This is a genomic window from Hyphomicrobium sulfonivorans (assembly GCF_013306565.1).
Taxonomy (GTDB): domain Bacteria; phylum Pseudomonadota; class Alphaproteobacteria; order Rhizobiales; family Hyphomicrobiaceae; genus Hyphomicrobium_A; species Hyphomicrobium_A sulfonivorans.
In genome coordinates, this window is sequence record NZ_PZPO01000004.1 from 284966 (window position 1) to 342475 (window position 57510).

The 57510-nt window shown below is 62.0% G+C and carries 50 protein-coding genes and 2 tRNA genes (1 of these 52 running past the window's edge); 26 read left to right on the plus strand and 26 right to left on the minus strand.

All coding sequences use genetic code 11. The features are described 5' to 3' along the window. Nucleotides 1–842 precede the first annotated feature (842 nt). A tRNA-Lys gene (locus C6Y62_RS09640) sits at nt 843–918 on the minus strand. Nucleotides 919–1247: 329 nt separating this feature from the next. Here C6Y62_RS09640 and C6Y62_RS09645 point away from each other — a divergent pair. Next, on the plus strand, nt 1248–1553 hold the full coding sequence (locus tag C6Y62_RS09645) for a PilZ domain-containing protein (RefSeq protein WP_173953745.1): 306 nt from the start codon (nt 1248–1250) through the stop codon (nt 1551–1553). A gap of 419 nt (nt 1554–1972) precedes the next feature. Here C6Y62_RS09645 and hspQ read toward each other — a convergent pair whose 3' ends face one another. From hspQ to C6Y62_RS09660, 3 genes are all read right to left on the minus strand, one after another. Then, nucleotides 1973–2311 (minus strand): heat shock protein HspQ, encoded by a 339-nt coding sequence (hspQ, locus tag C6Y62_RS09650; RefSeq protein ID WP_173953746.1) that lies wholly within the window; start codon nt 2309–2311, stop codon nt 1973–1975. A gap of 207 nt (nt 2312–2518) precedes the next feature. Next, nucleotides 2519–3571: an HpcH/HpaI aldolase/citrate lyase family protein gene (locus C6Y62_RS09655; RefSeq protein WP_068462383.1), complete on the minus strand. Its 1053-nt coding sequence runs from the start codon at nt 3569–3571 to the stop codon at nt 2519–2521. Between the two features lie 219 nt (nt 3572–3790). Next, a complete protein-coding gene (locus C6Y62_RS09660) occupies nt 3791–4216 on the minus strand; it encodes a MarR family winged helix-turn-helix transcriptional regulator (RefSeq protein WP_420844152.1) in 426 nt (141 codons plus the stop codon). Between the two features lie 160 nt (nt 4217–4376). Between C6Y62_RS09660 and C6Y62_RS09665 the strand changes: the two genes are divergently transcribed. Continuing rightward, nucleotides 4377–5312, plus strand: a complete 936-nt coding sequence (locus C6Y62_RS09665) for an AraC-like ligand-binding domain-containing protein (protein ID WP_173953747.1) — start codon at nt 4377–4379, stop codon at nt 5310–5312. A gap of 36 nt (nt 5313–5348) precedes the next feature. On the opposite strand, the gene C6Y62_RS09670 is transcribed toward C6Y62_RS09665, so the two are convergent. Beyond that, nucleotides 5349–6263, minus strand: a complete 915-nt coding sequence (locus C6Y62_RS09670) for a lysophospholipid acyltransferase family protein (protein WP_068462378.1) — start codon at nt 6261–6263, stop codon at nt 5349–5351. A gap of 76 nt (nt 6264–6339) precedes the next feature. Beyond that, the gene (locus C6Y62_RS09675) at nt 6340–7680 is read right to left on the minus strand and encodes an FAD-dependent monooxygenase (RefSeq protein WP_198491385.1); all 1341 of its coding nucleotides are present in this window, start codon (nt 7678–7680) and stop codon (nt 6340–6342) included. Between the two features lie 353 nt (nt 7681–8033). Here C6Y62_RS09675 and C6Y62_RS09680 point away from each other — a divergent pair, with 353 nt between their 5' ends. The 3 genes from C6Y62_RS09680 to wrbA all read left to right on the plus strand — a co-directional run bounded on the left by C6Y62_RS09680 (nt 8034) and on the right by wrbA (nt 10003). Continuing rightward, nucleotides 8034–8393: a hypothetical protein gene (locus C6Y62_RS09680; protein WP_173953749.1), complete on the plus strand. Its 360-nt coding sequence runs from the start codon at nt 8034–8036 to the stop codon at nt 8391–8393. A gap of 52 nt (nt 8394–8445) precedes the next feature. Then, nucleotides 8446–9159, plus strand: coding sequence for a CDP-alcohol phosphatidyltransferase family protein (locus C6Y62_RS09685; RefSeq protein ID WP_173953750.1), 714 nt, complete (start codon nt 8446–8448; stop codon nt 9157–9159). A gap of 244 nt (nt 9160–9403) precedes the next feature. Further along, nucleotides 9404–10003 (plus strand): NAD(P)H:quinone oxidoreductase, encoded by a 600-nt coding sequence (gene wrbA, locus C6Y62_RS09690; protein ID WP_068462371.1) that lies wholly within the window; start codon nt 9404–9406, stop codon nt 10001–10003. 332 nt (nt 10004–10335) lie between these two features. On the opposite strand, the gene C6Y62_RS09695 is transcribed toward wrbA, so the two are convergent. The 4 genes from C6Y62_RS09695 to C6Y62_RS09710 all read right to left on the minus strand — a co-directional run bounded on the left by C6Y62_RS09695 (nt 10336) and on the right by C6Y62_RS09710 (nt 15696). After that, complete coding sequence (locus C6Y62_RS09695; protein WP_173953751.1) at nt 10336–13146, minus strand: TonB-dependent receptor; 2811 nt, start codon at nt 13144–13146, stop codon at nt 10336–10338. A gap of 119 nt (nt 13147–13265) precedes the next feature. Next, nucleotides 13266–14216, minus strand: a complete 951-nt coding sequence (locus C6Y62_RS09700) for a FecR family protein (protein ID WP_173953752.1) — start codon at nt 14214–14216, stop codon at nt 13266–13268. A 162-nt stretch (nt 14217–14378) separates the two neighbouring features. Then, a complete protein-coding gene (locus C6Y62_RS09705; protein WP_173953753.1) occupies nt 14379–14894 on the minus strand; it encodes a sigma-70 family RNA polymerase sigma factor in 516 nt (171 codons plus the stop codon). 340 nt (nt 14895–15234) lie between these two features. Continuing rightward, entirely contained in the window at nt 15235–15696 is a 462-nt protein-coding gene (locus tag C6Y62_RS09710) for a DUF1330 domain-containing protein (RefSeq protein ID WP_173953754.1), read from the minus strand. Here C6Y62_RS09710 and C6Y62_RS09715 point away from each other — a divergent pair. After that, a complete protein-coding gene (locus C6Y62_RS09715; protein ID WP_173953755.1) occupies nt 15677–17236 on the plus strand; it encodes a nucleotidyltransferase domain-containing protein in 1560 nt (519 codons plus the stop codon). The two genes, C6Y62_RS09710 and C6Y62_RS09715, sit on opposite strands and share 20 nt — an antisense overlap. A 134-nt stretch (nt 17237–17370) precedes the next feature. On the opposite strand, the gene C6Y62_RS09720 is transcribed toward C6Y62_RS09715, so the two are convergent. Then, a tRNA-Ser gene (locus tag C6Y62_RS09720) sits at nt 17371–17460 on the minus strand. 487 nt (nt 17461–17947) lie between these two features. Between C6Y62_RS09720 and C6Y62_RS09725 the strand changes: the two genes are divergently transcribed. From C6Y62_RS09725 to C6Y62_RS09755, 7 genes are all read left to right on the plus strand, one after another. After that, on the plus strand, nt 17948–19048 hold the full coding sequence (locus C6Y62_RS09725; RefSeq protein ID WP_173953756.1) for a septal ring lytic transglycosylase RlpA family protein: 1101 nt from the start codon (nt 17948–17950) through the stop codon (nt 19046–19048). 79 nt (nt 19049–19127) lie between these two features. Further along, nucleotides 19128–20339 carry a D-alanyl-D-alanine carboxypeptidase family protein gene (locus tag C6Y62_RS09730; protein ID WP_173953757.1) on the plus strand — a complete coding sequence of 404 codons (1212 nt, stop codon included), beginning with the start codon at nt 19128–19130 and terminating at the stop codon, nt 20337–20339. A 179-nt stretch (nt 20340–20518) separates the two neighbouring features. Next, complete coding sequence (gene tmk / locus C6Y62_RS09735; RefSeq protein ID WP_338074359.1) at nt 20519–21175, plus strand: dTMP kinase; 657 nt, start codon at nt 20519–20521, stop codon at nt 21173–21175. Beyond that, complete coding sequence (locus C6Y62_RS09740) at nt 21175–22308, plus strand: DNA polymerase III subunit delta' (RefSeq protein ID WP_173953759.1); 1134 nt, start codon at nt 21175–21177, stop codon at nt 22306–22308. Before tmk ends, C6Y62_RS09740 begins: the two co-directional genes overlap by 1 nt. A gap of 158 nt (nt 22309–22466) precedes the next feature. After that, a complete protein-coding gene (gene metG / locus C6Y62_RS09745) occupies nt 22467–24125 on the plus strand; it encodes a methionine--tRNA ligase (RefSeq protein WP_173953760.1) in 1659 nt (552 codons plus the stop codon). 2 nt (nt 24126–24127) lie between these two features. After that, nucleotides 24128–24940, plus strand: coding sequence for a TatD family hydrolase (locus C6Y62_RS09750; protein WP_173954008.1), 813 nt, complete (start codon nt 24128–24130; stop codon nt 24938–24940). Further along, nucleotides 24937–25734 (plus strand): MBL fold metallo-hydrolase, encoded by a 798-nt coding sequence (locus C6Y62_RS09755; RefSeq protein WP_173953761.1) that lies wholly within the window; start codon nt 24937–24939, stop codon nt 25732–25734. The genes C6Y62_RS09750 and C6Y62_RS09755 overlap by 4 nt, the downstream gene beginning before the upstream one ends. A 55-nt stretch (nt 25735–25789) precedes the next feature. Here C6Y62_RS09755 and C6Y62_RS09760 read toward each other — a convergent pair whose 3' ends face one another. From C6Y62_RS09760 to rpsF, 10 genes are all read right to left on the minus strand, one after another. Beyond that, nucleotides 25790–26536, minus strand: a complete 747-nt coding sequence (locus C6Y62_RS09760; RefSeq protein ID WP_173953762.1) for an SDR family NAD(P)-dependent oxidoreductase — start codon at nt 26534–26536, stop codon at nt 25790–25792. Nucleotides 26537–26746: 210 nt separating this feature from the next. Then, nucleotides 26747–28270 carry an amidophosphoribosyltransferase gene (gene purF, locus C6Y62_RS09765; protein WP_173953763.1) on the minus strand — a complete coding sequence of 508 codons (1524 nt, stop codon included), beginning with the start codon at nt 28268–28270 and terminating at the stop codon, nt 26747–26749. A gap of 71 nt (nt 28271–28341) precedes the next feature. Beyond that, nucleotides 28342–29004: a CvpA family protein gene (locus C6Y62_RS09770; protein WP_173953764.1), complete on the minus strand. Its 663-nt coding sequence runs from the start codon at nt 29002–29004 to the stop codon at nt 28342–28344. Between the two features lie 61 nt (nt 29005–29065). Continuing rightward, nucleotides 29066–30448, minus strand: coding sequence for a DNA repair protein RadA (gene radA, locus C6Y62_RS09775; RefSeq protein ID WP_068462339.1), 1383 nt, complete (start codon nt 30446–30448; stop codon nt 29066–29068). A gap of 3 nt (nt 30449–30451) precedes the next feature. Next, nucleotides 30452–31660, minus strand: a complete 1209-nt coding sequence (alr, locus tag C6Y62_RS09780; protein ID WP_246274554.1) for an alanine racemase — start codon at nt 31658–31660, stop codon at nt 30452–30454. 389 nt (nt 31661–32049) lie between these two features. Beyond that, a complete protein-coding gene (locus tag C6Y62_RS09785; RefSeq protein WP_173953766.1) occupies nt 32050–33567 on the minus strand; it encodes a replicative DNA helicase in 1518 nt (505 codons plus the stop codon). A 114-nt stretch (nt 33568–33681) separates the two neighbouring features. After that, nucleotides 33682–34266: a 50S ribosomal protein L9 gene (rplI, locus tag C6Y62_RS09790; protein WP_068462335.1), complete on the minus strand. Its 585-nt coding sequence runs from the start codon at nt 34264–34266 to the stop codon at nt 33682–33684. Nucleotides 34267–34340: 74 nt separating this feature from the next. Beyond that, a complete protein-coding gene (locus C6Y62_RS09795) occupies nt 34341–35306 on the minus strand; it encodes a DUF2232 domain-containing protein (RefSeq protein ID WP_173953767.1) in 966 nt (321 codons plus the stop codon). Nucleotides 35307–35462: 156 nt separating this feature from the next. Beyond that, entirely contained in the window at nt 35463–35714 is a 252-nt protein-coding gene (gene rpsR, locus C6Y62_RS09800; protein ID WP_068462330.1) for a 30S ribosomal protein S18, read from the minus strand. A 2-nt stretch (nt 35715–35716) separates the two neighbouring features. After that, a complete protein-coding gene (gene rpsF, locus C6Y62_RS09805) occupies nt 35717–36268 on the minus strand; it encodes a 30S ribosomal protein S6 (protein WP_173953768.1) in 552 nt (183 codons plus the stop codon). A gap of 814 nt (nt 36269–37082) precedes the next feature. On the opposite strand from rpsF, the gene C6Y62_RS09810 reads away from it, so the two are divergent. Further along, on the plus strand, nt 37083–37589 hold the full coding sequence (locus C6Y62_RS09810; protein WP_173953769.1) for a hypothetical protein: 507 nt from the start codon (nt 37083–37085) through the stop codon (nt 37587–37589). Between the two features lie 18 nt (nt 37590–37607). Here C6Y62_RS09810 and C6Y62_RS09815 read toward each other — a convergent pair whose 3' ends face one another. Further along, nucleotides 37608–38123: a metal-dependent hydrolase gene (locus tag C6Y62_RS09815; protein WP_173953770.1), complete on the minus strand. Its 516-nt coding sequence runs from the start codon at nt 38121–38123 to the stop codon at nt 37608–37610. A gap of 196 nt (nt 38124–38319) precedes the next feature. Here C6Y62_RS09815 and fabD point away from each other — a divergent pair, with 196 nt between their 5' ends. The 11 genes from fabD (at nt 38320) to rsmA (ending at nt 50506) form a co-directional block, all read left to right on the plus strand. Then, nucleotides 38320–39267 carry an ACP S-malonyltransferase gene (fabD, locus tag C6Y62_RS09820; RefSeq protein WP_173954009.1) on the plus strand — a complete coding sequence of 316 codons (948 nt, stop codon included), beginning with the start codon at nt 38320–38322 and terminating at the stop codon, nt 39265–39267. Between the two features lie 11 nt (nt 39268–39278). Then, nucleotides 39279–40022: a 3-oxoacyl-[acyl-carrier-protein] reductase gene (gene fabG / locus C6Y62_RS09825; protein ID WP_068462323.1), complete on the plus strand. Its 744-nt coding sequence runs from the start codon at nt 39279–39281 to the stop codon at nt 40020–40022. Between the two features lie 344 nt (nt 40023–40366). Then, on the plus strand, nt 40367–40609 hold the full coding sequence (locus tag C6Y62_RS09830) for an acyl carrier protein (RefSeq protein ID WP_068462321.1): 243 nt from the start codon (nt 40367–40369) through the stop codon (nt 40607–40609). A 156-nt stretch (nt 40610–40765) separates the two neighbouring features. Continuing rightward, on the plus strand, nt 40766–42028 hold the full coding sequence (gene fabF / locus C6Y62_RS09835; RefSeq protein WP_173953771.1) for a beta-ketoacyl-ACP synthase II: 1263 nt from the start codon (nt 40766–40768) through the stop codon (nt 42026–42028). A 399-nt stretch (nt 42029–42427) separates the two neighbouring features. Then, a complete protein-coding gene (gene mltG / locus C6Y62_RS09840) occupies nt 42428–43633 on the plus strand; it encodes an endolytic transglycosylase MltG (protein ID WP_246274555.1) in 1206 nt (401 codons plus the stop codon). Between the two features lie 357 nt (nt 43634–43990). Next, on the plus strand, nt 43991–44878 hold the full coding sequence (locus C6Y62_RS09845) for a YicC/YloC family endoribonuclease (RefSeq protein WP_068462589.1): 888 nt from the start codon (nt 43991–43993) through the stop codon (nt 44876–44878). A 51-nt stretch (nt 44879–44929) separates the two neighbouring features. Further along, nucleotides 44930–45571, plus strand: a complete 642-nt coding sequence (gmk, locus tag C6Y62_RS09850; protein WP_068462316.1) for a guanylate kinase — start codon at nt 44930–44932, stop codon at nt 45569–45571. A gap of 221 nt (nt 45572–45792) precedes the next feature. Further along, the gene (locus C6Y62_RS09855) at nt 45793–47007 is read left to right on the plus strand and encodes an alpha/beta fold hydrolase (protein ID WP_173953773.1); all 1215 of its coding nucleotides are present in this window, start codon (nt 45793–45795) and stop codon (nt 47005–47007) included. Between the two features lie 316 nt (nt 47008–47323). Next, a complete protein-coding gene (locus C6Y62_RS09860) occupies nt 47324–48460 on the plus strand; it encodes a SurA N-terminal domain-containing protein (RefSeq protein ID WP_173953774.1) in 1137 nt (378 codons plus the stop codon). Continuing rightward, nucleotides 48460–49536, plus strand: a complete 1077-nt coding sequence (gene pdxA / locus C6Y62_RS09865; protein ID WP_173953775.1) for a 4-hydroxythreonine-4-phosphate dehydrogenase PdxA — start codon at nt 48460–48462, stop codon at nt 49534–49536. The genes C6Y62_RS09860 and pdxA overlap by 1 nt, the downstream gene beginning before the upstream one ends. Nucleotides 49537–49594: 58 nt before the next feature. Beyond that, nucleotides 49595–50506, plus strand: coding sequence for a 16S rRNA (adenine(1518)-N(6)/adenine(1519)-N(6))-dimethyltransferase RsmA (gene rsmA / locus C6Y62_RS09870; protein WP_068462308.1), 912 nt, complete (start codon nt 49595–49597; stop codon nt 50504–50506). Nucleotides 50507–50525: 19 nt separating this feature from the next. On the opposite strand, the gene C6Y62_RS09875 is transcribed toward rsmA, so the two are convergent. The 4 genes from C6Y62_RS09875 to lptF form a co-directional block, all read right to left on the minus strand. Beyond that, a complete protein-coding gene (locus tag C6Y62_RS09875; protein WP_173953776.1) occupies nt 50526–51050 on the minus strand; it encodes a YqhA family protein in 525 nt (174 codons plus the stop codon). Nucleotides 51051–51853: 803 nt separating this feature from the next. Beyond that, the gene (locus C6Y62_RS09880; RefSeq protein WP_173953777.1) at nt 51854–54289 is read right to left on the minus strand and encodes an LPS-assembly protein LptD; all 2436 of its coding nucleotides are present in this window, start codon (nt 54287–54289) and stop codon (nt 51854–51856) included. Between the two features lie 3 nt (nt 54290–54292). Next, nucleotides 54293–55396 (minus strand): LPS export ABC transporter permease LptG, encoded by a 1104-nt coding sequence (lptG, locus tag C6Y62_RS09885; protein ID WP_068459278.1) that lies wholly within the window; start codon nt 55394–55396, stop codon nt 54293–54295. After that, a complete protein-coding gene (lptF, locus tag C6Y62_RS09890; protein ID WP_173953778.1) occupies nt 55393–56604 on the minus strand; it encodes an LPS export ABC transporter permease LptF in 1212 nt (403 codons plus the stop codon). Before lptF ends, lptG begins: the two co-directional genes overlap by 4 nt. A 414-nt stretch (nt 56605–57018) precedes the next feature. Here lptF and C6Y62_RS09895 point away from each other — a divergent pair, with 414 nt between their 5' ends. Then, on the plus strand, nt 57019–57510 hold the 5' portion of the coding sequence (locus tag C6Y62_RS09895; RefSeq protein ID WP_173953779.1) for a leucyl aminopeptidase. It continues 1062 nt past the right edge of the window; only the first 492 of its 1554 coding nucleotides appear in the window; it begins with the start codon at nt 57019–57021; the stop codon falls past the right edge of the window.

Sequence of the window (57510 nt, forward strand, 5' to 3'; positions counted from 1 at the left end):
GATCAGGCACTCACCTAAAGATCGCAAAACGATATTAGTGTTTTGACCAGCTCAACAGGCAAGTTTTTCGATGCCCCGCGCATGCGGGGAACACCGGCAAAACTCCGGGCCGGTGCCGCTCGAAAACGGTTCAGCCCCGCGCGTGCGGGGAACACTCTCGTTGACGCCGAGAATTTCGGCCGTGGTGGGGTTCAGCCCCGCGCGTGCGGGGAACACGTAATCACCCGGCTTCCAGTCCGGCCCACCGTCGGTTCAGCCCCCGCGCGCGCGGGGAACACTGATCGTCTAGGTCGACGCTCCAGGCCTTGATGGGTTCAGCCCCGCGCGTGCGGGGAACACCGTTTCTTGCCGTCCTTGATCGCCTTGGCGACGGGTTCAGCCCCGCGCGTGCGGGGAACACGCTATCAAGAGCGCGTCTAATCCGGGCGAGACAGGTTCAGCCCCGCGCGTGCGGGGAACACTCTTCCAGACAAGCGTCTGAAATTGCAGGTTATATTCGCATGTCAAAGAACCTACCGGCGTTCACGGTTTGTCCGATGTCCATCAGCAATGAACCGAGCCGCCTCTTCAAGGGCAATTTCGGTGACATCCACAGGGCTATCCGGAGGTTCAAACCTGCCCAAAAACAGGTGCTACGCTAAGCGCTCGCTCTGACACACCGCAGCTGTCCTCCAGGATGGAATCCGGCATTCACGGCATTGATGCTCCGGGAGCGGGAAGCCCAACGTGCGACGAGCAATACGAATTCAGGCCCGCGCGTCATCCCGACACGCCGGCCTATTCAATTTTGCCGGGGCGTTGCCCCGTGCCGATCTGTTTTGTGAGGAAAACCAAGTAAATGATGGTGGGTGATGAAGGGCTCGAACCTTCGACCCGCTGATTAAGAGTCAGCTGCTCTACCAACTGAGCTAATCACCCAACGCCCTTCCAAACCGTGAAACCGAGGCCGGCACCGCTTTAGAAGGCAAAGGGGCCCGCCGTGGCGAACCCCTGTGAGGAGGCGTGTAGCACCCTCGATGCCCCATGTCCAGCGTTTGAATGCAGCTTTTTAAAACGTCTCACCAAAGCCCGTTTAATACGGCAATCATTGAACTTTTGGATTGTCGTGCGGAACGCCAACTGGAGGCTGATCGCAGGTGGCGGAAGGATTAGAATGGAGCCGAGTCGAAGCAGCCGGCAGGCGCGTGAAATTTTGCCGGCCGTTACAACTCTCGTGACGGGCAGCCACATTCTGGCGGGGCGGTGCCATGGAAGAACGCCGCAAGGTTTCGCGCAATCGGGTCCTCAAGGAGGGCAAGATCGTCTATGCCGATGCGATGCGCGTTCTCGATTGCACGATCCGCGACATCTCCGAGGCCGGCGCGCGCATCCTGATTGCCAGCACCCTCGGGCTGCCTGACACGTTTCATCTCTATGAGAAGTCGTCCGGGCGGCTTTATCCGGCCAAGCTGATCTGGCGACGCGCCAATATGGCCGGGGTTGCGTTCGATGGCCCGCCGACCGACATCCGCGATCCGAACAACCGTCGCTTTGCCCGTTTGCGGTTTGTCTGACGGCTTCTGGCGGCGGTTTTGATGTTGCGGCTGGTCGGGCATGGCTGCGCCCGCCTGTTGCGCTCCGCGTAGCCGGCAATCAGTCGTCGTCAGTCGCCGCAGTCGGTTGCGGAGGGAAGACGCTGGCCTAAAGCCGAAGCGGCGTCGTTCCACGATGGCAGCGGATCGCTCTGCGCGAGCGCTGACGACAGGGAGCATGCAATGGCCGCAACCATGATCGCAAGCAGCTGGAAACAACGTGCGGGCGATGAAGATGTCAGTCGCAGCATGGCCTCTGCCGCATCCCACCAATAGTAAGGCTGGCGACATACGTAGACGGCGGATGTTGAAATAGAGCCCGCTGCAAACAATCAACGCGCGCCAAGATTGCTGAAAATTGCGCGCAGATCATGTGGCGCGATCGCGCAATGTGCGATCAATTAATGCGGCTGGAGAAATATCGCGCGGTAGCGGCCCCGGTCATCCTGAACGAACATTTCCTTGAGCTGAGGATGGCGCAGCGGTTGGCCGGATGTGTCGGGCAGCAGGTTCTGCTCGGAAACGTAGGCGATGTATTCGGTCTCGGCGTTTTCAGCCAGCAGGTGATAAAACGGCTGGTCCTTGCGCGGCCGGATATCTTCTGGAATCGACAGCCACCATTCCTCGGTATTGTTGAACACCGGATCGATGTCGAAGATGATGCCGCGAAATGGAAAGATGCGGTGCCGCACGATCTGACCGACCGAGAATTTAGCGCTCGTCTGTGTTGGCGCGGCCATTGATATCTGTCCAAACAAGGAATGCACGCGATCAAACGGAACGCGTCACTAGGCAATTCGCATACGGGCGATCTCGCAGCCCTAACAGCCAAAAGTGTAGTGAGAAGAGGCGTGCACCGACCGCAGTTCCGGCCGATGCACGCAGTGTCGTGAATTGTAAAACAGCGTTGCCCGCGAACCGCAATTGGTGCGCGAACCAATGCGCTATCAAAGGCCGTAAGCAGCCGCCTTCTCAGGATCCTTCGTCGCCACCAGACGGGCGAGATCAACAATGACCTTGGCCTGTTTCCAGGTTGCGTCATCCTGCATCTTGCCGTCGATCATGACTGCGCCGGTGCCGTCGGGCATCGCATCAAGAATGCGCTTTGCGAACGCTACTTCCTTCTCGTCCGGCGAGAAGACGCGCTTGGCGATGTCGATCTGCGTCGGATGCAGCGACCAGGCGCCGAGGCAGCCTTGCAGGAACGCGTTGCGGAACTGCGCTTCGCATGCGGCACCGTCGGAGAAGTCGCCGAACGGACCATAAAACGGCTTGAGGCCATAAGCGAGGCAGGCATCGACCATCTTGCCGACGGTGTAGTGCCACAGATCCTGCTGGTAGAACGCGCGCTGACTGCCTGCGCTGCCGGCGTCGGCCAGCACGCCATAGTCGGGGTGACCACCGCCGACGCGTGTGGTCTTCATGCCGCGCGATGCGGCCAGATCAGCTGGGCCGAGGCTCATGCCGTGCATACGCGGCGAAGCGGCTGCGATGGCCTCGACGTTGTTGACGCCCTCAGCGGTTTCCAGGATGGCGTGGATCATGATCGGCTTGGTGACGCCGTTGCGTGCTTCAAGCTGGGCCAGCAACTGGTCGAGATAGTGGATGTCCCACGGGCCTTCCACCTTCGGCAGCATGATGACGTCAAGCTTGTTGCCGGCCGCCGCGACGATCTCCGTCACGTCGTCCAGCATCCACGGGCTGTTGAGGCAGTTGATGCGCGTCCACAGTCCGGTTGTGCCGAAGTCGTTTTCCTGCGCCATGGCGATGAAACCGGCGCGCGCGGCCTGCTTCTGATCGGCGGGAATTGCGTCCTCAAGGTTGCCGAGCACGACGTCCACCTGACCCGCAATGTCCTTGATCTTGGAGCGGATCTTTTCGTTGTGCGGCGGCACGAAGTGAATCATGCGCTCAAGGCGCACCGGCTGGGCGCGGTAGGGCTCCGGAGCACCAATCGCGAGTGGTGAGTAAAACTTGGCAGGTGTGCGGCTGGCGGCCATTGATGCAGAGCTCCCATATTGGCAATGGGGCGCACCATATTGCCTCACCGATAGGTGTCAACGATGACCGCCGGGGGAAGGGCGCGGCTATTGGGCGAAGCTATCGCGCTATCGAGTAGCCCCCGCGCCGGGTGTGGCGCAGGGGCTTGAATGGAGACAGTTTGTCTCTGTGCTGAAATTGATACAGGATGCACACGAGCGCAACCTACGTATCGCGTTTCAGGTTTCCACAGGCTCGAATGCGGCAACGATCGCACGGAGATTGGAAACGAACGTCTTTGCACGTGTCGCTGGCAGAGCAGCCACCAGTTCCTGCTCGATGCGGCCCATGATCGGCTCAGACTTCTTAAGCACGTCACGACCAGCTTCGGTGAGGGAGATTGCATAGGCGCGTGCGTCATGACGTGTACGCTTGCGCTTCAACAGGCCCTTACGCGTCAGCAGCTGAACCACCTGCGAGACGGTCGAACGGTCAATGCCCGTTGCATTGATGATGTCCTGCTGGCTGAGGCCATCTTTTTGCGAGGCTGCACGCAGCACGGTGTACTGCGTGGTCGTGATGTCGATGCCGTCCATGTGCTGCTGGAATAATTCGCCGGCACATTGGTGAACGCGGTGGAGGAGATGCAGCGTAGAAGAATTCAAGGTTATGCTACCTTCGCGAGAGAGGGTTATTGGCCTGCCCGGAGTGATTGTGTCAACACCGAAGCTCGGCGAACGGATTAAACGCGAGATTCAGTTTGCGTGCTTGACCTAGGTGGCACAATTGATTGACCCTTGTGGCACTCTCGGGGTGGGGATTTGAATGCTTACAGCCTTTTCGACCGACGACGTCAACGAGCGCGACAGAATCTCTTACTGGTTTGATGTCGCATCGAAAGCGTTTTTCGATCATACGTTCGTGCCGCAGACGCAGAAATTTCGCGGTTCGATCGGTGGCGGCACGCTCGGCCCGATCAGTCTCATGCGGTGTGAGTTTGCGCCGTGTGAAGTGCGCCGCACGCGGCTCAATGCGCAGCAGGACGGCATTGACAACGCGATCATCTGCATCCGCCTTGAGGGCAGGTCTCGCTTTGTTCAGGGTGATCGCGAACTCATCGTTGAACCCGGCATGATTGTGCTTGAAGACCCCACGCAACCGCAGCACACCGATTTTCTTGAAGCCAACCGCTCGCTTTACGTCAGCGTTCCCCGATTGATGCTGGAGGAACGCATCGGCCGCGTCGATACGTTGCGTACAATATCGACAGAGCAGACGATCCCGGCGCTGGCGAGTGGTTTTGTACATCTGGTTGAAGGACGTCTCGGCAGCATAGAGCCAGACGCGCAAGATACGCTTGCTGATCAAGTCGTCGATCTGTTCGCGCTTGCCTTCGGCAATGACAATCGGGTGCCGTCGACGACGGTGCGCGGCCATGCGCTGCAGCGCCTGAAGATGGCAATAAACGTCCGCCTTACCGATCCGGATCTGAAGCCAGCGATGGCGGCGGCAGCGGCCGGCATTAGCGTGCGCTATGCCAACGCGTTGCTGGCTGAGGAAAACTCATCGGTCGAGAAGTATGTCATGCAACGTCGCCTGCAGTGTTGCCGGCAGGCGCTAGAGGACGCGCGCCAAAACCATCGAACGGTAAGCGAGATTGCGTTCAGCTGGGGCTTTTCGGATTTGTCGCACTTCTCGCGGCGGTTCCGTGCTGAATTTGGCATTACGGCGTCGCAATGCCGTCGGGAGGCGTTAGCCTGAACACTTGGTGCGCCGCTCAAGTGGCCTTGGCGCACCTCAACTCCAGCGGCGATTGCTCCACATCCACTGTTCCGGAGCCTCGCGGATCCAGATCTCGAACTGCTTCTGCATGTGTTCCATCGTCCAGCGGATATCGTCGCCCTGGCTGGCCGTGCGCGGCACGCGCAATTCTTTCAGTTCAATCTCAAAGCGGCTTTCCTTGCCGATCCGCTTGCAGCGTGAAAGCCAGATGCGTGCACCGACGCGCCGCGCGATCATTGCGCCGATGGCTTGCGTCTTGGCATCACGACCGAAGAACGGAATTGGCATACCGGTGCGATCATAAAGGTCGCACACAAGGCCAAGGCGGCCGCCACGGCGCACGAAGTCCATGATGGCACGGGCTGTGCGCTGATCGTCACCGTGATCGCCGACGTTGCCGCGCCCAAACAGGCCGTCGGGATAAAGATCCTTGCGCTGCTCGCGCAGATAACGGTCGACGTAGGGGTTGGTGACCGAGCGATAGACAGCAGCAGGATTGGCGCCGGCCCATGTGAAGGGAAGAATGGCCAGTTCCCAGTTGCCCATATGCAGGCTGACGCCGACGGCCGGACCCAGCTTGTCTTTGTATCGTGAAAAGATATTTTGGCTGACAATTTCGATGCGTTCGGGCTCAGCCAGAAAGCGATCGATGCGCATGGTCTCGACCATCACGCGGCCGAGATTTTCCCAATGCGCGAGCGCGATTTCGTTGCGTTCATCGTCGGTTTTTTCAGGGAACGCGATGGCAAGATTATCGAGCGCGCGACGGTGCCGCTTGGGATTGATACGCGGTGCCAGTCTGCGCCAGCAGTATGCGGAAAATCCGGTAGCGACATTGAGCGGCAGCGTGCGGAATATGCCCGCGACAGCGCGCAGAAGCACATATTCCAGCCGGTACTGGATATCGCGGAGGCGGTCTTTCGCTGTCATCGGCGGCGAATTCCAGATCCTTAGGGTGCGCGCGGTTGGGAGCGGCATTCGGCTATGCCCAGCGCAACGCGTGGCGTCAAGGGTGGGGCGAACCAGCGGAGGCCGTATGAGGCTGCATCAGGCGCGGCATAACAAACGATGGATGCAGGCCTTCGCGGATGGCGAAACGGCGCAACGGGCCAACGGATTTCAGGATATGCAACCCCAGGCCGCGTAACGCCTGCACCGGTGGCGACTGCACCAACAGGCTGCGATTGAGAAGATCGATGCTCCAGATACGGGCACTGATGTCGGTATGGCGCATCCGGCCGTAGGCGGCAAGCACGCTGTCGCCGCCGATGTCGGCGCCGGTTGCCAGCGCGTCGGTGACGCAATCGGCGATAGAGGCGGCATCGCGCAGCCCGAGGTTGAGGCCCTGCGCGCCGATCGGCGGGATCACATGCGCCGCTTCTCCAACGAGAGCAACGCGGCTACGGCCCGCATCCTTGGCGATGAGGCCGGAGAGCGGGAACACGGCGCGCGGGCCGATCTCGCCGATGTCGCCGAGCAGTCCCTGCAGGCGTTCCGCCAATACGGCACGGAAGGCTTCGGTATCCAGCGCAGCCATTTCGGCCGCAACGGTGGGATGCTCCACCCAGACAAGGCCCGAAGAGTTGGGCGTGGCCGGAACAAAAGTCATCGGCCCTGCGGGGCGATGAAACTCTGTTGAAATGCCCCGATGCTTGCCTGAGTGGGTGAATGTGCAGGCGATGGCGCTCTGATCGTAGCCCCATGTTTTGACGTCGATGCCCGCCGCCTGTCGGCACAGCGAATTACGGCCATCGGCGCCGACGACGAGGCGCGCAGTGACGACCGGTCCGGCCGCTAGTGTGATGGCTGCGTGATCGTCGGCAACGGTAACCGCCGTTACGTTATCCTCAATGAGAGTGATATTCGGGCTTTGCAGCATGCGCTCCCGTAGCGCGCGGACGAGCCCGACATTGGAGATGTTCAAACCGAACAGCTCACGCTCCACTTCCTGGGCGGTGAACGTCACTTCCGGCGCGCGCAGCAGGCCGCCCATGTCATCAATCACGCGGATGGCAAAGATCGGCTCGCCATCGGCACGGCAGGCTTCGCCCAGCCCCAGATTTTCCAGCAGCGTGACCGAGCCTGCGAACAGTGCGGCGGTGCGGGTATCCTGGCCATTGGGCGCCGGACCGATGACGGCGATGCGCAGCCCGGTTTGGGCCAGGGCCAGGGCTCCAGCCAGACCGGCAGGGCCGGTGCCGACGGTGCAGATGTCATAAGACAAGGCGGTGGAGGCGGCGGCAGGGCCAGGCGAGGCGCCTGAGGAGGCCGCACCAGAGGGGGCGCCAGCACTCGAAGCCGAGCGGGGGGCGGCCTGCGGGCCAGGGTTCGAAGCTTGGACGGTCATGGTCAGGGCCTGCCCCGCTGTCGGTCGTTAGGATCTGCCGCGAGCATGCCACGGTGGGAGAATCGCGCAAAGTGGTCGAGGGGCCGCGCCAAGGTCGCGCGAGGGCTTGTTGATGTCAGGCGGGTGGTGAATTGGACGAAACTGCGACTTGGCAGTGCGCAATTCGACGCTGAACGGCCGTCAACGTGGATAACCCTGTTGTTGGTGCCCATCGGCCACATGGCAGCAAGATCACACCGGGTGGCACAAACGTTTACTGGCGCTTAACTGGGCTTAAAACATCCTTGTCATGGTTGGATTGAGGCAGCATTTTCGCCATGAGACGAACGGAAGACTTGCGGGATTCTATGCAAATGAGCGGCGGCCGGATCGTAGTAGCGCTTGCGTTGGCAACAGCAGTTCTTGCTGGCCATAGCGCGTTCGCGTTCCAACAGGAACAGGTTGGCGCGCCTGCAGCCACGGAGTCAGCACCAGCTGCGCCGGTGGAAACCGCGCCTGCAGTCGATCCGCAAGCGTCGCTCAACACCGACATTGGTGCCAAAGCTGAAACCGGCACGGAGATCCGCATCCCGGGTCTCGGCAGGCTCGGCGTGCTGCCCAAGATGGATTTCGGTCTGGAACTACTTTACGGCGCCGCCGAGAGCCAGCCTGACCGCGTGGCCCCGCCGGAGGACGACCTGACCGTCCGCGGCTCGGTCAAGCATCGCTTCTGATAAACGCGCGTCCCGCTGCTGCTTAGATCCGGGGCGCGGAGGGGGGACGACGATGCTGCCCTTCCGGTTTTCCGATTTTGCCGCCGCTTCGGTGCATGTGTTCACGGCATTGGGTGCCGTGTGCGGGCTTATGGCTGCGCTGGCGGCCTTTGATGGCGCCTGGGAACGCATGTTCATCTGGCTCGGCGTCGCGCTGGTGATCGACGCTATCGACGGCACGTTCGCGCGGCTGTTCCAGGTCGAGCAGCGACTGCCCCGCTTTTCCGGCGAGCGCCTAGACCTTGTCGTCGACTACGTGACGTATGTGTTCGTTCCGGTGCTGGCGCTATTGCAGGCGAAGTATCTGACCGGCACTGGCGGCCTAATTATCGGCGCGCTGATCCTGCTGTCGTCGCTCTATCATTTCTCCGATCTCGCCAGCAAAGGCGACGACTATAGTTTCGTTGGCTTTCCGGCGATCTGGAACGTGGTGGCGTTTTACGTTTTCACCCTCTCGCCGCCGGGATGGGTGACGTACACGGCTCTGCTGCTGTGCGTGGCGCTGACGTTCGTGCCCATTCACTGGGTGCATCCGGTGCGCGTAAAGCGTTGGCGCACGCTGACGCTGGCGGTTACAGCCGCATGGTCGATTGCTGCAGTCGCCATCATCGCCACCGGGTTCCCGCCGCCCGCATGGGCCGCGATCGTGCTCAGCGCCTCGGCGGTCTACTTTGTCTGGCTGACGATCGACCTTTCCTTCCGTCCGGACGTGCAACACTCGGTGTGACGCGCCGCTGAGCGTTTGCATTGCGGCGGGCCATCCGGCCCTATGCCGTACCGGACGCGGCGCCATCACGCAGTGAAGCGTTTCGATTTGCCCTTCATGGCAGGCGCGCATCTCCCCATCTGACGACAGGTTTCCCGCCAACGGTTGCTTTCGAGCTATCCGCTTAACGGCGCTGACGCACCGCGAAGCTAGAGTGCTTCCGCAATGCGCGGCCACCCAATCCATTTCGTCCACGGAGCTGCAAATGACAAAGGTTCTCGTTCTGTATTATTCGAGCTACGGGCACATCGAACGTATGGCCGGCGCGATTGCCGAAGGCGTACGCGAAGCCGGCGCCGAAGCCGTCATCAAGCGTGTGCCGGAACTGGTGCCGGAGGAGGTGGCGCGCAAGTCAGGGTTCAAGCTCGATCAACCCGCGCCCATCGCCAGCGTCGATGAACTGGCCGGTTACGATGCAATCATCATCGGCACGCCGACACGGTTCGGCAACATGGCTGCGCAGATGAAGAACTTCCTCGATCAGACCGGAGGACTGTGGGCGCAGGGCAAGCTGATCGGCAAAGTTGGCTCGGTGTTCACATCCACCGCCAGCCAGCATGGCGGCCAGGAGACGACATTGACGACAACGCAGATCGTGCTGCTGCATCACGGGATGGTGGTTGTCGGTCTGCCATATTCCTTTGCCGGCCAGATGGGCGTGAAAGAGGTGACAGGCGGTTCGCCCTACGGTGCTACGACAATTGCCGATGGCGACGGTTCGCGCCAGCCAAGCGAGAACGAACTGGCCGGTGCGCGCTATCAGGGACGGCACGTTGCGCAGATTGCGGGCAAGCTCGCCGCGTAACCTAGTTTAACAATACCGGCAGCCAGCGTCGGCGGCATAACCCGAATAGGGGATGCCGCTGACGGTCCGTGCGCGTAGCAATAGGGCGTCGAGGCGAAACCCGTCCCGTTTGCTCCTCGGCCGGAGCGGTAAGCTGGAGCGGCGGCCAGCTTGCTGCCTCCAGGGCTGGCGATTCAGCTCCGCAGGACGACGGCGTTGCTGGTCGATCAGATGGCCGAGAAAGCGTGTCCGGACCCACGCGCGACAAGCGACGTCGAGTCCAGATGAATGACGCCACTGCCTGGGTCACAGGCCTTGGCGTCATATGTCGCGGAGCGATATATTAGTTGGAGTCAGAAACGGGCCGTGATGCCCGTCCGAATGGTGCGGCCCGGTGAAGCCATCAGGCCGAGGGTGAGCGCGTCCATGTAGTAGGTGTCAGTGACGTTATCGATCGTTGCATCGATCTGGAACTGTTCGTTGATTTTGTAGCTCGCGAACAGGTCGACCAGAGTGTAGGGATCCCACTCAACGTGCGTTATCAGTCCCGTGCCCGATGTGCCGTCTAATCCCGATGTTGGCCGTTTGCCGATATAGGTTATGCGGCCACCAACCGTCAGTTTCTCGTCGAAAGCGCGGGTGCCGAGTGTCACGGATATGCTGTCCTTCGGCGGCAGGTGATTGACGACGTAGCTGTTAGAAACACCACCTTCAGTGCAGAGCCGATCGGCATAGGCGACATTTCTGATCTGGCCGGGTTTTACGCAGAATTCGGTGCTCGTATAGTACGTGTAAGCCATGTTGCCGAAGAACCGGCCGGTGTCGTACGATCCCGAAAGCTCAATGCCGCGGAGGCGCGCACTGTCGATATTGACCATCAGCAGGGTGCCTTCCGGCGTGTCGGTTCTGGTGATGTAGTTGTCGACATCGTTGTCAAAGTAACTTGCCTTGAAACGAAGGCGATCGCCCGCGAAAAACACCTCGTCGCGCAGCACGTTGAAACCGAACTCCCAGGTTTTGGCATGTTCTGGATCGAGACCGGCAGCAGTAGGATCAGCCGACCAGCCGCGCGTAGCTTCAAACAGGCTTGGCATGCGGATTGCCTCCGCATATTTGGCATAGAACTGAATGCCTTCCCACGGCTCGACTGTTGCGCTGAGTATCGGCGCGAATCCATTGTCCTTGAAAGCGCGATAAACGCCGTATTTGGTTTCACTCACGGTCGGAAGATTGGTCGAGCCGGGATTAGCCTGCCTGTACGCGGTGCGTTCAGCCGACGTTTTGAAATTGATCACCTGATCGCCATGGCGAAGAGGATAGGTGGTTTCGGTCCAGGGGCGTGTGTCCTTGTTTATGAAGTCGGAATACCGCAGCGACGCATTGAGGCCAAGCCAACGCGTTGGTTTCCATTCGCCCGATGCGAACAGGCTGTATTCCTGCCGGTTGCCGCGCCTGCCGTCGAGTTCAGTTCCCTTACCCGGCTGAATGGTTTCGTACGTGTAGGATCCGCCGTAGTTCAGCGAAACATGGCCCAATCCGGAATCGAACGTGGACGTGTTGTCTGCATTCAGACCCCACCGCCTGCCGTCCGTTCCGAACCAGTTGGCAATCTCCGGCATCGGCGTCTGATCGGTCATATACCACTGATAGGGAAGCGTAAGGCTGTTCTCGACCATCCACCAGCCCGCTTTCAATTTAATCAGATCGTTGTCGGCCGGATTCCATTTGTATTTGGCCGTGTACGTCTTCAATTCCACGCTGTTGAGCCACGCCTGATATGCGCCGCCGTTAGGGTTCCAGAGAAGCTGCGACGGCATGATTTCGCCGTACGTGCTGTCGTAGCCCATATACCCAAGCTCGATCTGCTGATCGTCTGCGATGCGGATTGTGCTCTTTAGCAAAATGGAACTGTTGTCTTGCGATGTGTTCAAGACTTCCTCGCCGGGTCGAAAGCGATTGAGCCCTTCGATGGTCACGGTGCTTTCCGTGGGCGAGTCTACCCACGCGCCATTCTGCCAGATCTGGCGCGGCCGTATTGTTGGCTCAGGAATGCCATCGCCTTTAGTTCCAGCGTGGTAGTTGCCGTTTTTTCGTTGAGCGTAGGCGGCGACGATATCGATCGTTTCTGATCGATAAGCGGCGGCGACGCTGCCATATCCCCCCGTCGGCTCAAGGAGGCCAGGGCGGTCCATTCCGTCCGGACCACCGAACGATGAAGGTATTTGCGAGTTCGGGTAGTTGCCTGTTCCCGCTAGCCCGCCCCAGGTTCCAACGGCCGGGACAGATGAGCTGTTGGTGTTGAAGCCACCTTTGAAGCGGACGCCGGAATTTTTGCCCGGTAGCAGAATGTCGTCCACGCCGATGGTGTCCATGCGGACAATGCCGCCGATCGCGCCCGCTCCGTCCGCCGCAGCGCTCGGACCTTTTTCAATTGTCACGCTGCCGATGAAATCGGGATCGACATAGGATCGTCCTACAACACCGGAATAGCCGCGATAAACCGTCGTTTCCTGAATCGCTCCATCAACGCTGACCGGTACGCGCCCCTGTCCCTGCATGCCGCGAATGTTTATGTCGAGGGCTGCGCCGTTGCGGTTGTCGCCGTTGAGCACACCCGGCGTGCCGGAGAACATGTCGCCTGTGGAAGTGCCGCGGAAGCGCTCGATCTGTTCGCCTGAAATGTACGTGCTGGAACCTGCAGTGTAATACGGCGTGTCGGCTGAGAAGCCGTCTGTCGCTCCGCCACCCGACACATCAATCGTATCAAGAGCTATTGCGCCATCGACCGTTGCGCCCGCTCCGCTGTCAGCGCCACTGATTGAAACCGTTGACGCGTTGGCGAAGCTATAGGAAAGGCCGGAGCCAGCAAGAATAGCGCTCAACGCTTCGGATGCGGTGAGGCTGCCGGATACGCCCGCTGACGTTTTGCCCGCAGTCAGTTCGGACGGATAGCTCACCTGCTGGCCAGCCTGCTTGCCGAAGGCGGCGAGGGCCTGCGCTAACGATCCTGCCGGGATGTTGAATGATTTTTTCTGCGCCGCCTGCGCGAACGCCAATTCCGGCGCAACACCGATAGCACCGACACACGCACAGATCGCCAGCCATGACGCAGCCACACCGGCGCGACAGGCCTCAGCCCGGCGGCCATTTCCCCCACAACGCATTACAAAACACTCCACTCAACTCATACACAGGGAGCAGCTGTGCCGGCAGGTATCTGCTGCCCCCTTCACCTGTAACGAACAGGCTGTTGGAATTTTCTGCCCTGAGGCCGAAAGAAAATTCAGATCGGCGTGATTACGGTGAGGAACGGTGAGATCTGACGCACCTTGCCGCCAAACGGATGCACAACCGCTTCAAGTGCGGCCAACGGCTGAGTGAGATCGAACACACCGTTGACGCGGCGGTTCGAGATTGCGGGATCGGCGAGAACAACACGCCCGGGCAGCCAGCGCGCAATGCGAATGACGATCGCCGCCACGGTCTCCTGATCGGCAACGATACGGCCGTCGCGCCAGGCCGCTATTTCGCTGGTATCGCGCACGCCCTGTGCGATGTTGTCGGCGCCGTTCGTTAGAGCCATCCAGCGACCGGCCGCCAGTTCGTCAGCAAAGTGCGTCGGCGATTGCGGCACGCCGACATGGATCACACCGCGATCAACGCCCAGGCTGACGGTCGGGCCATCGATGCTGATGTCGAAACTGCCATTACCGCATGTGGCGGCAACATTTTGCGCCTCAATGTGCATCGGTGGGGCGTCATTGCCAGCAACAACATCGAAATACGACATTCCGGCCAACAAATCGACGCGCCGTTGCGTCGGCGAGAACGACAGTGCCACCGCGCTATCGGGACCGAGCGTCATGCGGCTGCCATCGGGCAACGTACGGTGCGCAATTTCAGCGGTGCCGGTGACGTAATCAGCGCGCGCCTGAATGATTGCCCACGGCAGCGCTTCCCGCCCGACAGCAAATGCCGCCACGCCAACTCCGAACCCGATGAGGACGCTGCGCCGACTGGGGCCGGAACGGCGCTTGGCATCGGCGCGGGAGCGCTTCAGGGCATTGCCCGCCAACCCGAAAATTTCGCTGGCTTCAAACCAGGCTGCTTCATGGTCCAGGCTGCGCGCGCGCCATTGGCTGATCATCTCCAGAGCGACGGGGCTCGTCGGATCGTTCCTCAGCCGGATAATCAGATCCGTCGCCTCTTCGAATAGGCGATCCTGCTCGGTCATGGCATCCCCGTTTGCGCCGCTGCGCCCACTCCTAGAACGAACGGGTTAGCCAATTTTTCACCTGATGCACGCTTCGGACTGATAAGGTCCGAAGCGATCATGGGAAGTTTCGCAAGACCTATGATTCACGCTTCGGACGATCGGGTCCGAAGCGATCATGGTCTAGGGCGTAGCGTCGATGGCGCCAAGCCGCGAACGGATGTGCTTATAGGCATCGCGGATCAGCGACCATGTACGCGACGTCGAGAGTTCGATGCGATCGGCGATCTCAGCGATGGTCAGTTCGTCCATCCGATGCAACTCGAACGCGCGCCGCGTGCGCGCGGGCAATTCGGCGATGGCGCGCTCGGTCGCCGCGAGGCGCTGGCGATCATAGACAATCGCGTCCTGCAGCGGATTGGGATCGACAATCCATTCCGCCATTTCGGCGGTAAGCTCGACCTTCGGCACCAGCCTGTCACGCCGAATGAGGTCGATGCTGAGATTGCGGGTGATGGCAAAAAGATAAGCGCGCGGATTGGCGTCAAAGCCCATGCGGCTCGGTTGTGTCGTTATCAGCCGCACAAACGCGTCCTGCGTGATATCGGCGGCGGTGTCGGAGCTGTGCCCGCGCCGCGTCAGCGAGCGGACCAGCTCTTTCGCGTGGCGCTGAAACAGCTTGTGCAAATCCCAGGTCACTACTTATTCCAACGCGTCGAGAGCCACACACAGACCAATGATCCTGCCTAGCTTTCTTTAGATTGCGCTGCAATGACAGTAGTTTAGAGGCTGTCTAAGGGTGCGGAGGACTGCGCGATACAATTCCTTACCGCCAAGGTATTGTTTGCGCGGCAAAATTTGTAGCGTCGTCATTGGCGCCGGTGCCGGATGGCGATTGCGTGCGGATCAATTCGCCATCTCAGCGTTGCGACCGGGCCACATCGCGGCGGGCCCGGCGCTCCAAGTGATGAGAACACCTCGGCATCAGCATCTGTGAAACGAGTTCAGGCCGGTTAGACGCCGAGGCATATCGCGTGGCTCACAGCCCCGCTGGGTCGGCAATGGCGGAGAACGGCAATTCCGATAGCGGGAGCAGGCGGGAATCCTCCACCGCCGCCGAGCGATGGCCAAGCCCGGCGAGATACCCCGTATCACTGGCGAAGGAGACAAAGGCCCCAGCGCTGGCCTGCCGAACCAGCATTGCCAGATCCCACCGTTCGTCGGCGGGGCCAATCAGGAAGTGGCCGGCCTCACCGAGAAACAGGATCTCGCCGCCGCTCGCCCGTAGGAATGGCAGCGTGTGCTCAATGTAGCGCTCGTAGGCCTGCGCACCGCTGATTGGCATGACCGGCGCCAGTTCAGGGTAGCTTGAGTAATCGGCAACGACCCTGAGCCTCAGCAAATTGAGCATGACAACGGGACCAGCAAAATTGCGCTGCATGAACTGACGACCTGCCTCCTGCGTCGGTTCAAGATAGGACGTGGCGTTGGTTGCGTTCATGGTGGCCCCGTTGACTGGCGATGATGAATGCATACGGGCCGCGTTAGCCCAAAGCGGGCACCGGCATCCTTCTTGGGCGAGCTTCTATGCTTCTCCGCTCGCCGATGGAATCCGGCATAACTACAACTCGATCGACCTTAAGCTTGCAGTGATCATTTCCGTGATTGCGCACTTAAGCTTGGAGGTTGCAATGGGCGTCAATCTACCGAAAGACACCACCTTAGCCGGGTTTCCGCTGGTAGAGGTCAAGCGAGCATTGAAGACTTACGCTCGAACTGGCCAGGAAGAAAATTTTTTCGAGACGAAGTCATTCGCGTCCTCGCGCCTGGAAGCGGCAGCGCTTTACGAGGAGTTGCTTGAACGACAGCTTATTGACCCGACGGCCTCATCGCACGAGCACTATTTGACTGAGGCCGGGCTCGCGATTGCGGAGGGCAAAACACGACGTAGCCCGCTGCGTACAGCTCGCCGGGTTCTGAATGATCTCCTGGCGCGTATAGCGCACATGAACCAACATTCCGCCCCGCTTAATCTTGTGGAGCGGGTTTGGCTGTTCGGATCGGTCATGCGCGGCGAAGAAACAGTTGGTGATATCGACCTTGCAATTGAAACCGTGCGTAATCCGGCATTTGCTGACGACACATCATGGTCAACTCGTCTTCATGAATTGGTTGACCAAGCACCAGATCACCTCCTCTACTTTCAGAAGCTTTATTGGCATGAGCAGCGCGGCATCTTTGGCGAGCGTCGACACTCGCTCCTAGCTGGCGCTCATATCGGTTCGAACGGACTTCAGCGACTGGGAGTGCCTTGCCAGCTGATCTTTGACCGGAGCAGGGGCGGCCGGGTTGTCGGCGAAGTAATCCCTCGGCACCCAGACTCACCGGGACGTAGCAACAAGATGGGGGCTCCAAGAGAATTGCCTGACCTCTTGCCCCTCTCTTCGGTGCCGCGGCCGATGGATGCCCGGTGGATGTCTGCGTACGCGGTAGACGGACGCATCTTCCCTCACCGACTTTGCACCGAGCGACAGACGGTTCCAGGCTTAGGCTCTTTTGTGCTGACCGATGACACCGACCGCCAATGGCATGACTGGTGCCCGGTCTCGTTTAAGGCTGGCGGCTATGACGGCGTATCGAAGGTACTATTGAAGTATCATGATAGCTGGTCCGACCCGAAGGCGCGGGAAGCAGCATCCATTGCGCTGCGAAGGGAAGTTCTGGACATAGAAACAGAGATCGAATTGCGTGTCGCGCTTTCCAGCTTTGAACGACCCCGTCGGATGAAGCCAAAAATAGACCGCTCATTTCTGCATCTTTGCGGAATGGTGGCCATGCTAATACGCGGCGATATCCACCGTCAGACGATGCGTTTGAACGAACGCCAGATAGATAAAGCAATCACTCTGGACATTGATACTAGCGGGTTACCTGACGAGCTCTGCGAGATTGCAGAGGTCTGGATCGAAAGTATGCTGAGAGAGTTCGCTCATCCCGCGGTGTCTAACGAAGATGACTACTCTGAATTTGTTTCCGCCTGACAGCGCGAAAATTTCGCTGGTAGCTTTAGCTGTTGTAACGAGCACCTAGCCTCGTCAGGCCCATTTCACTCGGTCTGCCGCACCGTATCGGCGCTGGATCTGCTGTGGGATAGAACGGAGCAGAAAGCATCAAATGGCGGAGGGGGTGGGATTCGAACCCACGGTACGGTTCCCCGCACGGCGGTTTTCAAGACCGCTGCCTTAAACCACTCGGCCACCCCTCCTGCATACCGGCGAGCCGATGCGCCGCGAACCTATAGGGCTCCGCGGCGGCTGCCTCAAGCCGGTTTCTCCCTTTACCCAATCTCAAGCACGTATTGCCATGCTTCTCACAGGGGCGCGCCGTTGCGCCGCGCCCTGCCGGTGAGGATCTGAGGTTTCCAAGGATCTGGCCCCAATGGAGGGGAGAAGCGGTTGAAGGACCGCTAAGCCGGCCTTCGTTCCGGTCAGGCGGTGCAACGGCATCGCAAACTGGCCAACGAGCTTTGAACGTGCTTCCGCGGGCCCTCCGGTGGGAAAGCATGGCGCCTCAATAACAGCCGGAGACGGCCCGTGCGCGTGCGCGAGACGTCAGGGCAATGGACAGATGGCCGATCCCAACAACCGGGAGAGGTGGGAAAGTGTGCGATGCGTAGGTTGGCGGGCAAGGCGGCGAAAGGGCCGCAAACAGTGGCAAGGCATCGTCCGCGCCACGAAGCTGGCCCGTCGGCAATGGACGCGACAGGCGGCCGCTCCACGCCATTGATTGTCCGCAGCGTGTTGCGCCTTTCCGTTACCGCTTGCGCAGCCGCGCTGGCCGCGTGCTCCGGCAGCAGCGGGGTTTCTCCTGTCACGACCGGAAGCCTGGGCTCAGGCAAAGTGGGATCGACGGAAAGCGAGCTCGGCGTTGCCGCCAGTCCGCGCCTGGTCAATTCCGGCACCGTTCCGAAGGGCGGGGGTGTATACAAGGTTGGCAAGCCGTATCAGGTGGCCGGCCGGTGGTACTACCCCAAGGAAGAGCCCAATTATGATCGCTCGGGCACGGCTTCCTGGTATGGGGCGGCATTCCATGGCCGCAAGACATCAAACGGCGAAATCTATGACATGCATGCGCTGACGGCCGGGCATCCGACGCTGCCGATGCCGTCCTATGCGTATGTGACCAATCTGCAGAACAACCGCACGATTCTGGTGCGCATCAATGATCGCGGGCCTTATGCCAAAGACCGCATGATCGATTTGTCGATGCGCTCCGCCGAAGCGCTGGGCTTCAGGCAGAAGGGGCTTGCAAAGGTGCGCGTGCGCTACGCTGGCCGCGCGCCGCTGAACGGCGATGACACGAGGGAACGACAGTTCCTGATGGCGCAGGCCTGGTCAGGCGGCATCAACATTGCGCAATCGGCAACGGCGGGCTCGATTACGACTGCATCGCTTGGCGGGCCGGCCAGTTCCAACAGCACGTTGGGCCGCACGGCAGTGGCCACGGCGGCAACGTCGGTGATGGCGTGGACATACCGCGAGCACAGACTGCGGCTGAAGGGTTCTTCGCGCTCGGCGTTGGGCGCTGAATTGCCCGAGCCGGTATACGTGCGCGTCGGCCCGTTCACATCCGAGGCGGAAGCTGAGCGGCTGCGGCGCATGCTTGGCGGCAGCGATGCCAGCCAGGTGGATGTGATGGGTGCCGATGGCGCCGAGCGGTTTTCCGTGCGCATGGGCCCCTATGACGATCCTGGCGCGGCCGCAGCCATGGCACGCATCGCGGAAGCCGGATTTGCGCCACAGGCAAGCGCAAACCTTGAGGGGACAAGTGATTGGGCGCCGCTAGATAAATAGCGCGTGGCGTTGACATGGACCGTAGGCAGACGGGATAGTTCGATCCGGATGCAATCAGCCGACAAGGTCCGATATTCAAATGCTTTTTCTCCACCGTCGCGGGCTTCGGGACTGCCTGATAAGGACGCTGGCAGTGCTGGCGGCACTGTTTGCCATCCTCGCTCCCCAGCTTGCGATGGCCCAGGGCGGCTTTAAAACGAAGGCCAAGGCAGCGTTGCTGCTCGATGCCGATACCGGCGCGGTTTATTTCCAGCACAATGCCGATCAATTGATGCCGCCGGCCTCGATTTCGAAGCTGGTGACGGCGGCCGTGGTGTTTCGCGCGCTGAAGGAAGGGCGGATAAAGCTCACCGACGAATTCAGGATGAGCGAGCATGCCTGGCGCACGGGCGGTGCACCGTCGCGAACATCGTCGATGTTTGTGCCGATCAACACGACCGCGACCGTCGATGAACTACTGAAGGGCCTGATCATACAGTCGGGCAACGACGCTGCGATCTGTCTGGCCGAAGGCCTGAGCGGCAGCGAGGCGCAGTTCGCCAAGAGCATGGCCGAGGAAGCCAAGCGGATCGGGCTGTCGAAATCGACATTCGCCAATCCGAGCGGGCTGTATCACCCCGATCAGCAGATGACGGCGCGCGAGATTGCGCTGCTGGCTCGCTACCTGATCCGCGAATATCCCGAATACTATCCGATCTTTTCGCAGCGGCTATTCGAGTACAGCAAGTTCAAGTTCTTCAACCGCAATCCGCTGCTGGCGCTGGACATCGGCGCCGATGGTCTGAAGACGGGGTTCGTCAGGGAATCCGGCTACAATCTGGTTGGCTCGGCGGTGCAGGGTGGTAAGCGGCTGATCGTGGTCGTGATGGGCCTTGCCACCGAGGCGGAGCGCACTTCCGAGGCGCGGCGGCTGCTGGACTGGGGCTATCGCAGCTTTGCGCCGTTCACGCTGTTTGAGGCCGGCGAAACCGTCGGCTCAGCGCGCGTGTGGGGCGGCGAGAGCCTGTTTGTGCCGCTGACCGGCAATGGCGCGGTGCGGGTGATCTTGCCCCGCGTGCCGGAGAACCCGCGGCTCAAGGCCGAGATCGTCTACAACGGGCCGCTGAAGCCGCCGGTGCGGCAGGGCGATAAGGTGGCGGTGCTGCGCGTGATCACGCAGAACAACTCCGTCAATGAAGTGCCGCTTTATGCGGCGGCGGATGTGGAAGAGGGCGGGCTGGTGCGGCGCGGCCTCGATTCGCTGGCCTATCTGGCGCTGGGGCTCATTCCGTCACTGAAGGCCGAGGACTAGGCTCTCTTGAGACCTACGATTCACGCTTCGGACTGATAGGGTCCGAACCGATCGTGGTCTAATCCGCGCATTACCGCCCGATGGCGGGATCAGGCGGTGGTCTGGCCCCCGGCGGTCCTGCATGTTACCGACAGGAGAACCGGTCGCCTGTAGCGGCGGCGGCGCATAGGGGACGCACCGTGCTGGGCAAATTCATCACCTTTGAAGGCGGCGAAGGCTCGGGCAAGTCGACCCAGGCGCGCCTGCTTGCCGATGCGCTGGCGGCCCGGAACATCGCCACCGCGATGACGCGCGAGCCGGGCGGCTCTCCGTTTGCCGAGGCGATGCGGCATGTGATCCTCGATCCCGCGACGCCGCCCCATTCGCCGCTGTCGGAAGCGCTGCTGTTCTATGCCGCCCGCGCCGATCATCTCGACCATGTTGTGCGCCCGGCGCTGAACGATGGCGTGTGGGTGATCTGCGACCGCTTTATCGATTCCACCCGCGTGTATCAGGGCGTGGCGGGCGGGCTGCCCGGTGAGGTGATCGATACGTTGAACGAGATGATCGTCAGCCCGACGCTGCCGGACCTCACCATCATCCTCGATCTGCCGGCTGAGCTTGGGCTGGGCCGCGCCTACGCGCGCCGCGTTGATCGCATCAACCCCGATACGGAAGCCGACGCCTACGAACGGCGCGACCTCGAATTCCACTGGCGGCTGCGCGGAGCGTTTCAGGCCATTGCAGCGGCTGAACCGCAGCGCTGCGTGCTGATAGATGCCGCGCAGGACGAGCAAGAGGTGTTCGCCGAGGTGTGGCGCGCGGTGGAAAGCCGGTTGCTGGCAGCGGGGGCCTGATGGCACGCGCGCCCGCCGCACAGCAGGTAGAAGCGCTGCCGGAAGCCGACCGGCTGGGTGACTTCCCGCATCCGCGCGACACAGCACGTCTGTTCGGCCTGGAGGCGGGCGAGGCGATGCTGGCGGAGGCGCTGGCGGAAGGACGCACGCATCACGCGTGGCTGCTGTCCGGCCCGCAGGGCATCGGCAAGGCAACGCTGGCCTATCGTTTCGCGCGTGCGGCGCTGGCATCCCCTGATGAGCGCGATCCTTCCGGGACCAGCCTTTCGGTGCCGGAGAACTCCATCGCGGCGCGTCAGGTGCGGGCGCTTTCGCACCCCGGCTTGCTGCTGATCCGCCGCCCGTACGACACCAAGGCCAAGCGCTTCACAACCTCCATTCCGGTGGATGAGGTGCGGCGGCTGCGCTCGTTCCTGTCGCATCGCGCGGCGGGCGATGGCTGGCGCGTGGTGATTGTCGATCAGGCCGACGACCTGAACGTGAATGCCGCCAACGCGCTGCTGAAGTCGCTCGAGGAGCCGCCGGAGCGCACGGTGTTTCTGCTGATATCGTCGGCGCCGGGGCAGCTCGTTCCGACCATCCGTTCGCGCTGTCGCGATCTGGTGCTGCCCGCGCTGTCCGACAAAGACCTGCGTGCGGCGGCCGAGCAGGCGCTGGCGGTGGCAGAACTGAGGGCGCCGGACGAATCAGAATGGAGCGCGCTGATCGCTCTGGCGGGCGGCAGCACCGGGCGGCTGCTGGGGCTGCTGGGCGGCGGCGGCATCGAGCTGCAGGGGCATGTCGACCGCCTGATCGAGACGCTGCCGCGGGTCGACTGGAACGCCGTGCACCGGCTTGGGGATGAGCTGCAACCTACAGCCGCTAACGAGCGTTTTGAGTTGTTTTATGAGCTGCTGCTGGAAACGCTGGCGCGCCTGATCCGCGTCGCTGTAACGGGGGAGGGCACCGATGCGGAGCGCCAGCGGGCCTCGCGGATCATGGGGGAGGCGCGGCTTGCGTCGTTCGCTGCGCTGTGGGAAAGAATAGCCCGCGAAAAGGCCCAGACTGTTGGGCTTAACCTCGACCGCAAGGGGCTGATCCTTGATACTGCGGCCAATCTGGCCGCTGCCGCTCAGGATACCAGGTCCGCTTGAGAAGAACGGAAGCCGTCTGCGATATGTCAGCCATGCTCCCATATGCGATCTTCGCCGCGCCCTGCGCCCGAATGTGAAGCGTCGCCGCGCTGCCCATCGGCAGCGTCGATCTTTTCAGGCATCATCATCGACATCACAAATCCGAGGACAAAAGGTCCATGAGCGGGCGCCAAAAGTTTTACATCACCACGGCCATTTCCTATCCCAATGGCTCGCCGCATATCGGACACGCCTACGAGGCGATTGCGACCGATACGATTGCGCGCTTTGAGCGGCTCGACGGCAAGGACGTCTACTTCCTGACCGGCACCGACGAGCACGGCCTGAAGATGAAGCAGACGGCGGCGCGGGAAGGGCTGACGCCGCGCGAGCTGGCCGATCGCAACGCCAAGCGTTTCCGCGAGATGGCGGGCACGCTGGGGCTGTCGAACGACGATTTCATCCGCACCACCGAGCCGCGCCACTACGAGGCTGCGCAGGAAATCTGGCGCCGGATGGAAGCCAACGGCGACATCTTCCTGAAGGCCTATGCAGGCTGGTATTCGGTGCGCGACGAGGCATTCTACAACGAGAGCGAGACCACGCTCGGCGACGACGGCGTGCGGCGCGGACCGCAGGGCACACCGGTGGAGTGGACGGAAGAGGAGACCTACTTCTTCCGCCTATCCGCCTATCAGGATCGGCTGCTGGCGCACTACGACGCTAACCCGGATTTCATTCTGCCGCTGGAGCGCCGCAACGAGGTGACGAGCTTCGTGCGCGGCGGCCTTGAGGATCTTTCGATTTCGCGCACGACGCTGGACTGGGGCGTGCCGGTGCCGGAGTCGACCACGCGCGAGCAGTCCGGCAATGGCGCGCAGCATGTGATGTACGTGTGGGTCGATGCGCTCACGAATTACATCACCGCGCTGGGCTATCCTGATCAGCTCAATCCGCTGTGGCGTTTGTGGCCGGCGAATGTGCATGTGATCGGCAAGGACATTCTGCGGTTCCACACGGTTTACTGGCCCGCGTTCCTGATGTCGGCGGGGCTGGAGATTCCAAAGCGCGTGTTCAGCCACGGCTTCGTGCTCTCCAAGGGCGAGAAGATGTCGAAGTCGGTCGGCAACGTGGTCGATCCGTTCGATCTGGTGAAAGCGTATGGCCGCGAGCAGGTGCGCTACTTCTTCCTGCGCGAAGTGAACTTCGGCCAGGACGGCAACTATAGCCCGGAAGCCATCGCCAATCGCATCAATGCCGATCTGGCCAACGACCTGGGCAACCTTGCCCAGCGTTCGCTGTCGATGATCAACAAGAACTGCGACGCACGTGTGCCGCAGCCCGGTGAGTTCACCGATGCCGACAAGGCCATTCTTGCCGCCGCTGACGGCATGTACGCGAAGGCTCGTGAGGCGATGGATCGCCAGGCGGTGACGCGTTACCTCGACGCCGTGTGGTACGTCGTTGCCGAAGCCAACCGCTACTTTGCGGGCGAAGAGCCGTGGGCCAAGAAAAAGACTGACCCCAAGCGCATGGAGACCATTCTCTATGTAACGGCTGAGGTGGTGCGCCAGATCGCCATTCTGGCGTTGCCGGTGACGCCGGATGCCGCGGGCAAGTTGCTGGACTATCTGGCGCAGGATCACGAGGCGCGCGGGTTCGCGGCGCTGGGTGAGGCCGGACGTCTGAAGCCCGGCACGGAACTGCCAGCGCCTGCCGGTGTGTTCCCGCGCTATGTTGCGCCGGAAGTGGAAGGTGGCGACGAGGATCCTGTCGCGGCAGAAAAGCCGAAGAAGGCACCGAAGGAGCCAAAACCGCCGAAAGGCCCGGCCGCGTGACCATGCTTGTCGATCACCATTGCCATCTCGATTTTCCGCAGCTCGAAGCTGACCGGGCAGGCATTCTGCGGCGGGCGAAAGCTGCGAACGTCGGCGTGATGGTGACGATTGCAACGCGCGTGCATCAGCTGCCGAAGCTGCTGGCAATCTGCGAAGCGCACGACAACATCTACTGCTCGGTTGGCACCCATCCGCACAACGCCGATGAACCCGACGAGCGCGGCATTCCAGCCGATGAAATCGTGCGCCTCGCCGCGCATCCGAAGGTTGTCGCCATCGGTGAAGCGGGGCTCGACTACTTCTACAAAAAGGCTTCGCCGGAAGGTCAGGCCGAAGGTTTCCGCACGCACATCGAGGCGGCGCGCCGCACCGGCCTGCCGCTGGAAATTCACACCCGCGACGCCGATCAGGACACCATCGCCATCCTTGAGGAAGCGCACGCTTCCGGCGGGCCGTTTCCGGCCATTCTGCATTGCTATACCGGCGGGCCGGAGCTGGCCGCGCGCGCGGTGGAGCTGGGGCTCTATGTTTCGTTCACCGGCGTGCTGACGTTCAAGAAGAACGAAGCGCTGCGCGAGATTGCGCGCGCGGTGCCGCTCGACCGGCTGCTGGTTGAAACCGATGCGCCGTATCTGGCGCCGGAGCCATACCGCGGCAAGACCAACGAGCCGTCCTATGTCGCGCATACGGCGGCGATGCTGGCCAAGGTGAAGGGCATATCGCAAGACGATATGGCACGCATCACGACAGACAACTTCTTCCGGCTGTTCACCAAGGTGAAACGGCCGAGTGAAACGGAAAGCGCCAGCGCATGAGCTATCGCGCCACCATTCTGGGCTGCGGCTCGTCCGGGGGCGTGCCGCGCATCGGCACCATGTGGGGTGCATGCGATCCGACCAACGCGAAGAACCGGCGCCTGCGTTGCAGCATGCTGGTGGAGCGGCTGGGCAAACCACGCAACACGACGGCGCTGATCGATTCATCGCCCGATGTGCGCGAGCAACTTCTCAGCGTGCGCTGCGATGCGCTGGACGGCGTGCTCTACACGCACGATCATGCCGATCACACGCACGGCATCGATGATCTGCGCATGGTCGCCTACGCGATGAAAAAGCGGCTGGATGTGTGGGCCGATGCGCAGACGCGCGCAAGCCTCACCTCGCGGTTTGCCTATTGCTTCGAGAAGCCGGTGGGTTCCAGTTATCCGCCGATTTTAACCGCGCATACCATCGCGCCGCCACAGCCGGTGCGTATCGACGGCCCATCGGGCGCGATTGATCTGGTGCCGTTCGAGCAGGTGCACGGCGATATTCCGACGCTTGGCTTCCGCATCGGCAAGCTGGCCTATTCGCCGGATGTGAGCGACATCTGCGATGCGTCGGCGGCGATGCTTGAAGGCCTCGACGTGTGGATCGTCGATGCGTTGCGGTTCATTCCGCATCCCAGCCATTTCAGCGTCAAGCAGGCGCTGGAATGGGTCAAACGGCTGCAGCCCAAGCGTGCGATCCTCACGCACATGACGACCGATCTCGATTATGAGGCGCTGCGTCGCGAGCTGCCGGATAATGTCGAGCCGGCCTATGACGGCATGGTCATCAACTTCAACTGATTGCGCGCGTTGCCGTCAAATGACGCGCCGATCTAAATCGTGCGCCGACTGACGATCAGCTTTCGCTTTCGGTGTGTTCTTTCTTCCAGTCGGCGAAATTGATGATGCGGCCGGAGAAGTCGCACGACGGCGATGCCAGCTCGACGAACAGCGGCGCCAGTTCCCGCGGAGCGGGCAGCGTTTCGGGATTTTCGCCGGGGAAGGCTTTCGCGCGCATCACGGTGCGCACCGGGCCCGGGTTGACGAGGTTGACGTGAATGTCGGACGACTTCACCTCGTTGCCGTAGGTTTTCGCCAGCGCCTCAAGGCCAGCCTTTGAAACGGCATACGGCCCCCAATATGCATACTTGCCGGTGGCGGCGCCCGAGGTGACGAAGATCACGCGGCCGGCGTCAGAGCGCTTCAGCAGCGGATCCAGCGTGCGTAGCAGACGCCAGTTGGCCGACAGGTTGATGTCGATCACCTGGCTCCATGCATCCTCGGTGACATGCGGCAGCGGCGATAGCGGGCCGAGAATGCCGGCGTTGCCGACGAGGATGTCGAGCTTGCCCCAGCGCTGATAGATGGTCGGCCCGAGCTGATCGATGCGGTCGCCCTTCGTCAGGTCGAGCTGCAGCAGTGTCGCCTTGCTGCCAACGCGGCGGATCTCGTCGTCGAGTTCCTCCAGCGCCCCGATGGTACGCGCAACGAGAATGACGTGCGCGCCCGCTTCAGCCAGCCCCAGCGCGGCGGCGCGACCGATGCCGCGCGATGCGCCCGTGACGAGGGCCAAACGATCCTTGAGCGGCTTCTTATGCTTCATGGGTTTGTGCTCTCACGAGGTTGACTACGTCATCGGCGGCAGCGGGAATGCGCCCGCAGCATCTATAGCCCGAACGCAGCGCAGGGCACCACCGGGGAAGGCAAAACGCCGCCACGCGAGGCGGCATTAATAACGCGCGCGATGCCTCAAACGAACAGCGCCGGACACATGGCCCGGCGCCGGTAACGCAGTCAAAAAGCCAACCGGCGATCAGCCCACCTCAGCCAGCCACGAGAGCTGGCGCGGAATGGCAACGCCGCTCTGATCGGTCAGCGGTGTTGGATATTCGCCGGTGAAGCAATGATCGGTGAACTGCGGGCTGCGCGGATCGCGGCCTTCAAAACCAACGGCGCGATAGATACCATCGACAGAGAGGAATGCGAGGCTGTCGACGCCGAGGAATTCGCGCATGCCCTCGAGATCCATCGTCGCCGCCAGCAGCGAAGTGCTGTCGGGCGTATCGATGCCGTAATAATCCGGGTGCGTGATTGGCGGCGATGAAATGCGCATGTGCACTTCGCGCGCGCCGCTTTCGTACATCAGCTTGGCGATCTTTTTCGAGGTGGTGCCGCGCACGACGCTGTCATCCACCAGCACGATGCGTTTGCCGCGAATGATGCTGGCATTGGCCGAATGCTTCAGCTTGACGCCGAGATCGCGGATGCGCTGTTCGGGGGCGATGAAGGTGCGGCCGACATAGTGATTGCGGATGATGCCGAGTTCAAACGGCACGCCGGATTCCTGCGAAAAGCCGATGGCAGCGGGCACGCCGGAGTCGGGGATCGGCACGATGACGTCAACGTCGGCCGGGGATTCCTGCGCCAGCTGCACGCCCATCTGCTTGCGGATGTCATAAACGGTACGTCCGCCGATGACGCTGTCGGGCCGAGCGAAGTAAATGTATTCGAACACGCACGGCCGCGCGGGTCGAAGAGGGAAGGGGCGATGGCTTTCGAGCCCGTTCTCAGTGATGACGACGACTTCGCCGTTATCAACTTCGCGGACAAATTCAGCGCCGACGATATCGAGCGCGCAGGTTTCCGAAGCCAGCACATAGGCCGAGCCAAGACGGCCGATCACCAGCGGGCGGATGCCGATAGGATCGCGGGCGCCGATGAGCATTTCGTTGGTGAGACTGACAAGCGCATAGGCGCCTTCGATCTGGCGGATGGCATCGACGAAGCGCTCAACAACGCGGTTCTTCTTGGAGCGCGACAGCAGATGCAGGATGACTTCGGTGTCAGAGGTCGACTGGTAGATAGCGCCGCTGGAAATCAGCTCCTGGCGCAGTGTGACGGCGTTGGTGAGGTTGCCGTTGTGGGCGACGGCGAAACCGCCGGTGCTGATGTCGGCGAACAGCGGCTGCACGTTGCGAATGACCGGATCGCCGCAGGTGGAATAGCGAACGTGACCGATCGCGATGTGGCCCTTGAGGCGCTCAATAACGTTGGCGCGCGAGAAGTGGTCGCCAACGAGGCCCATGCGGCGCTCGGAATTGAACTGCTGGCCGTCGTAGGAGACGATCCCGCAGGCTTCCTGACCGCGATGCTGAAGCGCATGCAGGCCCAGCGCGGTTAGCGCGGCGGCATCGGGGTGCCCAAAAATGCCGAAGACTCCGCATTCTTCGCGGAGTCTGTCGTCGCCGTAGCGTAGATAACCGGGGCCTTGCAGCTTCGCACACTCGCTTGCGTCGTCATCTGATGTGCAATCGGTGTCATCGAGCCGTTGAGTCATGGCCACCTCCCACTGGTGTCGCCCGCCGCGGCGAATTTATGAACGCGATTAAGGCCAGTGTGCTGTCCGGGTTAACTTGCGCGCACCGTCCAGGTGACAGAAATATGATATCTCCCCCCCGCTTCAAGCGCCATTTCGTCGCTTTGCCGAATTTGTAATGAACCCTGCTGCTGAAGCTGCGTGGGCTGTTCATCCTGCGGCTGATCTCCGCCCGGGTTGGTCAGCGACGAGGGCATATGTGCCTCAAGTACATAGCGGATCGAATTGCCGGTGCTCTGGATATAGGGGAGCGTCACAGCCTCCTTTACCCACGGGAAATGCTGCTCCCGATCGGGGAAGAAGGCCTCATAAAACATGTAGGGGATAACGATCAGAATAAAGCCGCGCGCGACCCCGAACAGAAATCCTAAGACGCGATCAACCATACCGACTCGGCTGTCGAGAATCGTATCGGACAGCCTTGCGGTCAGCAGGTGCACCACGATCAGCACGATCAGGAAGATCACCGCGCCAACGACGATCTGGGCCACCGCAACCGGCGTACCCATCTGGGCGGCCATGTCCTGCGCGAACGGCTTATGGAAGAGAACGAAATAAAGCACCGCTGCTGCGGCCACGGCCCACGATATGATCGAGAGCATCTCGCGCGAGAAACCGCGGTACATGGCCAGCAGGCCGGAAATGAAGCAAACGGCCAGCACCGCCGCATCGAGGTAGGTGATCGGACCGAGCATGAGCTTAAGCTCCGTTAGACATACAATATGGGGGTGACGGCCAAGCCATCACGGCTGGCTGTCAGTCGCATGACGGCGCCTCGTCGGCAAGTTCCCTCAAATGCGAAAGCCGCATAGTCCGCAGTTTTAGTCCGGCTGCGTCCAATTCACCCTGGGCGGGGACCAGAGCTTCACGGAAGCCAAGCTTCTGGGCTTCCTTGAGGCGTGGCCCCATCAGCGGGGTGGCGTTGATGGCGCCGGAAAGCGAGACCTCGCCGAAGTGGACCCGGTCGCGGGGGATAGGCACGCCCGAAAGGGACGAGACCAGCGCGGCGGCGGCGGCCAGATCGGCAGCGGGCTCGTTGATGCGCAGGCCGCCGGCGACGTTGAGGTAGACATCTTTGCCCGCGAACGAGAGCCCGGCTCTGGCTTCCAGCACCGCCAGCAGCATCGACAGGCGCGCGGTATCCCAGCCGACCACGGCGCGACGCGGCGTGCCAAGTGAGGAGGGCGCCACGAGGGCCTGAATTTCGACCAGGATCGGCCGCGTGCCTTCGACCCCGGCAAACACCGCAGCCCCGGGGCTTGACGCATCCCGGTCGCCCAGAAACAGCTCCGACGGGTTGGAAATCTCGCGCAGGCCGTAACTGGCCATCTCGAACACGCCGATCTCGTCCGTGGCACCGAAGCGGTTCTTCACCGCGCGCAGGATGCGATAGGCGTGGCCGCGATCACCTTCGAAGTACAATACGGTATCGACCATGTGCTCGATCACCTTCGGTCCGGCGATCTGGCCATCCTTGGTGACGTGGCCCACCAGCAGCAGCGCGCTGCCCGCCGTCTTGGCGTGGCGGATCAGCGCCTGGGCAGAGGCGCGCACCTGACTGACGGTGCCGGGCGCAGCCTCGATGGCTTCGGCCCACAGCGTCTGAATGGAATCGACAACGATGAGATCGGGCGGCGGCCCGGCTTCCAGCGTTGCAAGAATGTGGGCGAGCGATGTTTCGCAGGCCAGCGCAACCGGAGCATCGTCCAGACCGAGGCGGGCGGCCCGCAGGCGCACCTGTGCCGCCGCTTCCTCGCCGGAGAAGTAGACCGCGCGCTTGCCGGCGCGGGCGAGGGAAGCGGTAAGCTGCAGCAGCAGCGTCGATTTGCCGATGCCCGGCTCACCGCCGATCAGCAATGCCGAGCCGGGTACGATGCCGCCGCCGGTGACGCGGTCGAGCTCAGCCAGTCCGGTGGAGAAGCGCGGGGCTTCCTGCGTCGAGCCCCTGAGGCTCTCCAGCGGAATGACACGGCCAGACGTTGCGCCGCGACGCATCAGGCCGGTGCCCGGTGGACCGGCGCCGTCCGATTCCTCGGTGAGCGTGTTCCATTCGGAGCAGGAGGGACATTTGCCCTGCCAGCGCGGCGACGTGGCCCCGCAGCTCTGGCATACGAAGATGGTCTTGCTAGCCTTGGCCATGGATCAATCGCTGTTGTCGACGTAATGACGGTGGAAGCGATGCCCCAGCCGCGTCAACACCTCATAGCCGATTGTCCGTGCGCCCGCGCCAACAGCTTCGAGCGGCAGTCGAGGGCCGACCAGATCGACATAATCGCCGCGCACGGGTGGCGGGCCGTCAATGTCGGTGATGTCGATGGTGATGAGATCCATCGAGACGCGGCCGACGACCGGCGCCTTCTGGCCACGCACAATGACGGCACCACCGGTTTCACCATTGGCGGCGCTGGCATGGCGGAACACACCATCGGCGTAACCGGCCGCGACGGTTGCGATGCGCCTCGGCGTGGCGGCGCGATAGGTGGCGGAATAGCCGATGGCACCGCCGGCCGGCACATCCTGAACCTGCAGGATGCGCGCAGAAACCTGCACCACCGGCGACACCGGCGTTTTCAGATCCGCGTTGGCCTGTCCGCCATAGAGCGCATAGCCCGGCCGCACGAGATCGAAATGGAACGGACGGCCGAGCAGCAGGCCATCGGAGGCGGCGAGACTGGCGCGCGCCCTCGGCAGCTTCGCGCGCAGCCGCTTGAAGGTTTCGAGCTGCTGGCGGTTCATCGCGTGGCTGGCTTCGTCGGCGCAGGCGAGGTGGCTCATCACCACCGCGAAGTCGAGCCGCGCCATCAGCGCGTCGTCGGCAACCAGCGCCTCCAGCTCATCTTCGGCCATGCCAAGCCGATGCAACCCGGTGTCGACATGCAGCGCGGCGGGCGGGGCGGCTTCATCCTGCGCAGCGAGCGCGGCCCATGCATCGACCTCGCCAAGACTGGTCAGCACGGGGCGAGCGCCGAGTGCAGCGATATCGCGTGCGGCGCCGGGCATGACGCCATCGAGAATGTAGACGGTGGCGCCGGGGGCATATTTCAGCGCCGCTGCGGCCTCATCGAACGTGGCGACGAAGAAATTGCGACACCCGGCCTGATAGAGCGCCGGCACGATACGCGCTGCGCCCAGACCATAGGCATCGGCCTTCACGACAGCTGCGCACCCGGCCGGCGCGACATGCATGGCAAGCGCCCGCCAGTTGGCGCGCAACTGCGCCAGATCGATGGTGATGACGCCGGTCGCCGATGCCGGAATGGCCGCAGAGGGCGCGAATGCCACCTCGCGCAGCGCGCCACCGTGCAAGGCGTTGCGCGTAACTGGGACGGAAAGCACGTTCCGATCGGACAAATGGATTTCCCCCGTTGGACCAGACGAGCCCGCAAGCATGCATATTTCTAGCGCCGAATCTGAACGCGGGCGAGGTGCGAGAGCCTGATCGATCGACGCAGCGGGGGATTGCCGGGACAAAAACGCCGACGCAAAATGCGGGATCGATCCGCTGAACCGGTTCAACTCAGATCAGGTATATGGCGGCACCAAAAAGAAAAGGTGGCACTAAGGCCACCTTTGAAGTGCTGAGACGACGGGGAAACTGAACAGGTCGGCGCAAAGGGTTTGCGCCGGAGATATTTGTCCTATCGCGCTTCTTGTCAGAAAGGCGGTTCCCACTTTTCCGCAAGCACTCTCTTATCCGTGCTTCTTATCGGAAAACCGGTGCCCACTTTTCCGGAAGCACTCTATTCGCGGTCAAATCCGGCCGACTGATATTCGCGCGCCAGATTGCCGAAGCGCGTGAACTGGCCTTCGAACGCGAGTTCAACCGTGCCCACCGGACCGTGACGCTGTTTGCCGATGATGACTTCCGCCTTGCCGGAAACGCCCATCATCTTCTGCTGCCATTCGACAAACTCGGATGTGCCCTCAGACGGCTTGGTGCGCTCGACGTAATATTCTTCGCGGAACACGAACATCACGACGTCGGCGTCCTGCTCGATCGATCCCGATTCACGCAGATCCGAAAGCTGCGGGCGTTTGTCTTCGCGCTGTTCGACCTGACGCGAGAGCTGTGACAGCGCGATGATCGGAACCGCGAGCTCTTTCGCCAGCGCCTTCAGGCCGGTGGTGATCTCGGTGATTTCCTGCACGCGGTTGTCGCCGCGCTTCGATGAACCGGAGAGCAGCTGCAAGTAGTCGACAATCAGCAGATCGAGGCCCTTCTGGCGCTTCAGCTTACGTGCCCGGGCTGCGAGCTGAGCAATGGAGATGCCGCCGGTCTGGTCGATATAAAGCGGGCTTTCGCTCATCACGCGGCTGACTTCCACCAGCTTGCGGAATTCATCCTCGTTGATCATGCCGCGGCGGATTTTTTCCGAGCCCACTTCCGCCTGCTCAGAAAGAATACGCGTTGCCAGCTGCTCGGCCGACATTTCGAGCGAGAAGAAGCCGACGATGCCGCCGTTGACGGTTTTCAGCGAGCCATCGGGCTGCTGCTCGGACTTGTAGGCCTTGGCGACGTTGTAAGCGATGTTCGTCGCCAGCGCCGTTTTACCCATCGACGGACGACCGGCGAGAATGAGGAGATCGGACGACTGCAGACCACCAAGCCTGTTGTCGAGATCGGACAGGCCGGTGGAAATGCCCGACAGATGCCCGGCGCGCTGATAGGCAGCACCGGCCATGTCGATGGCGGTCGTCAGCGCGTTGGCAAACGACACGAAGCCCGAGCCGTACTTGCGCTGCTCGGCGAGATCGTAGAGACGCGATTCCGATTCTTCGATCTGCCTCTGCGGTGGCTGATCGATCGAACCTTCATAAGCGTTATTGACCATGTCCTCGCCGATGATGATCAGCGCGCGGCGCGTGGCGAGGTCATAAACGGTGCGGCCGTAATCTTCGGCGTTGATGATCGTCGTCGCGTTGGCGGCGAGGGTGCCGAGATACTGCGGCACGGTCAGCGTTGGCGCGATCGGCTGGGCGTTCTCGAAGAACGTGCGCAGCGTGATCGGCGTTGCGTGCTTGCCCGCATGAATCAGCTTGGCAGCGGTTTCATAGATCTGCTGGTGCAGCGGATCATAAAAGTGCTGCGGATCGAGGAACGAGGACACGCGGTCCATCGCCTCGTTGTTGACGAGGATGGCGCCAAGTAGCGCCTGCTCGGCCTCAAGGTTGTGAGGCGCCTGACGGAAGGGGATCGAATCGTCGGCCTCACCAAGGGAAGCGAGGCGATCGGAAATCTGGAGAGCGTTCTGTGCCATGGCTCGACGGTATCCGATTCAAACGGCCCGGCGTCGAGGTGGTGTCAACTCCCGTCCCCGTTATCAACACGGGGACGGGAATTAGCTTGCGAGTGGCGCGAATCAGCAGGTGCGTTATTCGCCCTGATTCTCGTCGTCGGAACCCTGCTCCGAACCGCCCTCGAACTCGGCGTCCGGATCGAAGGTTTCGAGTTCGATCTTCTCTTCCTTGACAACGGTGACGTCTTCACCGCGCGACTGGCGCTCAGCTTCGTCTTCCGAACGGGCAACGTTGAGTTGCACGGTCACAGACACTTCCGGATGCAGCGCGATCGTAACCGGATGCAGGCCGAGGTTCTTGATCGGGCGCTCAAGCACAACCTGACGGCGATCGATGGTGAAGCCGTTCGCGGTGACAACCTCAGCGATGTCGCGCGTGGCAACGGAGCCATAGAGCTGACCGGTGTCGCCGGCCGAGCGAATCGAAACGAAGATCTGGCCGTCGAGCTTTTCGGCGACAGCTTCAGCTTCGCGCTTCAGATCGAGGTTGTTGGCTTCAAGCTGGGCGCGCTGGGATTCGAACTGTGCGCGGTTGGCTTCCGTGGCGCGCAGGGCCTTCTTCTGCGGCAGCAGGAAGTTGCGTGCGAAGCCGTCCTTGACGGTTACGACATCGCCCATCTGGCCGAGGCGGCCGATACGTTCGAGCAGAATGACCTGCATGTTGGATACTCCTTCGTTTGGTTTCGATTTCGATGTGTTGGGTTGAGTGCAAGTTGCGGTGTGTTTGGCCTGTCTCAATCCGGCGGACGCGTGTCGTCGGACGGGGGCGGCTTCTGCCGCATTGGCCAGATTGTTTCGGTGAGACCGATGAGTGCGACGGCCAGTGCGGAAAGCGAGTTCATGACAAACAGGAGCGCGTAGAGCGCCCACAGAATGAACGGGCGCCACGGCTTGCCGCGCGTGACGTAGTGGATCACGGCTAGGCCAAGCAGCACGTAGGCGAGGAACAGCGGACCGGAGAAGCTGCGGGCGATGAGGCCGGGCAGATCGCCCAGGAACGATGCCGCCGTAGCACCGGCCAGCAGCAGCGGCGCCGAGGGCGGGAACGTCATAGCGCCGAGGTCAGGCCATGGGCGATGCAGACGACCGGAAGCAAGCGTGATGCGGCCGGCCAGCCAGAAGTTGAACAGCAGGCTGCCCATCGTGGTGATGCCCGACGCCATTGGCAGCAGGGCCATGATCAGCGACGTCGCTTCGTCGAGTTCTTCGGGGCCGAGCTTCGGCGCGTCCGGCATGTTCGCCAGTTCGGCGTCGAGGAAGCTTTGCAGCATCTCGCGCAGGCCCCCGCGCAGCGCTTCCACATCGCCACCCAGCAGCATCAGCGTGATCGCCGCGAAGGCGCCCGACAGCAGTGCAGCGGCGATGACGAGACGACCGACCGGATACCATTCAACGGCACCCTGCGAATCGGTGCGATTGAGGCTGGCCAGATAAACGAGGATGAATACGGGCACGGCCTGCCCAATGGCGAAGATGAGCGCGCCGACCGGGCTGCCCGCTAAAAACACCAATGCGGTACCGGATATGCCTGCGACCAGCGCAGCAGTCGGTCCAAGCCCGAGCCCCGCCAGGAACAGCGGCAGCGCGGTGAGCATGAACAGAACCATGCGGATCAGCAACGGGCCAGCGGTCGCCGAAGCGAACACAACTGCGGCTACGAGGCCGGCACCCAGCGCTATGAGCAGGCGATAGTGAAGCAAAGCAGCTGTCCCGCGGATTCGCGGTTAGAGACGTGCCGCAAGCGGCTCACCCGTCCCAACCTCGTGCCGGCCACCGTGGCAAGGCACTTCAATGATTTCGTGTCGTCGTGGTCGTGAAAATCCGGTGCCGACCGAAGCCGGCACCGGAAATCTTGATTACTTCAGCACGTACGGCAGCAGGCCGAGGAAGCGCGCGCGCTTGATGGCGCGGGCCAGCTCACGCTGCTTCTTGGCCGACACGGCCGTGATGCGGCTCGGCACGATCTTGCCGCGCTCGGAGACGTAACGACCCAGCAGGCGCACGTCCTTGTAGTCAATCTTCGGCGCGTGCTGCCCGGAGAAGGGGCAGGTCTTGCGGCGGCGATGGAACGGGCGGCGCGGGGCGCCAGAAGATGCAGCCTCAGCCATGATTATTCCTCCGAACCGGTAGCAGCAGCGTCGTCACGGGGTGCACGGGGGCGATCGCCATCGCGCGGGGGACGGGGACGGAAAGACGAGCCGCCTTCACGGTCGCCACCGCGATCACCGCCGCGGAAACCACCACCGCCGCCACCACGGCGTTCGCCACCACGGTCACCGCCGCGGAAGCCACCACCGCCGCCACGGCCGCCGAAGCTGCCGCGATCGCGGTCGTCACGGTCGCCCTTGCGCATCATGACGGACGGGTCGGTCTCGTGCTCTTCGACCTTGATGGTCAGGAAGCGCAGGATTTCCGTCGACAGGCCCATGCGGCGCTCCATCTCGGCCACCGCATCAGACGGAGCCTCAATGTTCAGCAGCGAGAAATGAGCCTTGCGGTTCTTTTTGATCTTGTAGGCGAGCGACTTCACGCCCCAGTACTCGGACTTGGTGACCTTACCGCCACCCTGTTCGATCAGATCGGTGAATTCCTTCGTCATCGCCTCGACCTGTGCGTTCGAGACGTCCTGGCGGGCCAGGAAGACATGCTCATAAAGCGGCATGCTGTCAGCCTTTCGTTTCTATGGTGCTGCTCCGGCGCAAAGCCCCTTATGGACCTGGAAAGGCCCAAGACAGGTCACCCATGAGAGCGAAGACACCGGGAACCGGATCGCTTGCGACCCTGCCGCCAAGGACTACCGATGAAACATCAAGTGAATCCGAAGCGCGGCTCCCCGTTCAGCCTCCAGCCGAAGCGAGCAAGGTGCGCTTTATAGCCGATATTCGCGCGGGGGCAAGGCTGCACCATGAACAATTTTGCCCTAGCGGACGCCGAAAACGCAACCTAGGCGTGCCTCGCGAGAGCAATTCCCGTCATCGGGCCGGCGGAGCGATTGCTGGAGCCGGATGTGAAGTGAAGCCCGGATATTACGATCAGTGATCATCGTGCCGGCCACGGTCCCGCACCCGCGCCCGCCGCAACCGATCATCCATGTCTCTCTCAAGCAGGCGGCGCAAGGCGCGGTCGATTGACGGTTTAGGGGTGAGCGGCTTTCGCTCCAGTTCCATCCGGAGATGCCTGCCAATTGTCTCCAGGGCATCCCGCTTTCGCTCGTTTGCCATTCCGTCACCTGAGGTTGCGAACCTTCAACGGAAAGGGCGCGCAGGCGTTCCATGGTCGAGTGGGATCAGCGCGTTTTGGCTGTTAGCTGATCCGATGCCGAGGCCGACGGAGCACACTTGCCCTGATCGACGTCGCGATTTGGAAGGGGCCGCGACTTGGGCAAGTGCGCAAGACATTGTTTACCCGTGAGCGGCTTGGGCCTTGAACCCAGCGGCCGCGATGCTTGAGTCGCCCTTCCGGACAGGGAGACAAGCATGCCGCCGCGTTCTAAGCTCAAGCAACGGCAATCGGCCACGCCGGCAAAGGGGCTGAAGCCCGGCCCAGCAGCACCATCAGAGAAGGCGCAAGTTCGCGCTACGGCAAGCGCTGGCGCGGGTAAGGCCCAAAGTCAGACGAAGGCGCTGAACATCAGCGAGCCTGTACGTCGGCAACCGGTTGCGCGGACGGGCAACGACGCGGCCGGGCTGGAACAATCGCTATTGGATCGACAACTCGATTATGTCGGCGCACTGCTGGCGTGGACGCCGACTCGGGTGCTGCTGGCTCAAAACGCCGCTTTCTGGGCGGGCGTATCGGGAAGCGATGGTCGCAAGGCGGATACGAAGGCCGATCCGGCGAAAGACGGAGGCGATCGCCCCGGTAAGGCAGCCGCGCAATCAAAGCCGTCTCCCAAGAACGCAGCCAAGGCGCGCACCGCCGCTGGCACCGCTGAGGCAACGGAAGGGCAGGGGCCGCGGCGCAGGGCCAAACGTCGCGGATAGGTTGGTGGGAAGGGCCCTTCAGCGCGCAGGCGCCGCGGCGGCGATGTCTTGTCGGGTGAGGTTTCGCCACAGCATCCAGGCCGCCGCGAAGGTGATTGCCAATTCCACGATGAACGTCCAGTGCAGGATGAAATTCCACACCCACCAGCTATAGCCGGCGGGCACCTTGACCAGATTGAGCTGAAAATCTGAAAAGGGCTTGAGCCAATGGATCTCGGCGGCCACGCTGTCCAGAACCATGTGAAGCAGCAGGCACGCCAGGGCCACGAATATGTATGGCTCAGCCGACCGCCAATGCAGCAGTCGGGCCAATATCCAAGCGGTTGCAGCAAGGCCGATCCAGAACAACGGCCAGTGAAAGACAAAAGCGTGATGCGGCGTGTTTCTGCCGTCAACGAAATAAAACCAGAGCAGATCGAAATCCGGCAGCCCGGAAGCAAATAGACCTACGGCCATCAGGCTGCGGCGGTTCGACCGGTTCTGGCTCAGCCGATCCGACAGCAGGTAGCCCGCAGGCAGATGGGCAATGAACATTGATCCTCACTGACGGGCGCCCAATTCCGATTGCCGCCGGAGCCTTAGCAAGCCTGAACTTGCAACGTGGGTCGGGCAATGTAATCACGGGGGCAGGCAACGATCCTTCCCCAGGACGCGCCACCGGTTCGCTTGACAGCAAGCTTTCTAGCGTGTTCTTGCGCTGCGAACTCTACAAATGAGCGCTTTTACCGATATGGCTATCGCATTTGTTTTTCCCGGCCAGGGCAGCCAGGATGTTGGCATGGGCCGCGAACTGGCGGAACAGTTTGCCTGCGCCCGTGAGGTTTTCGAGGAAGTTGACTCGGCTCTCGGACAGAACCTCTCGCAGATCATGTGGGAAGGCCCCAAGGAAACGCTGACGCTGACCGAGAACGCGCAGCCGGCGCTGATGGCCGTATCGATGGCCGTGATGCGCGTGCTGGAGCGCGAGCACGGGTTCAAGCTTGCAGATCACGTGAAGTTCGTCGCCGGTCATTCGCTGGGCGAATATTCAGCGCTCGCCGCTGCGGGTGCATTCTCGCTTTCCGATGCTGCGCGTTTGCTGAAGCTGCGCGGTCAGGCAATGCAGGCCGCCGTTCCGGTGGGGCAGGGCGCCATGTCGGCACTGCTCGGCGTTGGCATCGACGTTGCACAGAAGGTTGCCGAAGAGGCAGCGCAGGGCGAAGTCTGTCAGATCGCAAACGACAACGAGCCGACGCAGGTGGTGCTTTCGGGCGCCAAGACGGCGATCGATCGCGTGCCGGAAATCGGCAAGGCGCATGGCGTACGTCGTGCGGTGCCGCTGCCGGTATCCGCACCGTTCCATTGCGCACTGATGCAGCCGGCCGCCGATGCGATGGCGGAAGCGCTGGCGAAGGTTGATGTGAAGGCGCCGGTTGTGCCTGTAGTGGCCAACGTGCTGGCCGCTCCGATCACCGATCCGGAAGAAATCAAGAAGCGCCTTGTCGAGCAGGTCACCGGCACCGTGCGCTGGCGCGAATGCGTCGGCTACATGGCCGCCAACGGCATCACCGACATCTACGAAATTGGTGCTGGCAAAGTGCTCGCTGGGCTTGCCAAGCGCATCGACGCCGCGCTCAACGCGAGCAATGTCAGCACGCCTGCCGACATCGATGCCGCACTTGCACGTCTCAACGCCTGAAGGAGCCCACGATGTTCGATCTTACCGGCAAGACCGCGCTTGTCACCGGCGCCACCGGCGGCATCGGCGGTGCAACCGCCAAGGCGCTGCATGCGCAGGGCGCTACCGTTGCCATCTCGGGCCGTCAGGCCGACAAGCTTGAAGCTCTGGCAGCCGAGCTGGGCGAGCGCGTGCACGTGCTGCCGTGCGACCTCGGCAATCGCGAGCAGGTAGCCAAGCTGATCGAGCAGGCTGTCGGCGCGCTGGGTCGCCTCGACATTCTCGTCAACAACGCTGGTCTCACGCGCGACAATCTCTTCATGGTGATGAAGGATGAGCAGTGGGACGAAGTTATCAACGTCAATCTGACGTCCACATTCATGCTGTGCCGCGCCGCTGCCCGCGCGATGCTGCGCGCCAAACCGAACTTTGGCCGCATCATCAACATCGCATCGGTTTCAGGCGTGTTCGGCAACCCCGGACAGGGCAATTATGCGGCTTCGAAAGCCGGCATGATCGGCATGACGAAATCGCTGGCCCGCGAGGTTGCACCGCGCGGTATCACAGCCAATTGCATCGCTCCCGGTTTTATCTCAACGCCCATGACAGCGGCGCTGAACGATAAGCAGACCGAGGAAATTGCGAAAATGATCCCCCAGCAGCGTTTCGGCGCGCCGGAGGAAATTGCGGCAGGCGTCGTCTATCTCGCCAGCAACGAGGCCGGGTACATCACCGGGCAGACGTTGCACGTTAATGGTGGGATGGCGATGGTCTAACCCATGGTAAACGCTGCGGCGTGGGCTTTAACACGGGGTGCATCGGGCGAATTTTGGTCGCAACGTCAAGCGTCGAACCGCCCCTCGCACCGCTGGCCAAGGCCAGGGAAGTGTGTTAACGAGCCCAACGGTTTTTCGGCCTCTTCACTGCCTATACGGGTAAACGAGGGGGCCGAAGTTCGACCGGCGCACGCAGTGCGATCATGTGGGATAGCCGCGTCGTTTCGATACCCGCCGGCAGCTGGCGCCTCTATAGAGACTATGGGGCCCGAAGCCGGAATACGGGCAAAGTCTAGAAAACTGAATTTAAGAACTGCCAAGAGCAACCGACGCGAGGGAAGACGATGAGCGATGTCGCGGAGCGCGTGAAGAAGATTGTCGTGGAGCACCTGGGTGTGGAGGCCGAGAAGGTCACCGAGAACGCCAGCTTCATCGATGATCTCGGCGCCGACAGTCTAGATACGGTTGAGCTTGTGATGGCTTTCGAGGAGGAGTTCGGCTGCGAAATCCCCGACGATGCCGCCGAGCACATCCTGACCGTGGGAGACGCGGTCAAGTTTCTTGAGAAGAACGCCTCAGCCGCGTGATATTGCTGGCTCCCGTGCTGTCTTCACGGACGGCACGGGACCAGCACACTCGGTGTTTGCGCGAGCGTACCAAGCACCTCGAGGCTTGGCTTCGGGGATGTGACCGGACCCTTGAGTTGAGGCGCCGGCCATTTACTTCCGCTTCGAAGGATCAGGATGCGTCGCGTCGTTATTACAGGACTAGGAATTGTTTCTCCCGTTGGATGCGGGGTTGAAGCATCGTGGCAAGCTCTTCTTGCTGGCGCCAGCGGCGCCCGTCGTATCGAGGAATTCGAGACTGATGATCTGGCGTGCCAGATCGCATGCTTCATTCCCCGCGGCGCAAAAGAAGACGGCAAATTCAATCCAGATGACTGGATGGAGCCGAAGGAGCAGCGCAAGGTCGATGATTTCATCGTCTATGCGATGGCTGCTGCCGAACAGGCTATCCAGGATTCAGGCTATGTGGCTGACACCGAGGACAAGCAGGAGCGCGCAGGCGTTCTGATCGGGTCGGGCATCGGCGGCCTTTCAGGCATTGCCGATACGTCGATCCTGCTGAAGGAAAAGGGGCCGCGCCGCATTTCGCCCTTCTTCATTCCCGGGCGCCTTATCAATCTTGCTTCCGGCTATGTTTCCATTCGCCATAAGCTGAAGGGCCCGAACCACGCTGTGGTGACCGCCTGCTCGACCGGTTCGCACGCCATTGGCGATGCAAGCCGCATCGTGGCGATGGGCGATGCCGACATCATGGTGGCGGGCGGCACAGAATCGCCAATCTGCCGTATCGCGATGGCGGGCTTCGCTGCGTGCCGCGCGCTTTCAACCGGGTTCAATGACAACCCGACGGCGGCATCGCGCCCCTACGACAAGGACCGCGATGGCTTCGTGATGGGTGAGGGCGCTGGCATTGTGGTGCTTGAGGAACTTGAGCACGCCAAGGCTCGCGGCGCGAAGATCTACGCCGAAGTCATCGGCTATGGCATGTCGGGCGACGCCTATCACATCACTGCTCCGGCTGAGAGCGGCGATGGTGCCTATCGTTGCATGCGGGCGGCGCTGAAGCGTGCGAACATCGATGTCAGCGACATCGATTATGTCAACGCGCACGGCACGTCGACTCCGATGGGTGACGAGATCGAGCTGGGCGCTGTTGAGCGTCTGTTCGGCAATGCAGCGGGTAAGCTGGCGATGTCGTCGACCAAGTCGGCGACCGGCCATCTGCTGGGTGCGGCGGGCGCCATCGAAGCGATTTTCTCGACGCTGGCCATCCGCGACAACATCATCCCGCCGACGCTTAATCTCGACAATCCATCGGTCGAGACGGCGATTGATCTGGTGCCGCATAAGGCCAAAGATCGTCAGGTCAACACCGTGCTTTCCAACTCGTTCGGGTTCGGCGGCACGAATGCATCTCTGATTTTGCGGCGCGTCGAGTAGGCAACGCAAACCGAATAGAGTGGGGCCAAGCTGGCCCCACTGCCGGTTTTCGCCTTGCGGGCGTCATGCGTACACCGCAAATCCCAAGCGTAATAGTTCACGCCTGAGGTAGGATGGCCACGGACCGGTGGCCGCCGATCAGGGAGGGCGTTTTCCCCTCGCGCTTTTGCCATATTCCCCTTTAGGGTCATGGCGAACTGAACTACTGCGGCATCCGCTGATGCGCGGGCCGTTGGGAGCGAACCGGTGAGCACCTATCCGCCAAACAGACCGGACCCGACCTTCCGCCGGGGTGCGATCCGTCCACGGTCGCCGTCCGAGATTCTGGAACCGTCGCGTCCGCCTGGGCCACCCCGGGGCGCAACAGCTCCGCACGCGCCCAAGCGCGGCTCCACCACCATGCGCATCCTGAGCGGCCTTTTCACGCTGATGCTGGTGGCGATGGTGGCCGCCGGTGGGCTGCTCGCTCTGCTCTACCATCAGTTTGAATCACCAGGCCCGTTGAAGGAAGCGCGTGTCATCACCGTGCCGCGTGGCGAGGGCCGTATCGATATCGCCAACCGGCTTGAGCGTGAGGGCGCCATCGCTCACCGTTGGTCGTTCATGATCAACTATCTGCTGCGCAATGCGGTATCGCCCAAGCCGATGGAGCTGAAGGCCGGCGATTACGAGATCCAGCCCGGCGCCAGCATGGCGCAAATTCTGGAAACTCTGGCTCTCGGCCGGGGTGTGCTGTCGAAGGTCACGATCCCGGAAGGTTTGACCAGCCTGCAGATTGTGCAGCGCCTGCGCGATGAGCCGGATCTGGTGGGCGACATCGAAGAAATCCCGCCCGAAGGTTCGCTGATGCCGGACACCTACCGCTATTCGCGCGGCATGGACCGGCGTGAATTGCTCGACCGCATGCAGAAGGAAATGCAGCGGTTCCTGGCGACCCAATGGGAAAAGCGGCAGCCGAATCTTCCGGTCACCACGCCGGAGGAGGCGCTGGTGTTTGCATCGATCGTCGAGAAGGAAACCGGGCGCGCAGACGAGCGTGGCCGTGTGGCGGCGGTATTCACAAACCGCATGCGCAAGAATATGCGGCTGCAATCGGACCCGACGGTGATTTACGGCGTCGTGGGCGGACAGGGCAGCCTGGGCCGTTCGATCACGCGGGCGGATCTCGACCAGAAGAACGACTACAACACGTATCAGATCAGCGGCCTGCCTCCGACGCCGATATGCAACCCCGGGCGCGATTCCATTGAGGCAACGCTCAACCCGCCTGCGACCACCGACCTTTACTTCGTGGCCGATGGCACTGGCGGCCATACCTTCTCCGAGACGCTGAAAGACCATAACGCGGCGGTGAAGGTCTGGCGCAAGGTTGAGCGCGATCGCAAGCAGGATGCGGCTGCGGCTACAGACGACGATGCTGATGAGCCGGAAGCGCCGGCTGCCAACAATGCCATCCCGGTGCCTTCCACCAACAGCACTGACAGCCTGCGGCTGCTCAACGCGCCGGAAGCGCCGAAGACGGAAGGGGCGGCCGCCACGGCGCCTGCTGCCGCGAGCACGACGGCGGCGTCGGTACCTTTGCCGATCAGAAAACCTACGCAGTAGGCTTGCCGGCACGATCAGCGCCTTCAAATGATGGTTGCCGCCTGCGTGGATGCGGGCGAGGCCAGGTCTCGGAATTAAGCTGGCCGCTGGGTCAGCTGGTCAAAGAGCCCGAGCGCGGCGAACCCGTCTAATCTGCGAGCGATGCCGTTCGCCCTTGTCCGGCGGGACAGCGGCGGCATAAGCCAAGGCTAATGCACCCCATTTGCCTCCCGACGCGTCATGTCGGATAAGCGGTTCTGGTTTTTCTCGAAGCGCATTAGAGTTTAGCGGCTTTCCATTCCGGAACCCGCCGGTCCGGGCCGACAGCCTTTCTGCATGGGCCGCATACCCGCGCCCGCACACACGAACGGAGCCGCAATGGCAATCAAGAGCATGACCGGCTTTGCGCGTGCCGAGGGCAACGTCGCAGGCTTCGCATGGCATTGGGAATTGCGGACCGTGAACGGCCGTGGCCTGGATGTGCGGCTGCGGTTGCCTTCCGGTCTGGAACAGTTGGAGCCGAAAGCCCGCGAGGCGATCGGGCGTCACCTCAGCCGCGGCAGCGTTACGGTCAATCTGGCCACGACAAGCACCGGCGAAACGCACGAACTGCACCTTAATGAACGGGCGCTGGCGCAGGTGATGAAGGCCGCCGAGCGCATCCGCGAGCTGACGGACGCTGCCCCACCGCGCGTCGATGCGCTGATAGGTATTCGCGGCGTGCTTGATGTGGTCGAGCCAGAGGAAAACGAGGCTGAAACCGCGGCCCGCGGCGAGGCCATGCTGGCGACACTCGATCAGGCGCTTGGCGCGCTCGTCGGTGCGCGTGCCGCGGAAGGCGGGCGGCTGGCAAACGCGCTCAGCGGCCAGATCGATGAAATCGAACGTCTGGTTGCCATTGTGCGTGCTTCACCGGCCCGTACACCGGAGGCCATTGCAGCGCGGCTCAAGGAGCAGATCGCCCGCATCATGGAAGCTGGCACCGGGTTTGATCCACAGCGGCTGCATCAGGAAGCTGTTTTGCTGGCGGCGAAGGCCGATGTCGAGGAAGAGCTGGAACGCCTGACCTCGCATATCAGCGCGGCGCGCGAACTGCTGGCGGAGAATGCTCCGGTTGGCCGCAAGCTCGATTTCCTGACGCAGGAATTCAACCGCGAAGCCAACACGCTGTGCTCCAAGGCCAATGATGTTGAAATCACAAGGGCCGGGTTGGCGCTGAAGTCGGTTATCGACCAACTGCGCGAACAGGTGCAAAACATCGAATAACACTCGGGCGGCGGGCTGCAGCCCGTTGCTCTGTGCACTGAAAGCTTGGATATGTCGGACACCTCAACCATCGATCGCCGCGGGCTTCTGCTCGTGCTCTCCTCGCCCTCGGGCGCAGGCAAGACGACGCTGGCGCGCCACCTGATGGCTACGGACACCGCCATCTCGATGTCGGTTTCGGTGACGACGCGGCGACCGCGTCCCGGCGAAGTCGACGGCAAGGATTACATCTTCCTGGACGAAGACCGCTTCAAGGCGATGGCGGACGGCAACGAACTGCTGGAATGGGCGAACGTGTTCGGCAATTTCTACGGCACGCCCCATGCGCCGGTTGAAGCGGCGATCAGCGGCGGCCGTGACGTACTGTTCGACATCGACTGGCAGGGTGCGCAGCAGCTGTCCGAAAAGATGAAGCACGACGTGGTGCGCGTGTTCATTCTGCCGCCATCGGCGAAGTCGCTGGAGCAGCGCTTGCGTGCGCGGGCGCAGGACCCGGAAGAGGTCGTGCGTAAGCGGATGGATGCGGCCGCGGCCGAGATCAGCCACTGGCCTGAATATGACTATGTAATCGTCAACTCCGATTTGCAGAAGTCGATGGAAGGGCTCAGCGCCATCCTGACCGCCGAGCGGCTGCGGCGCGAGCGGCTGAATGGTTTGACAGCGTTCGTGCGGGATTTGCAGCGCGAGCTGTAAATCTTGCGCGCCGGGCATTAAGCAAGCGCTGGGGCGTCACGCCGCAACCGGGGGCAGAATAGGGGTGACGCCGTGTTGTCGCCACCGTTTGCAGTGCGCATCACCGGCATGAAAAGCATTCAGCATGCCTGTGCCAGTGTCGACGGGCTGACAGGACAGATCGTCGGTGCGAGCGTTGCCAGCGTACTAGCCAGCCGGACCATCAGCCTGCGGATAGCCACATGATGCCCATGCTGTCATCGCTTCGCACTTTGATCCGCAAGGGCGCTGCGGCCGCCATGCTGACATTGCTGGCGCTGCAGGTGTTGCCGCAGCAGTCGGCGCTGGCCGCAGGGCCTCACCTGCGCAAGATTTCCGATGCAGAGTTGAAACGCGCCAAGCCGGGCGATGTGTTTCACATCTATCCGCAGATCGGCGGTGCCCCCGAAAATGCCAAGGCATTTCGCATCATCTATCGCTCGACCGGAGCTGCGGGCGAGCCGATCGCGGTTTCAGGTACGGTGATTTATCCCAACGCATCGGCACCGGCCGGGGGGCGGGATGTTATCGCCTGGGCGCATTACACAACCGGCGTTTCATCCCGCTGCGCGCCGACGCTGCTGCCGAACCTTTCGGGCACCATCCCGGGTCTGGAATCGATGCTGGACCGCGGCTATGTGGTCGTTGCGACCGACTATGAGGGGCTGGGCGTTGCCGGAGTGCATGCCTATCTGGTCGGCAACAGCGAAGCGCAGGCGGTGCTGGATTCGGTGCGTGCCGCCCGTCACCTTGCTGGCGCCCGCGCAACCCGCCGCTTTGCCGTCTGGGGCCATTCGCAAGGTGGCCACGCGGCGCTGTTCAGCGGCGAGCTGGCGCCCAGCTACGCGCCGGAGCTGCAACTCGTTGGCATCGCCGCTGCCGCGCCCGCAACCTATCTCGTCGATCTGTTTCGCTCCCAGAAAGACACCATCACCGGTGACAGCCTGATCGCCATGGCGTTGCTGTCGTGGTCGCGCACCTACAACATACCGCTGGACCAGCTGCTGATGCGGGGTGTGCGCGAGCGCTTCGAGCAGGTGGCTGAGAACTGTATCCAGTCGATTTCGCAGATGCTGCAGACGTTGAAGCTGGCCCAGCCGCTGAAGCAGAAGTTTCTCAAGGTCGATCCGGTGGAGGTGCCGGAATGGCGCGCGCTGATGGAGAGCAATTCGCCGGGCCACGGGGCCATCAAGGTGCCGGTGTTCATCTCGCAGGGCACGGGCGACCGAACCGTGAACTGGGGTCTGACCACGCGCTACGCCAAAGCGCTGTGCGCCCGGGGCACGCCGGTGACGAGCAAGATATTGAAGGGCGTGAGCCACAGCTTCATCGCCGAAAAAACCGCCTATGCGGCCGTGCAATGGATGGATCGCCGCTTTGCCGGCAAGCCGGTGGAAAATGACTGCCCGCGCCATTGATTAACGGCGGCGGATCGAGGGCGGTATTGGTCAGGCGCCAAGTAATCGCTCGTTGGCAAAATGCGGATCGCGGGTGGGGCGCGGGCCCGCCACGGCAACGCCAATGTTTGTATCAATATAATGGGTGTGTTACCGCCTTAAGCCTCGAATTTATGCTCAGAACGATGCTGGGGCTTTGAAGCTCCGCCGGGATGGCTGCGATCACGGGGCGGCCAAAATCCAATGCGGCTTTCGCATCCGGCGGACATCACCTGACCCTGCAAACTGGAACACGAGACGTATGCCCAAGATCCACAGCCTCCAGCAGCAACATTCCATGGATGGGCAAGCCGCGCGCAAATCGACCGCGCGTGTCACGCTTTCCTGGCTGGCTCTGGCGCTGACGGCGTCAGCCATGCTGATCGCTCCCGTTGCGATGGCGAAGGGCGATGATCGCCCGGTGCAGTCGATCGTTGCGCTCGTCAACGATGAACCGATCACCGGCTATGAGGTTGAGCAGCGCGTGGCACTGGCCATGCTGGGCGCGCCTGAGGTCCAGAAGAAGCTGCAGGCGAAGCTCAAGTCATCGTCGATGAACGAGCAGTTCAAGGCCTTCGCCATCAAACGGCTACAGGCCAATCCGCCCAAGAGCGAGGAAGAACAGCAGGCCCGTGTGCGCCAGCTCCAGGGTGAGTTCGTTGAAAGCCTCAAGCGCCAGGTCGAGCGTGAGTACCGGCCGTCGGCCCGACAGGCCGCCATCGACGAACTCATCGAGGAGCGCCTGAAGCTGCAGGAAGCCAAGAAGCTGGCAATCGTCACAACGGATGACGATGTCAATCGCATCCTTGCCGGCATGGCCGAGCGCAACAAGATGACCATCGACCAGTTCGGCGATCACGTAGCCAAGATGGGCTCCAACATTTCGGTGATGCGTGAGCGTATTCGCGCTTCGCTGTCATGGTCGGATGTGATCCGTCGCAAGTTCGGCCATCAGATCACCGTCACCAGTCGCGAAGTCGACCGGATGGTGGCGACGGCCGAAGGCCAGGACGATGTTGAGCTGCGCATCCACCGCATTCTGCTGACCGTGCCGGCCAACGACCAGAAACGGCTTGCTCAGCGGCTGGGCGAAGCGGAGAGTCTTCGCGCGCGCTTCACCGATTGCAAGAGCATGGAAACCATGGCCCGCGGCATCCCCGGCACACGCTTCGACAGTTTGGGCGATCGCCGCCCGAGCAGTCTGCCGGAGCCGACACGCAGCCTGCTGCTGAATGCCCATGAGGGTGAGCTGCTGCCCGCGACCATCGGCGAGGGCGGTGTTGAGCTTTGGGCCGTGTGCGGGCGCAAGGTTATCAAAGCGTCCGAGACCAAGCGCGAGACGGCGCAGAACGAGCTGCGCCAGAAGGAATTTGAAATTCTCTCGCGCAAGCATCTCAAGGATCTGCGCACCGACGCTCACATCGAGTTCCGCTGATGGCAACGGCGACTGGCAGTATCGGACACGAGCAGACGCGACCCGAGGGCAAATCCAGACGGCCGCTTGCTGTGTCGATGGGCGATCCCGCGGGCATCGGACCTGAGATCACACTGCGCGCCTGGGCCGATCGCAGCGAATGCGGGCTGGCGCCGTTTGCAGTGTTTGGCGATGCCGAAACGTTCACCGAGCGCGCGCGTCATCTGGGGCTGAACGTGCCGGTGCAGGCGATTGCCTCCCTGCAGGACGCGGCAAGTGTATTTGCCAAGGCGCTGCCGGTGGTGCATCGACCGCTGCCGGTACGCGCCCAGCCTGGCGTCCCCGATGGCGCCAACGCTGCCGCAATCATCGGCGCCATCAGCGCTGCGACCGATGCTGTGCTGCGGGGCGAAGCGACCGCCGTCGTTACTAACCCGATCGCCAAGCACGTGGTGAAAAGCGCGGACTTTCCGTTTCCGGGCCACACGGAGTTTCTGGCCGCGCTGGCCGAACGCTACAAGGGCCGGCATTTCCGGCCGGTGATGATGCTGGCATCGAAGCAGCTTCGCGTGGTGCCGCTCACCGTTCATTGCGCATTGTCCGAAGTGCCGAAGATGATCACCCGGCCGCTGATTTTTGAAACCGTGCGCATCACCTACAACGCATTGAAGCGCGATTTCGGCATCGCCACGCCGCGCATCGCTATCGCGGGGCTGAACCCCCATGCGGGCGAGGAGGGCACGATGGGGCGCGAGGAGATCGACATCATCGGTCCCGCTATCGCCGATCTGCGCGCCGAAGGGCTGCTGGTGACAGGTCCGCATTCGGCCGACACGCTTTTCCATGCCGCCGCCCGGCGCAGCTATGATGCGGTGATCGCGATGTATCACGATCAGGCGCTGATCCCGCTCAAGACCATCGGCTTCGATGAGGGCGTCAACGTCACCTTGGGATTGCCGTTTGTGCGTACGTCGCCCGATCACGGCACGGCGTTCGACATCGCAGCGGCGGGACGCGCCTCGGCGACGAGCCTGATCGAAGCGATGCGCATGGCCTCGACCATCGCGGCGGAGCGGGCGGCCACCGCACCGCAATGAGCAATCATCTCCGCTCCATCCGCATAACCTTCTCGACAAACGCCGGGCGACAACGCGCATGACAACCGATCCGCGCAACACAGATACGCCGGGCAACGGTGCACAGACGGCGTCCGACGGACTGCCGCCGCTGCGCGACATCATCAAGACGTTCGAGCTGCGGGCGAAGAAAAGCCTGGGCCAGAACTTCATCCTCGATCTCAACCTCACGCGACGCATCGCCCGCGCGGCCGGGCCGCTGGAAGGCCGGACGGTTGTCGAGGTGGGGCCGGGACCGGGCGGGCTGACGCGTGCGCTGTTCATGGAAGGCGCCGAACGCGTCATCGCAGTCGAGCGCGATGAGCGCACGCGCGGTGCGCTGGACATGATCGCGGCACGCTATCCCGAGCGCCTCAAGATACATTTCGGCGATGCGCTGGAAGCGGACTGGCCATCGCTGCTGGGCACGCAAACGGGCCGGGCCATCATCGTCGCCAATCTGCCCTATGGCGTTGCGACGCTACTGCTGACCGGCTGGCTTTCCGCCGAGCCATGGCCGCCGTGGTACAGCCGCATGGTGCTGATGTTCCAGAAAGAGGTGGCAGAGCGCATCGTTGCGCAGCCAGGCTGCAAGGCTTATGGCCGCGTTTCAGTGTTGGCGCAGTGGCGCGCATCGGCGCGCATCGTGCTCAACCTGCCACCGGAAGCCTTCACGCCGCCGCCCAAGGTGGCCTCGGCGGTCGTCGATCTCATTCCGCACACCGACCCTTCGCCGCCATGCAATCCGAAGGTTCTGGCGCAGGTGACGGCGGCCGCGTTCGGCCAGCGCCGCAAGATGCTGCGCGCCAGCCTGAAGCAACTTCAGGCCGAACCGGAAGCATTGCTGGAAGCGGCCGGTATTGCCGGCAACCTGCGGGCTGAAGACCTTTCGGTGAAGGACTTTGCGCGGCTGGCGATGGTGTATGAGCGCGCTTTTCTGCGGCGCGCCTGATGTGCGGCGCGCCGGTGATTTAAGTGCCGTCTCGCTTGCCGGCTGCGGCATCTCCGGTTGTTCGATCGTCGGCCGTTGATGCCCCGTGGCCGGTAAACAGCCGTAGCGAAGCCGCCAGCAGCAGAATCGATATTGGCTTGACCAGCGTCTCCCAGCCCATGCTGCCCTTCTCGGCCCAGTCAGTCGCGAAATCGACCACCAGATAGACGATGATGACGCTGATGAGTGTCATCTTCAGTTCGTCCATACCGGTAGGGCGCATCCAGGCCGGCAGCTTCAGCCGATCGGCACCGGAGTAGAACACGAATCCGAAGGCAATGGCGTACGAGAAGATGACCAGCACGATGCCGAACAGGTAGGTGTCGGTCGCTCCCATCACCATCGCGGTGACGATCTTCGGTTCTTCGCCCTTCAGCAGATCTATCGCAGCGCCGAGCATCTGCAGGCTGGCCTGCAGAAACATGATGATGGCGCCGACCGCTGTGCCGATGGCTGCGACCAGCAACACGAAGCGCAACGAAACCAGGTAGCGTAGTAACGGCATCTTTCGAAAACCTGCTGGCATGACATTGGCGACATCGAAACCCGTCTGCGTTCCGATCGGGACCACCCGGTCTGGAGCGCTTCCGGACGTGGCCGCCGGTTTCCCGACGAGAGCGCCGACAAACGGAACATCGAAAGCCCGGCCGTGATGCAACGGAACGCGGAAAGGCTTAGTATTTGATTGGTCGCATTTTCTTGCGACGAACCGGTGCCCACTTCGTCGGAAGATTCTCTAGCACAGCGTCTGTTACGATTGCCTGAGCAGGGAAGGGTTGGACTGATGGCGCCAGCCCAGTGCGGCCATCCCGCCTACCAGATGCGCCTTCCGCGCCCGGAGCTGCTGCATAGCGGTGGCAGGATTGGCCACTAAATCGGCGTGAGCATCGTAGTCGGCCGCAACCGACTCTTGCAGCCGCCAAGCGGCGCTGGGCGCGCAGCGCTCGGCGGGGCAGGGAATGCTTCAGCGCGGCAGGGGTTATAGTTCCTGCGGGACGCCGGATCGCACGGCCGATCGGATAGCCATCGCACTAGAGATCTGTGGTAAAGCCAGTTACCCGTATTGCAGCAGCAGCCCGGAGTAGCCGCGCAAAGGCAAACGGCTACATGACAGGAGATCTGGAGAAGTTTGCACTCGGCGTCTCTGCGCCGACTACTCCGCAAATCCCGATCGCTTCGGGCTAACCGCTGAAAGCGGGTTTAGCGCCAATTTCAGACCGTTGGCGATCCGTAGCAGCTGCGGCGGGCGGGGCGGGTTCCTCAACCACACCGACATACACCGCCGATGCAACTCGCTCTCGGCCGGCGTTACTGCTGCTTGCCGTAATTGCCGCTGAGTGCATCGGTTGAATATCCGAACTCGCCCAGATGCTTGAGCTCAAACCGCAGCATGAGCGTCTGGCCGTCGACCAGATTGGGGTTGTGATAGTAGTTGTCGGTGTAAGTAGCGGTCAGCACGAAGCATTCGTCCGCGTACTGCACCTGGAACATATCTGAGGCAAGCTGGTCGGCGTCGATGTCATAGCGCATCGCGGCAGCAACGCTCCACCGATCGGTGAGGCGCAGGTTGAGGCTGGCGTAGACGTCTTCCTGCGATGCGACGATGCCGTTGGTCGGATCGGTGTTCAGGTAGGAATAGATGGCGTTGGCGACGAGCGGACCGAGCGAAACCTGCGCACCGGCGTTCTGGCTTGCCAGCGCGAAACCATCCTGATCGAACCGCGACTGCGAGATAAGCTGCAGGAACGACCACGGCGCAACGTAGGCACCGAGAACATAATCGGACCGCGCCGTTTCCAGGCCGCTGTACGGCGTGAAGGTCGGATCGCCCGAAGCGTCAACGCCCGGCTTAGCGTAGGGATTGAAGCCGGCAAGCTGATAGCTCTGACCTGCGAGGATACGTGCATAGCCGCCCTCGTTGGCCTGGAAGGTATACTGGACGCCAACGTTGGCGCGCGTGCCGGTCTCGATGCGGTCGTAGCCGGAGAACTTCGACAGCTCGAACAGATTGGTGTCGTCGAAGACGAGGCTCATGGCGTCTTCGTTCGGCAGGTTGTCCTGCTCGATGTACGCCTGACGGGCGATGATCTGACCGATCGGCTCGATGACGTGCGAACCACGACCTGAATTCGCAACCCACGGGTAGGCGACGGTAACGCCGCCGGCGGCAAGGCCACGGGCCACCGATGTGTCATTCACGCCGTTGGGTGCCTGCGGATCGACGTAATTGCTGAGCTGATAGAGATCGCCGCGCAGGTGCGCGAACGGCGTGTAGGTGATGCCGATTGCGTCCGTCATCCGGCGCCGCCAGTTCACCTCGGTGACCACGCGGTTCATCTGCTCGTTGCCGTAGATGTTGGGGAATACGGCATTGGTCTGGTCGCTGGAGAACGCCAGCGCGTTGGTGTTCCACGTCAGCTCGCCACCGAGAACCGGGTCGGCGAACACGTAGTTATAGTCGAGGATCGGGTAGGCGAACGACTGCGCACCGGTTTGCGGCGTCGACGAATACTGCAGGCTGTTGAACTGATAGGCAGCGATGCTGAAGTAGTTGCGGTCGCCAATGCCTTGCAGGAAGACACTGTTGACGCGATCCGTCAGCAGCATGTTGTCAAGCTTGTAGAAGCGGCGGAATTCGTCGTCGCTTTCGACGGTGACATCCCAGCCGAATTTCCACCAGCTCGACAGCGAGAACAGACCACGCGTTTCGAGGCTGCCGCGCCAGCCGTTGTACTGCTCGCGATCGACGATGGCGGACGGCAGATCGGCCCAGTCCTGATCGATGCCGGCGCCACGGATGAAGTACTTGCCGTTTTCAGTGCGGTGGCGCCATTCACCCTGCCAGAGCACGCCCTGACGGCTGGAATACATCGGGTAGAAGGTGAAGTCGTAATTCGGCGCCAGCGCGAAATAGTAAGGGATCGTCGTCGTGTAGCCGAGCGTAGTCGAGCTACCCGGCTGCGGCATCAGGAAGCCGGACTTGCGCTTCACCGACGGATCAGCGTGCTCGAAGTAGGGCATGTAGAGGATCGGCACGCCGAACAGCTCGAAGCGCGCATCCTGATAGCTGATGGTGGCTGCGGCCTGATCGTGGGTGACGGTAGCGGCGCTCAGACACCACAGCGGCGGCATCCCGCCTTCTGATTTACAGGGCGTGAAGCGGCCATTGGTGAATACGGTGGTGTTGCCGCCCTTGCGGGTGGCGCGCTCGGCGGCGATGCGGGTGTCGTCGGCAGCCACGATGGAGAGCTGCGAAACGAATCCGTCGCGGAAATCATCGGTCAGGGTCAGACGGTCGGAGCGCACGACGTTGCCGTTGGGCTCCTTCAGGATCACGTTGCCCATGGCGGTCAGCGTGTTGGCCGACTGATCGTAGATCACCTGGTCAGCGGTGAGGACGTAGTTGTTGTAATAGATTTCGACGTTGCCGCGCGCGATCACGCGGTTGCCGCCGTTGTCATAGATCAGTTCGTCGCCCTGTAGATAGAGCGGCTGCGACTTGTCGAGATTGCGCGACGGCCCGACCAGGCTCTGTTTCGGGAACGAGCTCTGTTTCTGGACATCGGGCGCCAACGTAGACGGATCTTGGGCGTAGGCTCGGGAAAGTAACGCGTCAGGGGCAACGAACAGCGGAGCAAGCAACACAGCGAGCACAGCCAGACGCACCCCGCCGGCAACCTTACGTTGCCCGCAGGTGACGCGTGACGATCCGCAACCCTCATGCGGTGCCCGCGTATCACGCATCACTCAGCCATCCTCCTGGTGCAGCAGTACTGAAGCCGAGACAATCATCACTAGGACCACGGGCAACCAGATGGCGGCCCAAGGGGGCGCCAAGCCAGCAACACCGATTTGTCGGGAGACTTCCATCAGAAGAAAGAAGCCGAACCCCCCCACCAGTCCTGTGATGACCATAGTCTGGATGCCACCACCGCGGAATGACCGCAACGACACAGTGGCCGCTAAAAGGACCATTGCCGCGCATAAGAATGGCCTTGACAGGAGCGCCTCGTACTGGACCTCAAGCCGGCTTGCAGAAAGCTTCGCTTTTTCAGCCACTTCGATCAGCGCCGGCAATTCCCAGAACGACACCGACAACAGCGTGCCCAGCGCGTCACTCACACGCTCCGGTGTAAGGTATGTGGACACAAGGTAGATATCGAATTTTTCCGGCTCGCGTCCAAGGCGAACCACCCACGCTTCCTTCACCTCCCAGTAGCCCTCGTGCAGGTCGGCGCTCTTGCCGTCGACTCGTTCGACGAAGCGTCCATCGCCGTCGAACACGAACACCGACACCCCGAGCAGGGACAGGCCGCGGTTCTTGGCAATGGCGGCGCTCATCACCGATTGCCCATCGGCGCCGTTCTGGCGCAGCCACGAGGAGCCCGACCGGGAGCGGAGAAGATTCGTTTCGCGTCCGAAGACTTCGGCGAACAGATCCTCCGACAGATCACGGCCAGCCGCGGCGAGGGGATTGAACACCGTGACAGTGAGCGCGCCGACGATGAAGGCGACGAGAATGCCCGGCCGCAGAAACTGCCAGACGGACATGCCGCCGGCCCGCATGACGGTCAGTTCGCTCGAACGGCTGAGGTTGAGCAGCGCCATAATGGCGCCGACCAGGACCGCGAACGGAATGAGGATCTCGACGTAGGCGGGCAGGCGCAGCAGCGCGATGCCCACCAGCATATAGAGAGGGACGTCGCCGCCCTTGCCAGACTGGCGTAAAAGCTCAACGAAATCGATGAGATAGATCAGGATCGAGCACAGCAGCATCGTCGCCAGAATGCCCATCAGGAACTTGCCGGCGATATAGCGTCCAAGGGTGCGGGTTCGGAATACGCCGATCATGCGCCACCATCAGGCAGCGGCCGCGCACGCCCGGCAAGCCGCCGGATGTTTCCGGTCAGCCAGGCAAAGCCATCGGCTAGCGGGTCCAGCAGGATGCCGGGGAAGCGGGAGGCGGACAGCCGGCGGCGATTGCGCTCCATGATAAAGAGGGAGCCGGCAATGCCGATGGCAGGCAGGCTATACATCAGCGGGATCGCCGCCGCCGTAATCACCACCACGTTGTTGACCGCGAGCCCGCCTAACCGCAGCGCCGCCGCAACCACAAAGGCGATGGCAACCTGCTGGGTACGGTTCTGGCGTGTCGAGTGTGCCTGGCCGACTGCGGCGAGAGCGATGAACACAAACGCGATCGGGTAGAACGGATTTGAAAACCGCTCATGCAACTCGGCACGGAACTGGCCGGGAGATTTCAAATAGGCGGCGCTGTCCGGTTTGGGGTTCAGCAGCTCTATCAGATAGCGTTCGCGCGGCTTCAGATCGCCGTCGTCATTGAATTTCTTTTCGAACTGATCGAGATCGACGGCGTATTTGTCGAACACGATCACCTGCGCGGGTTCATCCTTGTCGGTCCGACGGATGATGTGCCCCTTGTTCATGAACAGGTAGTTCGATGGCTTGCGCTCAACAATGACGCCCTGCTCGGCCAGATACGACTGATGCAGCGCGGGATCGCGCGTGTCGTGCACGATCAGGCCCTGCAGTTCGCCATCGGGCGTGCGCTCGCGGATATGAAAGGTGAGCCCCTGTTCCGGGCTGGTGAAGGCGCCGGGCTGGATCACCTGCGTAAGGATGTTGGCCCGCACTTCGACAACGTAATCGCGCAGCAGCCGCAGGCTCCACGGCATGCCAAAGTGATTGACGACCGAAACGCCGATGCCGACCAGCAGCGCCAGCAGCAGCAGCGGCCGCCCCGCGCGCCAGATCGTGGCCCCCGATGCCGTCAGCACGATCAGCTCCGAATCGCCATTGAGACGATTGAGCGTGTGAATCGAGGCAATGAGCAGTGAGAACGGCGCGATGACGGCCATCAGGTTGGGCAGCGCCAGCGTGGTCATCTTGACGAGCGTAAGCACGTCCTGACCCTGGCTGGTCACGACACTGAGCTGCCGCAGCGCCAGTGCAACCCATACAATGCTGGACAGCGACAGCAGAATGATGAGCAGCGCGGAACCGGCCTGCCGAAAGACGTACCTTTCGAAAATCGTCATCGTGACCGAGTGTTGGCTGATGGCAGCGCTGCAATTCGAGCGAAAGCGGCACCGTTGCCAGCTCGCCCATCCCATCGGCTTCGTTTCACCCCAGCATGGCGGAAATTCGGCCCTGACCAAAGGGCTAGGCCATTGCGCCGGACAACGCGAGAGCAGGATAGACGCAATCCCCGCATTTCTCGGAACAAATAACGAACGGACCTGATTCACACGCGACCTTGATGTCAGGATAGGGGCCCGCTCGCTTGCAAGCGCGGGCGTGGCGCGCTAGCTCGGAATGATCACGACGTATCGGACTTCCCGCCCATCGCTCCCCCTTGGCCCTGATCCGCGATTTTTCGCGGCCGTTTTGGACCTCGATGTGCTCCGCGACGGCGGGTGGTCACGCCTGAACCCACAGGGAGCCCCACCTCTATGTCCACGCGCCCCGAAATCGTTTTCGAATCCCTTTCAGCAGACCTTGAACCAACAGTTGTTGTTCTCGCCGGTGACGGCGCATCCCTTTCAGCCCGGGGCAAGGAACTGGACCAGCGCGCCGGCGGCGCGTTCCTCAAAGCTGCCGACGCAGCTCAGTTCAAAGGACGCCGCAAGTCGACCGTTGAGGTGCTGGCCCCGGCAAAGCTGGGCAGCGTGAAGCGGGTTCTGTTGCTGGGCACCGGCAAGGCCGGCGACATGAAGGAAAATGACTGGATCCTGCTGGGTGGTTCGGCTGCCGGAGCCATCGGTGCCCGCAAGACCGCAAGCGCAAGCATCATTGCTGAAACGCCCGAGGGTGCAGGCATCAAGAGCGATGCCCTGGCCGCGCTGCTGGCCTTCGGCGCCAGCCTGCGCAACTACGAGTTCAGCAAGTACATCACCAAGAAGTCTTCCGATGACGAAGCAGCGAACGGCAACGGCAATGGCGCT

Excerpts from the sequence above, each read along its gene's own strand:
- rpsR (WP_068462330.1), bottom strand. The coding sequence starts at position 35,714 with ATGGCTGAGGCTGCATCTTCTGGCGCCCCGCGCCGCCCGTTCCATCGC.
- C6Y62_RS09755 (WP_173953761.1), top strand. The coding sequence starts at position 24,937 with ATGAGCTATCGCGCCACCATTCTGGGCTGCGGCTCGTCCGGGGGCGTG.
- lptG (WP_068459278.1), bottom strand. The coding sequence starts at position 55,396 with ATGATCGGCGTATTCCGAACCCGCACCCTTGGACGCTATATCGCCGGC.
- C6Y62_RS09830 (WP_068462321.1), top strand. The coding sequence starts at position 40,367 with ATGAGCGATGTCGCGGAGCGCGTGAAGAAGATTGTCGTGGAGCACCTG.
- C6Y62_RS09855 (WP_173953773.1), top strand. The coding sequence starts at position 45,793 with ATGATGCCCATGCTGTCATCGCTTCGCACTTTGATCCGCAAGGGCGCT.
- C6Y62_RS09710 (WP_173953754.1), bottom strand. The coding sequence starts at position 15,696 with ATGAACGCAACCAACGCCACGTCCTATCTTGAACCGACGCAGGAGGCA.
- fabF (WP_173953771.1), top strand. The coding sequence starts at position 40,766 with ATGCGTCGCGTCGTTATTACAGGACTAGGAATTGTTTCTCCCGTTGGA.
- C6Y62_RS09675 (WP_198491385.1), bottom strand. The coding sequence starts at position 7,680 with ATGACCGTCCAAGCTTCGAACCCTGGCCCGCAGGCCGCCCCCCGCTCG.
- fabG (WP_068462323.1), top strand. The coding sequence starts at position 39,279 with ATGTTCGATCTTACCGGCAAGACCGCGCTTGTCACCGGCGCCACCGGC.
- C6Y62_RS09770 (WP_173953764.1), bottom strand. The coding sequence starts at position 29,004 with ATGCTCGGTCCGATCACCTACCTCGATGCGGCGGTGCTGGCCGTTTGC.
- C6Y62_RS09740 (WP_173953759.1), top strand. The coding sequence starts at position 21,175 with ATGGCACGCGCGCCCGCCGCACAGCAGGTAGAAGCGCTGCCGGAAGCC.
- C6Y62_RS09685 (WP_173953750.1), top strand. The coding sequence starts at position 8,446 with ATGCTGCCCTTCCGGTTTTCCGATTTTGCCGCCGCTTCGGTGCATGTG.
- mltG (WP_246274555.1), top strand. The coding sequence starts at position 42,428 with ATGCGCATCCTGAGCGGCCTTTTCACGCTGATGCTGGTGGCGATGGTG.
- radA (WP_068462339.1), bottom strand. The coding sequence starts at position 30,448 with ATGGCCAAGGCTAGCAAGACCATCTTCGTATGCCAGAGCTGCGGGGCC.
- gmk (WP_068462316.1), top strand. The coding sequence starts at position 44,930 with ATGTCGGACACCTCAACCATCGATCGCCGCGGGCTTCTGCTCGTGCTC.
- C6Y62_RS09700 (WP_173953752.1), bottom strand. The coding sequence starts at position 14,216 with ATGACCGAGCAGGATCGCCTATTCGAAGAGGCGACGGATCTGATTATC.
- lptF (WP_173953778.1), bottom strand. The coding sequence starts at position 56,604 with ATGACGATTTTCGAAAGGTACGTCTTTCGGCAGGCCGGTTCCGCGCTG.
- C6Y62_RS09845 (WP_068462589.1), top strand. The coding sequence starts at position 43,991 with ATGGCAATCAAGAGCATGACCGGCTTTGCGCGTGCCGAGGGCAACGTC.
- pdxA (WP_173953775.1), top strand. The coding sequence starts at position 48,460 with ATGGCAACGGCGACTGGCAGTATCGGACACGAGCAGACGCGACCCGAG.
- rpsF (WP_173953768.1), bottom strand. The coding sequence starts at position 36,268 with ATGCCGCTTTATGAGCATGTCTTCCTGGCCCGCCAGGACGTCTCGAAC.
- C6Y62_RS09760 (WP_173953762.1), bottom strand. The coding sequence starts at position 26,536 with ATGAAGCATAAGAAGCCGCTCAAGGATCGTTTGGCCCTCGTCACGGGC.
- C6Y62_RS09665 (WP_173953747.1), top strand. The coding sequence starts at position 4,377 with ATGCTTACAGCCTTTTCGACCGACGACGTCAACGAGCGCGACAGAATC.
- C6Y62_RS09695 (WP_173953751.1), bottom strand. The coding sequence starts at position 13,146 with ATGCGTTGTGGGGGAAATGGCCGCCGGGCTGAGGCCTGTCGCGCCGGT.
- fabD (WP_173954009.1), top strand. The coding sequence starts at position 38,320 with ATGGCTATCGCATTTGTTTTTCCCGGCCAGGGCAGCCAGGATGTTGGC.
- C6Y62_RS09730 (WP_173953757.1), top strand. The coding sequence starts at position 19,128 with ATGCTTTTTCTCCACCGTCGCGGGCTTCGGGACTGCCTGATAAGGACG.
- C6Y62_RS09815 (WP_173953770.1), bottom strand. The coding sequence starts at position 38,123 with ATGTTCATTGCCCATCTGCCTGCGGGCTACCTGCTGTCGGATCGGCTG.
- rsmA (WP_068462308.1), top strand. The coding sequence starts at position 49,595 with ATGACAACCGATCCGCGCAACACAGATACGCCGGGCAACGGTGCACAG.
- purF (WP_173953763.1), bottom strand. The coding sequence starts at position 28,270 with ATGACTCAACGGCTCGATGACACCGATTGCACATCAGATGACGACGCA.
- metG (WP_173953760.1), top strand. The coding sequence starts at position 22,467 with ATGAGCGGGCGCCAAAAGTTTTACATCACCACGGCCATTTCCTATCCC.
- hspQ (WP_173953746.1), bottom strand. The coding sequence starts at position 2,311 with ATGGCCGCGCCAACACAGACGAGCGCTAAATTCTCGGTCGGTCAGATC.
- C6Y62_RS09785 (WP_173953766.1), bottom strand. The coding sequence starts at position 33,567 with ATGGCACAGAACGCTCTCCAGATTTCCGATCGCCTCGCTTCCCTTGGT.
- wrbA (WP_068462371.1), top strand. The coding sequence starts at position 9,404 with ATGACAAAGGTTCTCGTTCTGTATTATTCGAGCTACGGGCACATCGAA.
- C6Y62_RS09670 (WP_068462378.1), bottom strand. The coding sequence starts at position 6,263 with ATGACAGCGAAAGACCGCCTCCGCGATATCCAGTACCGGCTGGAATAT.
- C6Y62_RS09680 (WP_173953749.1), top strand. The coding sequence starts at position 8,034 with ATGAGCGGCGGCCGGATCGTAGTAGCGCTTGCGTTGGCAACAGCAGTT.
- C6Y62_RS09750 (WP_173954008.1), top strand. The coding sequence starts at position 24,128 with ATGCTTGTCGATCACCATTGCCATCTCGATTTTCCGCAGCTCGAAGCT.
- C6Y62_RS09860 (WP_173953774.1), top strand. The coding sequence starts at position 47,324 with ATGGATGGGCAAGCCGCGCGCAAATCGACCGCGCGTGTCACGCTTTCC.
- C6Y62_RS09875 (WP_173953776.1), bottom strand. The coding sequence starts at position 51,050 with ATGCCGTTACTACGCTACCTGGTTTCGTTGCGCTTCGTGTTGCTGGTC.
- C6Y62_RS09880 (WP_173953777.1), bottom strand. The coding sequence starts at position 54,289 with ATGCGTGATACGCGGGCACCGCATGAGGGTTGCGGATCGTCACGCGTC.
- C6Y62_RS09645 (WP_173953745.1), top strand. The coding sequence starts at position 1,248 with ATGGAAGAACGCCGCAAGGTTTCGCGCAATCGGGTCCTCAAGGAGGGC.
- rplI (WP_068462335.1), bottom strand. The coding sequence starts at position 34,266 with ATGCAGGTCATTCTGCTCGAACGTATCGGCCGCCTCGGCCAGATGGGC.
- C6Y62_RS09655 (WP_068462383.1), bottom strand. The coding sequence starts at position 3,571 with ATGGCCGCCAGCCGCACACCTGCCAAGTTTTACTCACCACTCGCGATT.
- C6Y62_RS09725 (WP_173953756.1), top strand. The coding sequence starts at position 17,948 with ATGGACGCGACAGGCGGCCGCTCCACGCCATTGATTGTCCGCAGCGTG.
- C6Y62_RS09810 (WP_173953769.1), top strand. The coding sequence starts at position 37,083 with ATGCCGCCGCGTTCTAAGCTCAAGCAACGGCAATCGGCCACGCCGGCA.